Source organism: Dictyobacter halimunensis (assembly GCF_036245075.1).
The window spans coordinates 2,939,813-2,997,483 of record NZ_BSRI01000001.1; the positions used below are offsets into that span (position 1 = coordinate 2,939,813).

At 55.1% G+C, this 57,671-nt stretch carries 50 protein-coding genes and 1 pseudogene (1 of these 51 cut by a window edge); 22 read left to right on the plus strand and 29 right to left on the minus strand.

Annotated features, from left to right (window positions below; genetic code table 11):
• Positions 1–109: 109 nt before the first annotated feature.
• Complete coding sequence (locus AABA21_RS11975; protein WP_338250152.1) at positions 110–754, plus strand: ArsR/SmtB family transcription factor; 645 nt, start codon at positions 110–112, stop codon at positions 752–754.
• Positions 755–799: 45 nt separating this feature from the next.
• Positions 800–2,062, plus strand: a complete 1,263-nt coding sequence (locus AABA21_RS11980; RefSeq protein WP_338250154.1) for an MFS transporter — start codon at positions 800–802, stop codon at positions 2,060–2,062.
• Between the two features lie 17 nt (positions 2,063–2,079).
• Here the strand turns inward: AABA21_RS11980 and AABA21_RS11985 are convergent, their stop codons facing one another.
• The gene (locus tag AABA21_RS11985) at positions 2,080–2,766 is read right to left on the minus strand and encodes a nucleoside deaminase (protein WP_338250156.1); all 687 of its coding nucleotides are present in this window, start codon (positions 2,764–2,766) and stop codon (positions 2,080–2,082) included.
• Positions 2,767–3,167: 401 nt separating this feature from the next.
• Between AABA21_RS11985 and AABA21_RS11990 the strand changes: the two genes are divergently transcribed.
• Positions 3,168–4,109: an LLM class F420-dependent oxidoreductase gene (locus AABA21_RS11990; protein ID WP_338250158.1), complete on the plus strand. Its 942-nt coding sequence runs from the start codon at positions 3,168–3,170 to the stop codon at positions 4,107–4,109.
• Between the two features lie 141 nt (positions 4,110–4,250).
• Here the strand turns inward: AABA21_RS11990 and AABA21_RS11995 are convergent, their stop codons facing one another.
• From AABA21_RS11995 to AABA21_RS12005, 3 genes are all read right to left on the minus strand, one after another.
• The gene (locus AABA21_RS11995; protein WP_338250160.1) at positions 4,251–5,126 is read right to left on the minus strand and encodes a class I SAM-dependent methyltransferase; all 876 of its coding nucleotides are present in this window, start codon (positions 5,124–5,126) and stop codon (positions 4,251–4,253) included.
• Between the two features lie 347 nt (positions 5,127–5,473).
• Positions 5,474–5,992 (minus strand): IS630 family transposase, encoded by a 519-nt coding sequence (locus AABA21_RS12000; RefSeq protein ID WP_338251022.1) that lies wholly within the window; start codon positions 5,990–5,992, stop codon positions 5,474–5,476.
• Positions 5,980–6,486, minus strand: a complete 507-nt coding sequence (locus AABA21_RS12005; RefSeq protein ID WP_338247769.1) for a winged helix-turn-helix domain-containing protein — start codon at positions 6,484–6,486, stop codon at positions 5,980–5,982. The genes AABA21_RS12000 and AABA21_RS12005 overlap by 13 nt, the downstream gene beginning before the upstream one ends.
• A gap of 148 nt (positions 6,487–6,634) precedes the next feature.
• Here AABA21_RS12005 and AABA21_RS12010 point away from each other — a divergent pair, with 148 nt between their 5' ends.
• From AABA21_RS12010 to AABA21_RS12020, 3 genes are all read left to right on the plus strand, one after another.
• Positions 6,635–8,815 (plus strand): alpha-galactosidase D, encoded by a 2,181-nt coding sequence (locus AABA21_RS12010; protein WP_338250162.1) that lies wholly within the window; start codon positions 6,635–6,637, stop codon positions 8,813–8,815.
• A 563-nt stretch (positions 8,816–9,378) separates the two neighbouring features.
• Complete coding sequence (locus tag AABA21_RS12015; protein WP_338250163.1) at positions 9,379–11,154, plus strand: CocE/NonD family hydrolase; 1,776 nt, start codon at positions 9,379–9,381, stop codon at positions 11,152–11,154.
• A 298-nt stretch (positions 11,155–11,452) separates the two neighbouring features.
• Positions 11,453–12,886, plus strand: coding sequence for a SagB/ThcOx family dehydrogenase (locus AABA21_RS12020; protein WP_338250165.1), 1,434 nt, complete (start codon positions 11,453–11,455; stop codon positions 12,884–12,886).
• Between the two features lie 18 nt (positions 12,887–12,904).
• Here the strand turns inward: AABA21_RS12020 and AABA21_RS12025 are convergent, their stop codons facing one another.
• Entirely contained in the window at positions 12,905–13,117 is a 213-nt protein-coding gene (locus tag AABA21_RS12025; protein WP_338250167.1) for a hypothetical protein, read from the minus strand.
• A gap of 167 nt (positions 13,118–13,284) precedes the next feature.
• Here AABA21_RS12025 and AABA21_RS12030 point away from each other — a divergent pair, with 167 nt between their 5' ends.
• Positions 13,285–14,244, plus strand: coding sequence for a GNAT family N-acetyltransferase (locus AABA21_RS12030; protein ID WP_338251024.1), 960 nt, complete (start codon positions 13,285–13,287; stop codon positions 14,242–14,244).
• Positions 14,245–14,287: 43 nt separating this feature from the next.
• Here the strand turns inward: AABA21_RS12030 and AABA21_RS12035 are convergent, their stop codons facing one another.
• On the minus strand, positions 14,288–14,707 hold the full coding sequence (locus AABA21_RS12035) for a winged helix-turn-helix transcriptional regulator (RefSeq protein WP_338250169.1): 420 nt from the start codon (positions 14,705–14,707) through the stop codon (positions 14,288–14,290).
• Positions 14,708–14,861: 154 nt separating this feature from the next.
• Positions 14,862–15,215 (minus strand): hypothetical protein, encoded by a 354-nt coding sequence (locus AABA21_RS12040; RefSeq protein ID WP_338250171.1) that lies wholly within the window; start codon positions 15,213–15,215, stop codon positions 14,862–14,864.
• Between the two features lie 224 nt (positions 15,216–15,439).
• Between AABA21_RS12040 and AABA21_RS12045 the strand changes: the two genes are divergently transcribed.
• Entirely contained in the window at positions 15,440–16,360 is a 921-nt protein-coding gene (locus AABA21_RS12045) for an NADP-dependent oxidoreductase (protein WP_338250173.1), read from the plus strand.
• A gap of 71 nt (positions 16,361–16,431) precedes the next feature.
• Here the strand turns inward: AABA21_RS12045 and AABA21_RS12050 are convergent, their stop codons facing one another.
• The 6 genes from AABA21_RS12050 to AABA21_RS12075 form a co-directional block, all read right to left on the minus strand.
• Positions 16,432–18,450: a TOMM precursor leader peptide-binding protein gene (locus AABA21_RS12050; protein ID WP_338250174.1), complete on the minus strand. Its 2,019-nt coding sequence runs from the start codon at positions 18,448–18,450 to the stop codon at positions 16,432–16,434.
• Between the two features lies 1 nt (position 18,451).
• The gene (locus tag AABA21_RS12055; protein WP_338250176.1) at positions 18,452–20,566 is read right to left on the minus strand and encodes a TOMM precursor leader peptide-binding protein; all 2,115 of its coding nucleotides are present in this window, start codon (positions 20,564–20,566) and stop codon (positions 18,452–18,454) included.
• A 133-nt stretch (positions 20,567–20,699) separates the two neighbouring features.
• A complete protein-coding gene (locus tag AABA21_RS12060; RefSeq protein WP_338250179.1) occupies positions 20,700–21,059 on the minus strand; it encodes a hypothetical protein in 360 nt (119 codons plus the stop codon).
• Positions 21,060–21,841: 782 nt separating this feature from the next.
• Positions 21,842–22,138, minus strand: coding sequence for a hypothetical protein (locus AABA21_RS12065; protein WP_338250181.1), 297 nt, complete (start codon positions 22,136–22,138; stop codon positions 21,842–21,844).
• A 525-nt stretch (positions 22,139–22,663) separates the two neighbouring features.
• Positions 22,664–22,873: a hypothetical protein gene (locus AABA21_RS12070; RefSeq protein WP_338250183.1), complete on the minus strand. Its 210-nt coding sequence runs from the start codon at positions 22,871–22,873 to the stop codon at positions 22,664–22,666.
• Between the two features lie 233 nt (positions 22,874–23,106).
• A complete protein-coding gene (locus tag AABA21_RS12075; protein ID WP_338250185.1) occupies positions 23,107–23,922 on the minus strand; it encodes a class I SAM-dependent methyltransferase in 816 nt (271 codons plus the stop codon).
• A gap of 329 nt (positions 23,923–24,251) precedes the next feature.
• On the opposite strand from AABA21_RS12075, the gene AABA21_RS12080 reads away from it, so the two are divergent.
• Positions 24,252–26,120, plus strand: coding sequence for an ATP-binding protein (locus AABA21_RS12080; RefSeq protein WP_338250187.1), 1,869 nt, complete (start codon positions 24,252–24,254; stop codon positions 26,118–26,120).
• A 52-nt stretch (positions 26,121–26,172) separates the two neighbouring features.
• On the opposite strand, the gene AABA21_RS12085 is transcribed toward AABA21_RS12080, so the two are convergent.
• Positions 26,173–27,234 carry a Gfo/Idh/MocA family protein gene (locus tag AABA21_RS12085; RefSeq protein WP_338250190.1) on the minus strand — a complete coding sequence of 354 codons (1,062 nt, stop codon included), beginning with the start codon at positions 27,232–27,234 and terminating at the stop codon, positions 26,173–26,175.
• Between the two features lie 259 nt (positions 27,235–27,493).
• Here AABA21_RS12085 and AABA21_RS12090 point away from each other — a divergent pair, with 259 nt between their 5' ends.
• From AABA21_RS12090 to trpA, 3 genes are read left to right on the plus strand one after another with little or no spacing between them, the layout of a single operon-like run.
• On the plus strand, positions 27,494–28,483 hold the full coding sequence (locus AABA21_RS12090; RefSeq protein WP_338250193.1) for a sugar-binding transcriptional regulator: 990 nt from the start codon (positions 27,494–27,496) through the stop codon (positions 28,481–28,483).
• Positions 28,476–29,732 (plus strand): tryptophan synthase subunit beta, encoded by a 1,257-nt coding sequence (trpB, locus tag AABA21_RS12095; protein ID WP_338250195.1) that lies wholly within the window; start codon positions 28,476–28,478, stop codon positions 29,730–29,732. Before AABA21_RS12090 ends, trpB begins: the two co-directional genes overlap by 8 nt.
• The gene (gene trpA / locus AABA21_RS12100; RefSeq protein ID WP_338250197.1) at positions 29,653–30,465 is read left to right on the plus strand and encodes a tryptophan synthase subunit alpha; all 813 of its coding nucleotides are present in this window, start codon (positions 29,653–29,655) and stop codon (positions 30,463–30,465) included. The genes trpB and trpA overlap by 80 nt, the downstream gene beginning before the upstream one ends.
• A gap of 157 nt (positions 30,466–30,622) precedes the next feature.
• Here the strand turns inward: trpA and AABA21_RS12105 are convergent, their stop codons facing one another.
• The gene (locus AABA21_RS12105; protein ID WP_338250200.1) at positions 30,623–31,237 is read right to left on the minus strand and encodes a TetR/AcrR family transcriptional regulator; all 615 of its coding nucleotides are present in this window, start codon (positions 31,235–31,237) and stop codon (positions 30,623–30,625) included.
• A gap of 3 nt (positions 31,238–31,240) precedes the next feature.
• Positions 31,241–31,712: pseudogene (locus tag AABA21_RS12110) on the minus strand (RNA-guided endonuclease IscB); the annotation flags it as partial.
• Between the two features lie 176 nt (positions 31,713–31,888).
• Between AABA21_RS12110 and AABA21_RS12115 the strand changes: the two are divergent.
• Positions 31,889–33,676 (plus strand): MFS transporter, encoded by a 1,788-nt coding sequence (locus AABA21_RS12115; RefSeq protein WP_338250203.1) that lies wholly within the window; start codon positions 31,889–31,891, stop codon positions 33,674–33,676.
• A 268-nt stretch (positions 33,677–33,944) separates the two neighbouring features.
• Here the strand turns inward: AABA21_RS12115 and AABA21_RS12120 are convergent, their stop codons facing one another.
• The gene (locus tag AABA21_RS12120) at positions 33,945–35,648 is read right to left on the minus strand and encodes an FAD-dependent monooxygenase (protein ID WP_338250205.1); all 1,704 of its coding nucleotides are present in this window, start codon (positions 35,646–35,648) and stop codon (positions 33,945–33,947) included.
• A gap of 371 nt (positions 35,649–36,019) precedes the next feature.
• Here AABA21_RS12120 and AABA21_RS12125 point away from each other — a divergent pair, with 371 nt between their 5' ends.
• The 4 genes from AABA21_RS12125 (at position 36,020) to AABA21_RS12140 (ending at position 39,714) form a co-directional block, all read left to right on the plus strand.
• Entirely contained in the window at positions 36,020–36,613 is a 594-nt protein-coding gene (locus tag AABA21_RS12125) for a TetR/AcrR family transcriptional regulator (RefSeq protein WP_338250208.1), read from the plus strand.
• Positions 36,614–36,661: 48 nt separating this feature from the next.
• Positions 36,662–37,363, plus strand: a complete 702-nt coding sequence (locus AABA21_RS12130; protein ID WP_338250210.1) for a hypothetical protein — start codon at positions 36,662–36,664, stop codon at positions 37,361–37,363.
• A gap of 373 nt (positions 37,364–37,736) precedes the next feature.
• Complete coding sequence (locus tag AABA21_RS12135) at positions 37,737–38,645, plus strand: hypothetical protein (protein WP_338250211.1); 909 nt, start codon at positions 37,737–37,739, stop codon at positions 38,643–38,645.
• Positions 38,646–39,216: 571 nt separating this feature from the next.
• Entirely contained in the window at positions 39,217–39,714 is a 498-nt protein-coding gene (locus AABA21_RS12140) for a YqhA family protein (protein WP_338250215.1), read from the plus strand.
• Between the two features lie 3 nt (positions 39,715–39,717).
• Here AABA21_RS12140 and AABA21_RS12145 read toward each other — a convergent pair whose 3' ends face one another.
• Positions 39,718–40,572, minus strand: coding sequence for a class I SAM-dependent methyltransferase (locus AABA21_RS12145; protein ID WP_338250217.1), 855 nt, complete (start codon positions 40,570–40,572; stop codon positions 39,718–39,720).
• A gap of 497 nt (positions 40,573–41,069) precedes the next feature.
• Between AABA21_RS12145 and AABA21_RS12150 the strand changes: the two genes are divergently transcribed.
• The 4 genes from AABA21_RS12150 to AABA21_RS12165 all read left to right on the plus strand — a co-directional run bounded on the left by AABA21_RS12150 (position 41,070) and on the right by AABA21_RS12165 (position 45,452).
• Entirely contained in the window at positions 41,070–42,200 is a 1,131-nt protein-coding gene (locus AABA21_RS12150; protein WP_338250219.1) for a multicopper oxidase domain-containing protein, read from the plus strand.
• A 36-nt stretch (positions 42,201–42,236) separates the two neighbouring features.
• Entirely contained in the window at positions 42,237–42,512 is a 276-nt protein-coding gene (locus tag AABA21_RS12155; protein ID WP_338250221.1) for a hypothetical protein, read from the plus strand.
• A complete protein-coding gene (locus AABA21_RS12160) occupies positions 42,502–43,353 on the plus strand; it encodes a multicopper oxidase domain-containing protein (RefSeq protein WP_338250223.1) in 852 nt (283 codons plus the stop codon). The genes AABA21_RS12155 and AABA21_RS12160 overlap by 11 nt, the downstream gene beginning before the upstream one ends.
• 227 nt (positions 43,354–43,580) lie before the next feature.
• Entirely contained in the window at positions 43,581–45,452 is a 1,872-nt protein-coding gene (locus AABA21_RS12165) for a protein kinase domain-containing protein (protein WP_338250225.1), read from the plus strand.
• Here AABA21_RS12165 and AABA21_RS12170 read toward each other — a convergent pair.
• The 11 genes from AABA21_RS12170 to AABA21_RS12220 form a co-directional block, all read right to left on the minus strand.
• Positions 45,449–46,426, minus strand: coding sequence for an energy-coupling factor transporter transmembrane component T family protein (locus AABA21_RS12170; RefSeq protein WP_338250227.1), 978 nt, complete (start codon positions 46,424–46,426; stop codon positions 45,449–45,451). The genes AABA21_RS12165 and AABA21_RS12170 overlap by 4 nt on opposite strands.
• Positions 46,423–48,168 carry an ABC transporter ATP-binding protein gene (locus tag AABA21_RS12175; protein ID WP_338250229.1) on the minus strand — a complete coding sequence of 582 codons (1,746 nt, stop codon included), beginning with the start codon at positions 48,166–48,168 and terminating at the stop codon, positions 46,423–46,425. The genes AABA21_RS12170 and AABA21_RS12175 overlap by 4 nt, the downstream gene beginning before the upstream one ends.
• Positions 48,169–48,170: 2 nt before the next feature.
• Entirely contained in the window at positions 48,171–48,542 is a 372-nt protein-coding gene (locus AABA21_RS12180; protein WP_338250231.1) for a hypothetical protein, read from the minus strand.
• A gap of 2 nt (positions 48,543–48,544) precedes the next feature.
• A complete protein-coding gene (locus AABA21_RS12185; protein ID WP_338250233.1) occupies positions 48,545–49,327 on the minus strand; it encodes a hypothetical protein in 783 nt (260 codons plus the stop codon).
• Between the two features lie 276 nt (positions 49,328–49,603).
• A complete protein-coding gene (locus AABA21_RS12190; protein ID WP_338250234.1) occupies positions 49,604–50,038 on the minus strand; it encodes a MaoC/PaaZ C-terminal domain-containing protein in 435 nt (144 codons plus the stop codon).
• Between the two features lie 74 nt (positions 50,039–50,112).
• The gene (locus AABA21_RS12195; RefSeq protein WP_338250238.1) at positions 50,113–50,565 is read right to left on the minus strand and encodes an FAS1-like dehydratase domain-containing protein; all 453 of its coding nucleotides are present in this window, start codon (positions 50,563–50,565) and stop codon (positions 50,113–50,115) included.
• Between the two features lie 24 nt (positions 50,566–50,589).
• Positions 50,590–51,348 (minus strand): beta-ketoacyl-ACP reductase, encoded by a 759-nt coding sequence (locus AABA21_RS12200; protein ID WP_338250240.1) that lies wholly within the window; start codon positions 51,346–51,348, stop codon positions 50,590–50,592.
• Positions 51,349–51,430: 82 nt separating this feature from the next.
• On the minus strand, positions 51,431–53,614 hold the full coding sequence (locus AABA21_RS12205) for an acetate--CoA ligase family protein (RefSeq protein WP_338250241.1): 2,184 nt from the start codon (positions 53,612–53,614) through the stop codon (positions 51,431–51,433).
• Positions 53,615–53,733: 119 nt separating this feature from the next.
• Positions 53,734–54,141: a Zn-ribbon domain-containing OB-fold protein gene (locus AABA21_RS12210; RefSeq protein WP_338250243.1), complete on the minus strand. Its 408-nt coding sequence runs from the start codon at positions 54,139–54,141 to the stop codon at positions 53,734–53,736.
• A gap of 9 nt (positions 54,142–54,150) precedes the next feature.
• Positions 54,151–55,299: an acetyl-CoA acetyltransferase gene (locus AABA21_RS12215; protein WP_338250245.1), complete on the minus strand. Its 1,149-nt coding sequence runs from the start codon at positions 55,297–55,299 to the stop codon at positions 54,151–54,153.
• On the minus strand, positions 55,299–56,465 hold the full coding sequence (locus AABA21_RS12220; protein WP_338250247.1) for an acyl-CoA dehydrogenase family protein: 1,167 nt from the start codon (positions 56,463–56,465) through the stop codon (positions 55,299–55,301). The genes AABA21_RS12215 and AABA21_RS12220 overlap by 1 nt, the downstream gene beginning before the upstream one ends.
• 489 nt (positions 56,466–56,954) lie before the next feature.
• On the opposite strand from AABA21_RS12220, the gene AABA21_RS12225 reads away from it, so the two are divergent.
• Positions 56,955–57,671: the 5' portion of a R2-like ligand-binding oxidase gene (locus AABA21_RS12225; protein ID WP_338250250.1), read on the plus strand. Its footprint extends 165 nt past the window's final position; only the first 717 of its 882 coding nucleotides appear in the window; its start codon is at positions 56,955–56,957; its stop codon lies beyond the right edge, outside the window.

Consider the following 57,671-nt stretch of genomic DNA (forward strand, 5'->3'; position numbering starts at 1 on the left):
GCGTCAAAGGTTGACAGCAGGGATAACGTAAGGTATATTTGGGACGTACGGTAAAATTAGTACGTTTGGTAAAATTAGTATGATGAAGAGACTGGGGATAGAACGAGCTGTGGAAGAGCATATTGATACAGGGATAGGAGAGAGCGGAGAGGTGGTGATGCCCGAGTTGCCTGCTACATTGACGGTCAATACGGCGCAGCAGTTTAAGGCCATCGGGGATACTACGAGGGTGAGTATTCTGGATCTCATCAAGTATGAGCCGCTGACGGCCAAACAGATCGGTGGGCGACTCAAGATGCCGGCTGGAACAGTAGGGCATCATCTGCAGGTGTTGGAGGAGGCTGGACTGGCCCGGGTGGCGGCGCGTCGCCTGGTGCATGGGATCACGGCCAAGTATTATACGCGTACGGCGCGCCTGTTCATTTTTGATTTCCCGCTCGAGGTGGCTTCAGGAATGGAGCGCACACTGAACTTTCTGACACAGGCCCGCGATCAACTGGTGGATTCACTGGCGGCTAATGGGGACGATATATTCTGCAAGACCGGTTTTCCACATAATCGTCTGTCGCCAGAGCGCGCCGAAGAGTTTAACAGGCGTCTATTTGAGCTGTCCTATGAGTTCGCCACCGCCGAACCAGATCCTAATGGGCAGGTCTATGGCCTATCCATCACATATTTCCAGGCACCACCCTATCTGCAGCGCCCCGGTGGAGAGTGGCAGGATGGGGAGATAGAGTCGGATATGCGGGATTAACAGACATATTGATTGTCACTGAGCATAAGGGCATTGGAGGCCAGGATGAGCACTCAACAGGACGAATTATCAGCATCTCAGAAGCAGATCAATTGGGACTTCTGGAAATATTGGATCGGGCAGACGATCTCGAATCTGGGCAGTTCGGTGACGCTGTTCGCGCTACCCCTGCTGGTGTATACCATCTCCGGCTCGGCGCTCAGCCTGGGTATCTCTTCGGCGGCCAATATGCTGCCCTATCTGCTGTTCGGGTTGGTGCTGGGCGCGTGGATGGACCGGGTGGATCGCAAGCGCATGATGATCTATGTGGACATCGCGCGCGCGCTCGTGATCTCGACGATTCCACTGATGGCTGCTCTGGGTCACCTCTCGGTCTGGTGGATCTACGGTGTTGGATTTGTCCAATCGACTTTGAACATCTGCTTTGATGCCGGTGAGTTCGCGGCCATCCCCAGCCTGGTAGATCAGGATGATCTTGTATCGGCCAATGGACGCATCCAGGCCAGCTACTCGGCGGCCAGCATTCTGGGTCCCGTGCTGGCGGGCGTACTGGTTGCCTTTGTGCCCCTGGTCACGCTCATCTTTATTGATGCCTCATCCTTTCTGTTGTCGGCCCTGTCCATCGCGCTGGTCGCCACCAGCTTCAATGGACGGCGGGAAGAGGAGCAGGGGGAGCGCAGGCACATTCTCCGCGACGTAATGGAGGGGCTACGCTATGTCTGGGAACATCCGGTGCTGCGCAACATCTCGATCATGATGGCGCTGGTGAACTTCGTCTCGGCCTCCCATGGCGCCCAGCTGGTCCTGTTCGCCAAGCAGCGCCTGCACGCCAGCGACACCCAGGTGGGATTGCTGTATACGGCGGGTAGCATCGGTGTTGTTGTGCTGGCCCTGCTGGCGGGGAGATTGCGTAAGCGCTGGCCTTTCAGCAGGGTCGCGCTGATCGCCCTGATGTGCGATGGCCTGTTTATCCTCGCCCTGTCCCTCACCTCCTGGTTCTGGCTGGCGCTGGTATTTGTCGGACTGGCGCAGGGATGCGGCGTCCTCTTCAACATCAACACCGGCAGTTTGCGCCAGGCCATCGTTCCCAACCACATGCTGGCGCGCGTCATGAGTATTGCCGGCGTCCTGGCCTGGTCCGCCATCCCGCTTGGGGCCCTGCTTGGTGGTGCCATCATCAACCAGACCCACAACGTGGCCCTGGTTTACAGCGTCATCGGTGTGCTGGTCATATTGATACCTATCGGTTTCACATTTACGCCTCTGGGCCGCGCCGAACGCTATCTACCCCAGGCGCCCTCGAAGTAGGTGCCTCCTGGTGGTTATCACAGGTCAAATTCTGAAGCTGCTTGCAGAATGGTGGGATAGTAGGGGAGCAGAGCCTGTGGTAGCTCTATTCCAGCACGCGCCGCCTGGCCCAATGGATCATCCTTTGCTATCTGGAGGACGAGTTGAACGAGTTCCGGATAGCGATCGCGATTCTTCCGCAGGTTATTGGCATCCTTCCCCCGCTCTACGGCTGAGTTATACAGAAAGAGCAGATTGCTCACCATCCACCATAGCTTGTCACCCAACGCCTTATAAGTAATATTTCCACGACTGGCAATAATATTGCTGAATGGTGAGCGATCTGAGGGGTCATCCGCGATATAATAGACCTTCCCGATGCCAATGAACCGCAGGGCGGCGGCGCACATAATGCAGGGATGCTGTGTTGTCCACAAGATGAGTTTTTGAGGTTCTCTATCGGATGGAACCAATGCCAATGCATTGATTTCCGCATGCGCCACGCGTGTATATTGCAGAGGAGAGGTGGCGGAGGTATTTGCTTTATCCGGGAGATCATACACATGATTGCGTCCCAGAGCTACGACCTGCCCCTGATCATCGAGGATAGAGGACCCACAGGGCAGGCCGCCGGCGGCCAGGCCCATCCACTGCTGCCCAAAGGCCATCCGGGTTCCTGATGGCAGTTGGTTCCACGCATCTAGTAAATTGCTTTCACCTGTCATAGACACTGTCCCACCAATCAATGTGATTGCCGCTTGCTGTAGCTGGCTGTTAAGTATTATATAGTTGTGGAGCTACGAACTTCAATAGTCTTAATTATTAATACTGATTTTCATATTCTTTGCATACAAGCGTGCTCAACAGATACTTCCACAACAAGATAGCGAAATGCTGAAGAGAGGTTTCAAGTTCTTTCAATTGCGTATATTTTATACACATTTGATCCGTATAATAAGCATAAACGCAGCTTTGTCCTTGAGTGTCGTCATGCGCATGGGCTATAATCAAGCGGGGGCTATAAGGATGTGGGATGACTCGGGAGATGTGGAATGGATGTTATGAGGACAAGGATGTATTGTTGTGTATGGATATTTAGATCAGAGACTGATCTCTGTGAAAGAGGATGTGCATGAAGTTTGGTATTTCTCTTCCCAATGGTTGGACAATGAGCCTGGTTGGCATCAACGATCCTGTTGAAGCTTATGAGACGATGACCAATGTAGCGAAGGCTGCCGATGAGACGGGCTTTGATTCGGTCTGGCTGGTTGATCACTTCCATACCGTTCCAACGCCGACCCAGGAAGTGACTTTTGAATGTATGATGTCGCTGGCCGCGCTGGCCCGCGATACCCAACGGGTGCGTATCGGTCAGATCGTGGCCTGTAACAGCTATCGCAATCCTGCCCTGCTGGCCAAGATGGCCAGTACGCTGGACGTCTTGAGCCATGGTCGCCTGAACTTTGGCATCGGCGCTGGCTGGTACGAGCATGAGTATCTGGCTTACGGATACGAATTCCCGGATGCGCCGACGCGTCTGCGTCAACTGCGCGAAGCCCTGCAGGTGATCCTTGCCATGTGGGAGCAGGACGAGGCGCAGTTCGAGGGTAAATTCTACCACGTACGTGGTGCCATCAACCAGCCCAAGGGCGTGCAGAAGCCTCACATCCCGATCCTGATCGGTGGTGCCGGTGAGAAGGTCACGTTGAAGCTGGTGGCGCAGTACGGCGACGCCTGTAACTTTGGCGGTGACACCAAAACGGTACAGCATAAGATGGACGTATTGAAGCAGCACTGCGAGACCGTTGGACGCGACTTCAAGACCATCCACTGCACGACCGGCGCCTTCTGCTCGATCGCTGATAGTGATGCGGAGGCCATGGCTCTGGTACCAGAGAAGGCCCGCGCTGGACTGCACGAGAACTCCCTGGTCGGCAGCCCCGAGACGATTCGCCAGCGTATCGCCAACCTCGAAGGGCTGGGATTTGGCGAGATCATCATCGACTTCCCCAGCTCGACCGACCTGACGCCTCTGCGTCGCTTCGCCAAAGAATTTATTGTCAAGTAACCACAGATACTGGACCGTTAGCCTGGGGATGTCAAGTCCCCTGACGCACTCAATGAGGGACATGGATCATCCCGATTTTCTGAAAATCGGGATGATCCATGTCCCTCATTGTATTTAATATATTTCGCTTTAGTGGATAAATCAGGGATGGATAACCGTCGCTTTCGCGATGCGTTCGCACTCGGACACGACCAGCTCGCGTCCCAGCGGTTTGAGATAGCTTGCCTGGTAGTCAGTGTTTCCTACGTCCGCTGTCAGGTTCAGGTGAAAGGAGGAGAGGTAGGAGGCCACGTCTGAGGGCTCCAGACCAAAGAGCCAGGGGGAGCCTCCTTTATCCAGCCTCTCCAGCAGTTTCTGGGCGCCCGGCACGTTCGAACGTCGCTCGATCAGGCTGCGCAAGACGTAGGTGAACACGAGGATGCCGCCAGGAGCCGATTTCCCGACGAAGGTGAGCGTTTGATGGATTGCTTCCTCGGTGAGATATTGCGTTACGCCTTCCCATACAAATAGCGCGGGCTGTAACAGGTCAAAGGTTGTGGAGCCGAGGGCGGCATCCAGGCTCTGTTTATCAAAATCGATGGGGACGAAGGTGACATTTGCTGGCAACTGGCCGAAGTGTTTGTGGAGCCGCTTCTTTTTCGGTTCCTGCACGGCTGGAAGGTCAACCTCGAATACCCGCACACGTTCCATTCCGGCCAGACGATAGGGGCGGGTATCCAGTCCCGCGCCCAGCATTACTACCTGCTCAATTCCCTGAGTGAGGGCCTGCTCCACCGCCTCGTCGATATAGCGTGTCCGGCAGACCTGAACACCATAGAGGCCCGGCATGACGGCGTCGGTTTGTTTGATCGTGTACGCGCGCATGCTTTTAAGCTGCATGAGCATGCTGAATGGGGCGGCAAGCAGATCTTTGACCAGGGGATCATAAAAGAGCCGGGTTGGCTCTGGCTGGAACTGCTCGATTAGACGGCATATCGCTGCTCCCAGCGCCGTATTGCTCACAGGTGGTTTTGCCATCAGGAACCTCACTCATTCAAAATTTTCATGCTTCTTATTGATAAACAGAGAAGATGTTTATCAATAAGAAGCATAGCTCAAAGATGAACTATTGTCAATTAATGCATGTTGTACGCGCGAGTAAGTTGGGGCACCAGATGGCTAAGAGGTAGCAACGATATATTTACCCGGCATATGGTGCTATGGATAGCCATTGACAGGAAGAGGAGCAATCGCTTATAATTAATTCAATCACTGATTGAATTAATTATAAGCGATTGCTTAAGAAGTTTTGGGAAAGGGGGTGCCTGGCTAAGTTAAAACGCAAGCGATGTTTGCAAAGATGTTATTGATCTCAGCATAAAAAACTAAAGTGAGTAGCCAGCATGAACGAAACAGTGACGCAAGGTCTGCTTCCGATGCCGAAGGCGGGCGAGAGCCAGCAACAAGGCAGAACTCAGCTCGGTGGGATCCTTGCAACACACATTCTTGAGCTCACGACGTTTGAGCAAGTTCCACACACCTTCCTGTGGATTGAACTCGGGCGCATAGGCAGGCAAGCGTTCCAAGTGAAGACGAGCCGCAGCCCCTTGTGCCAAAAAGTCTTTGACAGCCTGGCAACGATGGATGCTCGATCCGTCCCAGATAACCAACAGCTTCCCGGGAATGTGGCGCAACAGATGCTTGAGAAAGCTGACGACATCTTCTCCTTTGTAGGAACGGGATTGCGATTGCATGAAGAGGCGTCCCTCGGGAGTGATCGCCCCGATGGCCGAGACGTGATCGCGCGTCAACGGCACTCGCAGCACCGGGGTCTGGCCCACCGGAGCATACGTGCGGACTGCCATCGGCAGCAGGTAGAAGCCCGACTCGTCTACAAAGACGATCTGCCGCTGTTCGTGCTCGGCTTTTTTTTAAGTGCAGGCCAGCGCTCGTCTGTCCAGGCGTTAATGGCCTCTTCATTGCGTTGGCTGGCGTGTTCCTCCGGTTTTTGGACACTGTGCCTGAGGCTCCGCAGGAGGCGACTGCAATGGGCAGGATGATAGCTGACCCCAAAGTGCTGCTTGATGAGCACTGCTACTCGGGCCGTTGTCCATACTTGGCCGCGGAACCCATAGTGCTCGGCCCCCTTGGCCAACAGATCAGGCAACTGGGCTCGCTGTTCTTCGGTCAGTTTGGGCTGAGGACCGGGTGGCGGTTGGTGTCGCAAGGACTCCGAGCCCTCTTTCCTGGCTCGGCTCATCCACTGACTCACCGCTCCTTCGGTTACTCCAAGGGCAACGGCGATGTCTTTCTGTCTCCAGCCCTGCTTATACAGGTGCCAAGCGCGCAGTCGTCGCCATTCACGCCAATCGCTGGGATGTTGTTCTTTCTTGCTCATACCTCCTTGTATCGGTTTGAGGATGGACGACTTTAGAACCTCATGCTGAGGTCAATAGTGACTGGTCCCGGATTGTTGCGCAGTGATTGCGCTAGCATTACAAAAAAACAGTGTTGTATGGTGATCTTTTCCAGGGAAGGACAAGATTATGTATTTACAGCGGAACCTTTTGCGCATCCCCGTGATATTTTTATGTGCCATTTCTATGGCGGCCCTCTTGTTTATGGCTCCGCGTTATGGAACCGCAGCTCATGCCAGCAGCAAGGCGCTCAACATCCCGGCTACGACCAGCAATGGGGTGGGTCAGAAGCCGTATATGGGCTGGAGCAGCTGGAGCCTCGAATCCACCAATTATAGCGGCTACAATACCATCTGGCTTAACGCGGCCCACGTCAAGGCTCAGTCGGATGTTGTGCATCAGAAGTTGCAATCCCACGGATATCAGTATATCAATATCGATGCTGGCTGGTGGATGGATAACAACTGGACGAGCGAATTCGATAGTTACGGCCGTCCCAGGGCTGATGCTACGCGTTTCCCCGCCGGGATGGCCGACATCGGCAATTATGTCCATAATAACGGACAAAAGTTTGGCATCTACTTCAATCCCGGCATGGACCCCCAGGTCTACAATCAGAATTATCCTATCTATGGGACGAGCTGCCACGCGCAGGATATCGTGGTGCAGCCACTGACCAAAACCAATGGCTGGCTGGGCAACTACGCTATCAATTATAGCAATCCCTGCGCCCAGGCCTACATCAATTCGATCGCCAACCAGTTTGCTTCATGGGGAGTCGATTACCTGAAGCTGGACGGGGTCACGCCCGGTTCTGGTCGCAGCGTCAGCGCGTCCGATAATCGTCCGGATGTGCAGGCGTGGTCCCAGGCGCTGCAGCAGAGCGGCCGCTCGATCTGGCTGGAGCTCTCCTGGTCACTGGACCACAACTATCTCAGCACCTGGCAGCAGTACGCCAATGGCTGGCGCATCGATACCGATGTCGAGTGCTACTGTGGCACGCTGGTAACCTGGGACAACTCGATCAAGGCACGCTTCAATGATGTCGTTCCCTGGATCAACAGCGCCGGTCCTGGTAGCTGGAATGATCTGGACTCTCTGGACGTGGGGAGCGGGACGCTGGATGGCATCTCGCAGGATGAGCGTCAGACGTACATGACGCTGTGGGCCATCGAGTCGGCGCCCCTCTTTACCGGAGACGACCTGACCCAGCTGGACAGCTATGGCACCTCGCTGCTGACCAATGATGAGGTGATCGCTGTGGACCAGTCGGGCCATGCCGCGCACCCTGTTTCACAGTCATCGAACCAGCAGGTCTGGTTCTCCAATAACACCGATGGCAGCTATACCGTGGCTCTCTTCAACCTGAATGGTTCCGCCGCCAATGTGACCGCGAACTGGAGCGATCTCGGCTTTAGCGGCAGCGCCAGCGTACGCGATCTGTGGAGCCATAGTGACCTGGGCAATTTCAACAACAACTTTAGCGCTTCCCTCAATGGTCATGGTTCGCGTCTGCTCAAGGTGACCCCCGTCAATACCAGTACGCTGTCTTACGAGGCCGAGGCGGCCAACAATACCATCGGCGGCGGTGCCAGCGTCGTTGGCTGTAGCGCCTGCTCGGGCGGGCAGAAGGTTGGCAACATCGGCAGCGGCGCCTATGTACAGCTGAACAGCATCTATGCCAGCAACAGCGGCAGCGCGACCGCCACCATCTACTACATCGATGGAGACACCGGCAGGTCCGCGCAGCTGGGCGTAAACGGCGGCGCGGCTACCACCTTAAACTTCCACGGCACCAATGACAACAACTGGAACACGGTCCAGAGCATGAATGTATCCGTCAACTTAAACGCAGGCAGCAATAGCATCAAGCTCTCCAGCGCATCGGGCTGGGCGCCGGACTTTGATCGTATCGTGATTCGTACCGGCGCAGGTTCGTATGAAGCCGAGTCATCTATTAATACGCTTGGTGGCAGCGCCAGCGTCGTTGGTTGTAGCGCCTGCTCGGGAGGACAGAAGGTTGGCAACATCGGCAATGGTGCCTATGTACGGCTGAACAACATCTATGAGGGGAGCGCCGGAAATTATACCCTGACGCTCTACTACATCGATGGGGACAGCGGACGCTCGGGCCAGCTCAGTGTAAATGGAGGAGGCTCCACAACCATCAACTTCCACGGCACCAACGATAACAACTGGAATTCTGTTCAGTCGATGACGATGACCGTCGCCCTGAATGCCGGCAACAATACCATCACGCTCTCCGCGCCCTCCGGCTGGACCGTCGATCTCGATCGCATCACCGTCTAGCCATCGTTTCCAACCGGCTTTGCCGCATTGTTGAGGGGCATCTACGGATATCCGTAGATGCCCCTTTTTGTTGTAATCGGAGGCGAGCTCCGAACCTATGGTGCGGGTGGGGGGCGAAGGTGTTGACGGATGGGTTTTTTGTGTGTTAAGGTGGTGATGCCGTTATATGTGGCAACGGAAGGAATAATGTATGATTGCCATCTCCACCTTCATGAGGCAGGTCTTCTAACGCTTCATCTGTAATGCAGGTCTTCATGTGCGAGGGGGCCTGTAACATCTGAATACGCGATATTCGCGATCCTCTTTACTCTATCCACAAAGCCGGGGCAAGCTCAGCACCTATGGGATGTTGCTCGTTGGTGAAAGGTATGTGCTCGGGGGACGGGGTCGCCTGACGGCTCCAAGCTGGGGCAAGCCCAGCACCTACGGGGCGTATCTCGTTGGTATGTCGCTCGTTTTTCGCGGGGTTTGGTTGCCTTTTTTCTCCTTAAATGGAATGGCCCTCGGTGCTGGTTGCGCATTGTGCTTGAAACAGGTTTTTCAAGAGAAGAAGGTTAGAAGCAATGATGATTGAGCAGAATATGATGATTCCGATGCGTGATGGTGTGAGGCTGGCGACCGATGTGTATCGTCCAGAGGGCGAGGGTCAGTGGCCGGTGCTGGTGGTGCGCCATCCGTACAATAAAGATTTCCGCATGCCGTTGCCGGGATGGGAAGATAGGCCGATAGCTATCAATATCAATCTGTTTGCCGAGCGGGTAGTGGCGGCCGGTTATGTGATTGTGCTACAGGATGTGCGCGGACGCTATGCATCCGAGGGCGAGTTCAGGCCCTTCCTGTTTGAGAGCAGTGATGGCGTGGATACCGTTAACTGGGCGGCTGGCCAAGCATGGTCCACGGGCCATGTAGGCATGTTTGGCGCCTCGTTTCAGGCGTTGGCCCAGTGGCAGGCGTCCAGCGCGCAGCCAGTTGCCTTGCGTGCGATCGCTCCCTCACAGTCTCCGCACGCCGGTGGCCTGTATCTCTATCAGGGTGGCGCGTTCATGCTCGCGGTGGCCCTGACCCTGGTGATGGGAAGCTTTGTGCCGGATCAGCTGAAGCGGCGCATTGAAGATGGCCGGGCGACGTCCGAGGATATGGAGATGCTGAAGCAGGCGCTGAACGATTTTCCGGCCCGCTTTGAGCAGCTGCCGCTGGTTGAGCAGCCTGCGATGCGCGATGTCGCGCCCTATTACTTTGACTGGCTGGCGCATCCCGGCCTGGACGATTACTGGCGCTCCACCCTGTCGGAAGATGTGTTTGAGCGCGTTACAGTTCCAGCGCTGACGATCGCTGGCTGGTATGATCTCTTTCTGCGCAACGATCTGCGTCAGTATCAGCTGATGAAGCGGCGGGGTGGAAGTGAACTGGCGCGCCAACAACAACGGCTGATCATCGGACCATGGGGACATGGCAACTTTATGTGGGGCCACGCGGAGCGACGGTATGGCGAGGATGGAGCGGCGGTGAGCGAGCGGGCCGTGGACCTGCTGACCGATCTTCAATTGCGTTGGTTTGATCGCTGGCTCAAGGGGCTCGACAATGGCGTGGAGAGGGAGAAGCCGGTGCGCATCTTTGTGATGGGCATCGATCAATGGCGTGAAGAGGATGCGTGGCCGCTGCCCGATACGCGCTATTGTCCTTACTATCTGCAGAGCGCCGGGAAGGCGAACAGCGCCTCGGGTGATGGTGTGCTGTCAGCCACGCAGATGGAGCAGGGAGAGGCGGATGTGTATCGCTATAATCCTCATGAGCTGGTGCCAACCAGGGCCGGAGCGAATATCCCTCCCAAACAGCAAGGCGACCTGGGACCATATGATCAGCGCGAGATAGAGACGCGTGAAGATGTACTCTGCTATACTACAGCGCCGCTTGAGCGTCCCGTTGAGGTGACGGGTCCGATCGAACTGGTACTCTATGTCTCCTCGTCCGCCCCCGATACCGATTTTACTGGCAAGCTGGTAGATGTGTATCCCGATGGACGCGCCGAGTTGCTCAGCGATGGGATTCTGCGCGCCCGCTATCGCGAATACCTGGCACACCCGGTCCTGATGGAGCCGGGTCGTGTCTACGAGCTGCGCATCGATCTGGGCGCGACCTCGAATGTCTTTCTCACCGGGCATCGCATCCGCCTGGAGGTCTCCAGCAGCAACTTCCCGCGCTATGATCGCAACTCGAATTGCGGCGGTGTCATCGCGACCGAAGGGGTAGAGGATTTCGTGCCCGCTATCAATCGCGTCTACCATAACGAGCTGTATCCATCACACCTGATCCTGCCAGTGATTGAACGAGAGGGATAGGAGCCACTTTCCCTTGTTCTCTGGCTAGAGAAGACAGGCGATATGAGCCATGTTCCACAGTATATGCGGTGATTTGTTCCAGTAGTCGTTGCGTATGCTGTGGATGGCTGATTGCGTCATTGACGCCTGCTGTCACGTTCTTTGAAGAAAGAGGTGTGGCCGATACGTTCTTAAAAATGTAATGCTCGATTGCATCATTTTTTCGTGTTTAGCGGGCAGAGTTACCCACGGAGGGTAAATCGGGCGCGAGGCCCGAGCCTATGGGGGACTTTGATCGTTATGGAGAGAGGAGCTGGCTATGAACATTGTAACGGCTTCGTCACAGATCGCTTATTGTCTGACCGAGGGAACGGAGATTCATGATGAGGGACAGGGCATTGTGGTGGTGTCGCCATTTTTCCAGGTGGCTATCTCTCCGCTGGGACCCGGTTTGAAGCAGGTGTTTAGCGGGCTGGCGCAGTCTCCATGCTCGATGCGCTGGATCAACGCGACCATCGATGCTGCCCATGAGGAGGGGATGCTCATGACCTGCTATCGCTACCTGTCCAGCCTCATGCGGCATCAGATGTGCCATATATCCGTGATCAGCGAGAGCAGTGGCGAACCCCTGGCGACGCTCTATCCAACTTCGGCCTCGTTTCAGCACAAATGGATACATGTCCAGCCCGAGCAACTGTATCGTCTGTCGCGCTTCGCTTATATGCATCGAGGTGAGGATGAGGAGTGCTGGCTGGAATCACCACTTTCCCATGCGCTGCTCACGGTCCAGAGCAAGCTGGTAGCTGATCTGCTCTATCAACTTGCAACGGCGCGCACTCCCCTGGAACTTGCCCGCATGACCGGAGAAGGATCACTGGATACGGTAGCCGATGTCCTGACGCTGTTGCTGATGGGCAATTTCGCCGCCGCCACTACCGATGATGCTCAACTCGCCGAAGAGCACGACGTGGCGCTCAGGCAGTGGGAATTTCACGACCTGTTATTTCACAGCCGCAGCCGGGGTGGCAGACACAGCAATCCTTTAGGTGGCACCTATCGCTTCCTCTATGAGCTTCCTGCTCAGCCTGTTATCAAGCCGGCACCATGGCCGGTCACCGTGCAGCTTCCGCAGCCCGATATGGAGCGCATCCAGCGCACAGACCCCACGTTATCGCTGGCGATGGAGAAGCGGGCCTCCATTCGCACCTATAATGAGGAACATCCGATCACGAAGGAGCAGATCAGCGAGTTTCTGTATCGCGTCGCCCACATCAAAGATGTCTACACATATGGAGAAAGCGGCGAACTGACCAGAAGACCCTATCCCGGCGGCGGCGCCAGCTACGAACTGGAATGCTACCTGACGGTTGACCGCTGCTCCGGTCTGGCATTCGGCCTCTACTGGTACGATCCATTAAAGCACACCCTGTCCCTGGTGCGCGAGCCGGACAACGACACAGAGCGGCTGCTGATCGACGCGGGCCAATCAATGGGCGAAGATAGCCGCCCCCAGGTGCTGATCACGCTGGCCGCACGCTTCCAGAGAGTATCCTGGAAGTATCAGAGCATCGCCTATGCTTTGATACTCAAGGATGCCGGCGTGTTCTACGCTACCATGTACCTGGTTGCCAGCGCCATGAACCTGGCCCCCTGTGCCATCGGGGCGGGAGACTCGGACCTCTTCGCCAGCTTAATCGGTTCTGACTATTATCAGGAAACCTCGGTCGGCGAATTCGCCCTGGGCAGCAGGTAAGAAGGTGGCATGGGCGAATTATCTCCCATGTGCGTGCCGGATCGCCCGGATCTCCTCAAGGTGCTCATCGGTGTGCCCGGTTATGAGATATACTATCTGGTGAAATGTCTGGGTCGGCCCATGTTCGTCGCCTTCTTTAATTGCACGCTCGCCAGCGTTCGGAATATAGCTGGTAATGTCCAGAATATATGCGTGGAAGGCACGGAAGAGGGCCACATTAAACACTTGCATAGACAATGTATGATAAAAAGGTTGCATGGAAATAATATGGACCAGGAAGTATGATCGAGTTCACATGCAGGCCACCAGACAGGGGCCTATTCAATATATGGAATACTGGCTCTTCGCCTTTATAATTACCTCCCATTTCAATGCAGAAAGGCTTGATATACGTGAGTATGGTTGTCCAGGGATTTTCTGTACGCCCCGCGCAGATGGATGATGCCCCGCGTGTCTTACAGTATATCGACGCATGTGAACGATTGGAGGAGAGAGAGCACTTCCTCTCGGCTTACACGGTGGAGGACTTGCATGCCGACTGGCAAAGCGTCTCCCTGCAAAGCGATACACTTGTAATCTATGATCAGGACGGGCGGATCGCCGGCTATCTTATCATGCCCGCGTTCTCTATAGATGCGCAAGGAAACGCTGAGAGTGAGATTGGGCAATTCTCTGGTGTCCATCCTGGCTACCGTGGGCGGGGGATTGGCGCACTGCTGCTCCAGCACGCCGAGCAGTGGACTCAGGCGAGAGCAGGAGCGCGAACATATAGTATTTCCACCCATATCGCTGCTTATGAGCAGGGGGCCGCTGCATTGCTTGAGCAGCATGGATATCAGTGTCAAGGGCCTAGCCTATACCTTATGCGCCTGACTCTCCATGAACCACCAGCCAGTTCAACCTGGCCCGAACAGGTCCGCGTGCGATCCTTCGTGCCACGGCAGGATGATGACGCGGTCAAGGCGCTTGTGGAGGAGACCTTTGGCGCCCCTTTTAGTAATTGGAACGAGGTTTACTTGCAACGCGAGAATTTCGATCCTTCTCTGTGGCACCTGGCGGAAAGCAGCAACGGGCTCGTAGGGGTCATCCTCAGCGAGCCGCATCCTACCATTGGTTGTATCGACAAGCTCGGTGTACGTGTTGACTGGCAGGGCCGAGGTTTGGGAGGTGCACTCTTACTCCACGCCTTCAACGACTTCTATCAGCGCGGGTTTAAGCGGGTAGACCTGTTTGTAGAGCCAGAAAATCAGGCGGCCAGGCAACTCTACGAGCGTATTGGGATGCGTATCGCCAGGCAATATGACCTCTACACGAAAACAGTTTCTGTTCCGGAGCATCATCTTTACACGCGCCGATAGAAGCTAAAGCGGGAGTGTGGGAAAGCGAAAGCTGAGCTTGAAGCTAGCGTTGTTGGACGAGGGCGGCGGTCGCCTCGTAGAGCGGCTTCTGATCGCGTTGATCGTAGGCTGTCTGGGATTGTGCTACTTCCTGTAGATGGTCATATGCCCAGATCTGCAGCGCTTTTACCGGCTCGATCAGCGTCTGGCCCAATGGCGTGAGGGTATACTCCACGACTGGCGGCACGACGGGATAGACGACGCGCTGCACCAGGCCATTGCGTTCCAGTGCGCGCAGGGTCTGCGTCAGCATCTTCTTTGAGATGCCATTGATGCGCTTGAGCAACTGGCCGAAACGCATTGTGCCATCTTCCAGCGCATAGATGACCAGCGGCGTCCACTGGTCAGCAATCAATTGTAGCACCTGCCGCGACAGGCAGTTCTCCTGGAAAATATCGGGCTGTGTCTGTTCTTTCGTCTCCATATGCTAACTATATCATGTGACTCATCAAAACACCAGTCTAGCGGGTATTTGGGCATCATTCAAAATTGGGAAGTGGTCAATGGACTATCTAGAGTCTTCTTTTCTAGAAGAGGCATTCCGATTTTTCGTTCAAAATGGCATTGGTGAGTGTCATTCATTTTTCGCCAGAGGGCAATGTGACAAGAACCCCGAAGTATCCCCGAAACCCGAAGCGCCCGCTTAAATATGGAACGCTCCTGTAGCGGCGACCTTCAACGGTCGCCTGGACCGCGAGCGCCAGCGATTGCGGTCCACGTCCCCGATCTGTTCGGCTCCCCATGTGGGTACGGCGTGGGCCGAGATGGGCGCCATGGGAAGCGGTGTCGTGGGGGGACGGGAGCTGCCGTCGCTGGCGCTGGCAGCCCGGTCGACCGTTGAAGGTCGACCCTACGGGGCGTTTCTCTTTGGTGGGAGCGTTTTGGGTTTTGGGGTGTTGGGGGACCGGCCTGGTTGGTCGCGTTATATGCAAAAGAAGGTTATGGTTTCCAAAAGGTGACTATATCACTTTCTGGTTCCTTCTTACATAGTGTAGGTTTCCTGGCTATAGTAACCATAGTAGTAATTAGCCACGCGTCGTCGCTGTAGCTGTCTGGTGTGTAACGAAACTGAGACGAGAGATGTATCATATACGTATACAAATATTCTGGACAGAAATTAAAAATCAAGCGATAGATGAAAAGAAGGAGCAATAAAATGCCGAAAGCAGTCAGATTTAATCAGTATGGTGGGATTGATGTGTTGCAGGTCGTTGAGGTTGAGAAGCCTGAGCCGGGTCCGGGACAGGTGCTTGTCCGGGTGAAGGCGGCCGGGACCAATCCGGGCGAGGCGGCTATTCGCCAGGGAGTATTTGCCGAGCAGTGGCCTGCTACCTTTCCCTCTGGCCAGGGGAGCGACCTGGCGGGTATCGTTGAGGCCGTTGGCGATGGTGTGCAGGATGTGGCCGTGGGCGATGAGGTGATCGGCTTCACGCACAAGCGGGCCAGCCAGGCGGAGTTTGTGGTGGTTGAGGCCGGTGACGTGACCCCGCGCCCGCGTAATGTTCCCTGGGAAGCGGCTGGCGCGTTATTTGTCGCCGGGACAACCGCCTATGCGGCGGTGCGCGCTGTGGCGTTGAAGCCGGGCGATACCGTGGCCGTATCGGGTGCCGCGGGCGGTGTCGGCTCCATCGCGGTGCAACTGGCGAAGAGAGCGGGAGCAAAGGTAATCGGCCTGGCTAGCCCGTCTCACCATCAGTGGCTGAGCGATCACGGCGTCATCCCGATTGCCTACGGTGAAGGTGTTGAAGAGCGTCTTCGTGAGGCAGCTGACGGCCATCTCGATGCGTTTATCGATACCTTTGGTGCTGATTACGTTGAACTGGCGCTCAAGCTTGGCGTGCAGCGGGAGCGCATCGATACGATCATCAATTTCGCGGCCGTGGAAAAGCACGGCGTCAAGGCCGAGGGAAACAACGACGCGGCGAGTGCCGAGGTCCTGGCCGAACTTGCCCGGTTGATCGAGCAGAAAGAGATAGAAGTTCCGGTCACCCGCATCTATTCCCTGGCAGAGGTGCAGGAGGCGTATCGCGAGCTGGAGCAGCGCCATATCCTTGGTAAGATCGTGCTTGTGCTCTAATCTCTTATCATTACGTTGCAAGCGACCGCATGCCTCCTTGCTCTCATGAGCAAAGGAGGCATTTTCTGTGCTCAGAAGAAGGGATGGGGGTGGGGATTGATCTCGTCCATCGTGAGGGGATGGTCCTGGTAACCCAGGGTGTAGGGGACCTGGTGCAGGCGACTAAAGCCGGTGACGCGGCGGTTATGCTGTCCGAAGGTCATGGGGAGCATGCCCGGCATGAGGACCTTCACGCAGCGCATCCCCGTGTGCAGATGCTCCGGCGCCGTCTGGTCGACCACGATTGTATCGATGTTTCGCTGCAGGTAATACTGGATGAGCTGCTCAATATCCTCTTTCAAATCCATCTGTGCCGGAGGCTGCTGGTAGAAAGTTGCGAATGCCTCCTGAAAGGTTTGTCTGCGCGGCGTGTGGTACAGGAAGTGCAAACGTTCAAAGGCCTCGGGCAAGTAGTAGACGAGGGGATGGTCGAACATGGTTTTGACCTGGTGGCCATCGGCAAGCATCTCGCGCGCCTGCTCCCGTCCTTGCTTATACATCTCGTGGGCAGCGGACGTCGTGGCTACGAACTCGCGCAGACCACGCAGCAGGGTCTGTTCAGGATGTGGATGTGAGCCAGACAGCGCATGCAGCTTGGGCACGCCTTCTCGATTGCCTTCATCAACACCGAGCAGGCAGATACATGGTAAGGCATGATCCAGCGTGGCATTGAACGCATGCAGGGTGTAGCCGGTCTGATGCTCTACACGCTCGATAAGTAGCCGAATGGTCGGATCGGTTACCGTATTGAGGTCCAGGCGTGGCAGGCCGGGGCGGGCATACCACGTGAGCAGGAATGAGTCGCGTTCAATGACCTCCAGGCAGCCATGAAAGATCGCCTCTTCAAGGTTATTGCCCAGGGCACAGCCATTGGATACTTCGTAGATGAACGAGGGATTGTTCCTGCCGTGTGGCAGGCCATAATAGACGCTCTGCTCGGGCACGAGAATCGGTGCCTGACGCTGGAAGGAGTATCCCCAGACCCAGTCAAACTCCAGGTCATGGTGATAGGGCTGCATGTGGCAGCACTGTTGTTCGTGCTGCTCAAAGCACTCAGGATCTTGCAGTCCCAGCGTGTTTGGATCGAGCACCGATCTGCCCTGCTGCGAGAGCTGATGATAGCTGGCCTGTACCGCTGAACGCTTGCTCCTGGGACGCATACCGGCGTAGCGTTCAAGGCTTTCTAGAACCGAAACGACCTTACTTTGCTGCGTGCGTAACGTACAGCCGGTTCCTTGCGTGGGCTCCCGTCCATCCTGCAACTCGTAGTGCAAATGCGTGGCGGTGATTGGTAGCGTGGCAGTGTGGTCAACGGTCAATGAATAGATCAGCCCCGTCTGCTCATCAACATAGGTTGAGATGATGTTCTGTGGCGTGGCCGAAGGAATCCGGGCACGATAGGTAAAGGCATCTGACTTGTGTCGCGACTGCAGGGTGATGGTTGCCTCTTGCTCGCTATCGCTGGTGAGTTCGCTACAGGCGGGACACGACGAGAGCGGCACGAACGTATGCCGCTGGCAATCCAGGGTCGTCAACGGAAGCGAGAGCAGCGCCCGGCGCGTCTGGAGTCGCTCCGGCTGCTGGAGATAGGCCAGAACCTCCCGGGCCACCAGGGTCCCCAGTATCTCCAGGCTAAATGATGAGAGCCAGGGTTGAAAGGCAGGTGGCGTCTGCTCATGGTAGAGATACTGATGCAGCAACTCACGGTCGGTATCCGCATACGTAGTCCCTAACTTGCATAGCTCGGCGCAACTGGTACAGCCCTTCTCCCCAGGGATCACGCAGGGTCCGATGATCGCCTCCCCGAATTGCGTATAGACAGGTAAGAGAGGCCGCTTCGCTTGCAGGCAGCGCCGATTGAGCTTCTGAAGCTCCTGTGGAGCCCAGGTATCGCTGCAGTAGACAATAAAGCTACAGCGTGGTAGCTGCTCATCTTCTGGCAGGCAAGTAATGATCTGAACGTATTCGGTATCCAGATGGCGCAGCACGCTGCGCGCGATATTGCCCTGTCCCACCAGTCCAATACCATGCTTTATTGGCGTCTGCCGCATGCTACACCTCGCTTCGACTCAAGAGGACGCGTACCACAAAGGGGAAGATCTCGGCTAACCCTGGATCATGATCCAGGGGCACCACACAGGCGCAGAGATCGTGGGACCACAGCTGCTGGACCAACCACGTCAGCCGATCCGGCCATCCATCGGGGCATGGATAGTCTGGTATGCTGAACTGCTCACCGCGCAGGCTCGGGGAAAGATCGACGGGCGGTGTGATAGCGTAGTCGGGCTGCTGACATTGTATGGATTGATAGTGTTGCAATACCTGCTGCATCCCCATCTGCAAAGCCTGTGCCGCCTCGCAATGCGTATTGTACGCGATGACCCTATCGTCCACACAGAAGGCGAACGTGGGGATCTCCAGCGTACCCGTTACATCGTAGATCTCAGGTAGGCTGCCAGCTATCTCTAGGAGCCGGACAAGATGCGCTCCTGTCGCTGACAGCGGTGTGTGGGCAAGGTCAACGCGCGGACACGGTTGTGCGGATGCTGCCAATTGTTCAACGGTCAGGTGATGGCACCAATCCAGCAGCGCATGGCAGACCGCCTCATTCCAATCCATGCTAGAGGAGATGCCGTGTGGCAGTACATCTTCACTTTCGCGCTGGTATAGTGTGTAGAAGACCTGTGACGCGGGCACCAGGCAGGCTCGGTCGCTATAGAGGTTGAAGGTCCACGTCCACAGCCCATCTGCCTGCGCGGGAGATGCAGGATCGATGAAGTGCTCGGGCGCTATCATCGGCTCTGCTTGCTGGCACGCCTGTTCGCTCGTCAACAGACGCCGCCGGTCCACGATCTCAGCCAGATAACGCTCACAGGCGGTCTGGGAGGCGCGTAGCCCGGCCGTGGTAGCATCGAGGTCCGCGGCGGTAATCGTGAGCGGCTCTCGCGGGCGCTCTAGCAACATCGGGTTGGAGACATTTACCTGAAAAACGGGCAGCGGCATCTGCACAAAGTCCTCGGCACTCGTGAGTGTAAAGAGCCCGAGTGGCCCATCAGTACAGGGCATGATTGAGCTAAAGAACTCCTCGGCATCGATGGCTGGACGACCTTGTATGGACCGCAAGCGCTCAAGGAACTGCGGAGCGGTTGAGGCGAACGGAGCTTGCTCTGCCTGGCAGAGAGGGTGAGGCAAAAATGCATGACTCTGGCTCTGGAAGGTCGCGAGGTCAAGATCGGTGATCTGTATGTCTTCCTGCGCATCGCCGATCCGGGTGCAATAGCGGAAAAGCTCAAACAGGAGCCGATTGGCGATCAACCCGGCGGCCGTCGTGGTAACGCACGGTTGCTCGACCGGGTCTGGTGGTTGCACGTCAAAAGCGTAGCGGGGCAGGCGGTCGGCGAGCGCGATAAGATTAGATTGGAGGCGCCGCCACGCGCACTCCCAGCAGCCTTTTGCCGCTGGATGCACCAGGGGACCGATCCAGGCATGGTTATCGATGACAAGCGCCTGCATCAGGACGCGCTGTTGATTGCGACACAGACGGTTGAGCAGCCGGGCCCGCGCCAGCATAGGTTGATCGGAGACGTAGAGTACCGCATCAAAGTCCTGGATAAGGTGCTGTAGCGCCGCCTCATCGTCCCAGGGCAAAGCGTCTACTTCTCGCACGGTCTGACCGGGAGCGCGCTTTGGGTGCCGCATAGTGGGCGCTGTCGCGCTTACACCGATATATCTGATACCTCGTTGCAGACTGGCATCTACCAGCGCGGAGAAGCAGAGGCCGGAGCCGATGAGCAGCAGACGCTGTCCAAGAAAGTGCATCAAGCTACGGGCGGCGTTCTCTTGAAATGATGCGATGAAGGCCAGGTCTGGAGCATACGCGTCCCGTTCAGATAAGGGGACGCTGAGCGGCTGATCCAGTTCTGTATCACGCAAAAAGCGATGGGCGGATAACTTGTCGATCAGATTTATGATCATCTGCTGCTGATCAGCATTCAGACCATCGATAATCTCCTCAACGGACGCTCCTCCGTCGAGGATGGGAATAAGGTGTTGCAACAGGCCATACAGGCTTTTGCCCTTGAGCATCAGCCCACCGTGATTATTGCGCAGATAGATACCCTCCTCAAAAGGGATGTAGCAGGTATCAGACTGGAATTTTGGCCGCATCTTTTCTACCAACCTATCTTGATCCGAAGCTGTATGTCTGACAACGTGACCAGTTTTTTCTATGGTACCCGGGGTGCGCACTATGCACCTCGGGTACCATAGAAATGCTATGATTGTTGTACAATGCTCATCACTAGCCGCAGGCGCTACAATCACAGCCACAGCCGCAACCACAACCACAGTTACAACCGCAGCCGCAACCACAGCCACAGCCACAGCCACAGCCACTGCAGCCGCCGCATTTACAGCCGCAGTTGCCACAGCGATGGTGGCTACAACTACAGTTTCTATTACACCCGCCACCGCAGTTCACGATGATAGGTTTTTGACCACCACAGCCACCACCACACTGACCACCACACTGACCACCGCTGCAGCCAACCTCTGTAACCTGGACCTCTTGTAGGTCCTTGTCATCTAGATCGATGAAATCTACGAACTTCTTAGATAGCTGTTCAGCTCTGGTGCGGATCTCGGGATCACTGTGATTCATGACGGGAACTCCTTTTTGCACTGCTTGTGGGTTCAGGTATCTTTCGGCTTGTACCGATGCCGGGCGCCGTGTCTGCCCGACTTTTTTCCTACCAACAACCTACGTAATCGGCTGGACGAGCGCTATACACAGGAGTTTGAATCAATACTGAACATAAGTACATTATTGCGGAAATCACAGCCAGTAATGTACTATACAAGGCTAAAATGACATATTGGGTAGAGGCAAGTCAAGGCGCGTTTGTGTGCCTGCGACTGGTGAATAAAGAAAATGTGTGCGAGGATGGTGGGTCGTATCTCACCCGCAATAGTGGAGCTGTGAGATTCCCGTTTTTTCGCAACTGGCGCAATTGCCGAAGGTAAATGGGGTAAGCAGGCAAAATTCAAGCATCGCCAGAAAACAGATTTTTGAGAGCGTATCGAGCGGCTCCCTGGTGGTTGGGGCCTGACTATGGGGGAGATGCATCGAGGGTCAAGCGCGGATAATCTCTTCAATGGACGCTTCCCCGCCGAGGATGGGAATAAGGTGTTGTAACAGACCAAACGGGCTTTTGTCCTTGAGCATCAGTCCACCGTGATTATTACGTAGATAGATATCTCTTGAATATATCATACACAACGTATTAGTCTGAAGGTTCGTGCCTATCTAGAACTTGTGGTGAATAGTCAACCCGCAACCACAGGCTCCTACTCACCACAAGTATTTTTTTATTAAAACTACTATAGAAACGCTGTTACACGCACTGCTGACCAGGGATCGACCTGTTCACCCAAGTATAGAGATCAGTCACCGCAGCCACCACCACAGCGACGATATCCATAGCCACCACCGCAGCCACCACCGCAGCCACCACCGCAGCCACCACCACAGCCACCACCACAGCCACCACCACAGCTACCGCAGCTACCACCGCAGCTACCACAGCCACCACCACAGTCACCACCACACTGACCACCACTGCAGCCAACCTCTGTAACCTGGACCTCTTGTAGGTCCTTGTCATCTAGATCGATGAAATCTACGAACTTCTTAGATAGCTGTTCAGTTCTGGTGCGGATCCCAGGATCGCTATGATTCATGACGGGAACTCCTTTCTGTACTGCTTGTCAGTCTGGTATCTTTCGGCTTATACTGATGCCGGGCAGACCTGTCCGGCTCTTTTCCTACCAACAACCTACATAACCGGTTGGACGAGCGCTATACACAGGAGTTTGAATCAATACTGAACATAAGTACATTATTGCGGAAATCACAGCCAGATAATGTACTATACAAGGCTAAAATGACATATTGGGTAGAGGCAAGTCAAGGCGCGTTTATGTGCCTGTGGCTGGTGAATAAAGAAAATGCGTGCGAGGATGGTGGGCCGTATCTCATCCGCAATAGTGGCGATGAGGGCCGCCTGTTTTTTCGCAACTGGCGCAATTGCCGAAGGCAAATAAGGTAAGCGGGCAAGATTCAAGCATCACCAGAAAACAGATTTTTGGGAGCGTATCGAGCGGTTCCCTGGTGGTTGGGGTCTGACTATGGGTCACGCGCGAGGGTCGCGTGACTTGTTCGGAAGATCTACACAGGCATGCTGCCAGTTTAGGGCTGCCAGCGCATCAGAATCCGGACATATGATCGGTTATCAAGGTACGCAGGTAATCTGCCACCTCCTGCTCTGTCATTTCGGGATGAAGTTTGCGGATATCGATATTGCCCCTGGCGCGGTGGATCTCTTTAATATCATTTGTAATGTTGATATGATGTGATATAAAATCGTTTTTCTCAACTGTAAATTCTTTATCTCGTGATGCTTGAAAAATTCCCATCTTGCTCTATCCTTCTACTGCTTCACCATTGTGTATAGCTATAAAAAATGTAGAAAGCAGGCGCGCTCATGCAGATGAACGGCCTGGGTAAGAAAGCTGGTGGAAACGCGCTTAAGCGTAGCTATACTTATCCGGATGAACAGCGTGCTATGTTTAATGGTTGGTGCAAGCTATACGCCGCACCAACCATTAGTATTCTATGAATAAGTATAAGAGGGGCAACAAATGGGGTTTCATCTTTGTCCATAGGTAACATAAAATCGATAGCGGCTGTGAAAGCGCTCCCATTCCTGGGCCAATCCCTGCATGACGTGATCAAACTCGCGTTCCGGGACATTGAGTACCTGGTGGCAAGGGCCTTTCAGATTGGGGAAGCCCGCGAGCATATCGCGCGCCAACAGGTCGCCGAGGCGGCGCTGCTCACCCTGTCCCTGGGCACCGATGGGTAGATCAAAGGTGAGGGTCTTTACCTGCTTTATGCCAGCCTGCTGCAGCAGGGGACCCAGTCGTTCAACAATCGTGGCGTCGATACCACGCGTCCGGCTGAGCGCGATCCACCAGGATAGAAACTGCTGGGTGAGGGGGCCGATCTGTATAAAAGCGTTGCCGGCCTCCACCAGTTCCACCCAGCCGCTCACGCGCGTAACCCGGACGAGCTCGCGGATGACGAGGGGCCATTGCCGGGCGGGCAGGCCGGCAACCAGCAGACGCTGATGGACATAGTCAAAGGATTTATCTGGGAAGGGGAGACCGTTTAAAATATTGCCCTGCATAAAGGTATAGTTGTGTCCGATCCCTGGCAGTCGCTGTTGCAGCGACTGATCCAGATCCAGGCCAATAACCTGAGTGGAGGGATAGTGAACAGCCACCTCCTGTGGCCAGCGACCCGTACCACAGCCAACATCCAGAATCGAGAGGGGAGATGAATCGATGGGAGCGACAATCAGGCCCTTAAAGAGCTGACGCAATAAATAGTGCTGGAAGTCCAGCCGGTGCGTCTCCTGCAGATTGCGTGGGAGCAAATACATATCATCTTCAGCTTTTACCATTTTAAGCACTCCATCTGGTGGCGAATGTTGTGTTTTTTCTGTAGGTGCGGGTGTGGGATAGCGCCGAAAAAAGCTCATCATTTGCATGTTTCTTTCTACCGGGTGTCATGCGAGCACTATGCTCGCTTTCTTTACTTTATATAGAATGCGCTATATGTTCAAATAAGGATACGCACGAAGTGAGCCCGCCGATGCAAAAGCCGGAAAGTTTTAAAAAGTTTATAGATTTTCTGTATTCTTTCCAACTGTCAGGGATGAGGTTGCCTGCATGTCTGTGAGGCGTGGTATGGTGTGTATATCATACGAGATGTGCAGAAAGGAGGGATGAGGTGGGCAAACGCATACGACGTGTTTATCAGAACAAAGCGCGGCAAAAACCAGCGCTCTCTCGCAAGAGTACCGACCACGCGAGTCCCTTCCAGAAAGAGGGATGGTGGAAGCAGTGTGAACCATTTCTGGAATTTTTTCCGGAGGGGGTAATCGCCTGTGATCGAGACAGCAAGATCCAACTGATCAATGCTGAGGCACGCAAAATTTTTGAGATCGGCTCACGCAAAGAATGGCACAATGCTGAATTCGAGCGTTTTTTTCAATTCTATACTATCAGCGACGAGCAATCGCGGCTGATGCATATACAACCATGGCTGCAGTCTCTGTTTGAGGAGCAGTCAGCCGCTCATTCATATAGCTATCCCACGTATGGATATTCCATCTTCTTTCGTACCCCATCCGGCAAGCGTTATGCCAGCATCCTCTACTGTTCGGCACTGCTTGACCGGCGGCGCGAGGTGATTGGCATTATTGCCGTCTTCCATCAGATCCAGAGCCGCTATCAGAAGGCTCTACACCTGCAAAGGGTGTATGAGGCTATCGTCAGCATTACCGAGGCGCTTGAGCACATGCCTGATATCGCCAGCCATCCTCTCCCAGAAGAATCGATTCTGCTCTCGCCTCCGGTATTATTTGTGGCGCAGCAGGTTGTCGAGGTTATCCACAAAATCCTGGACTGCCACCGCGTAGCCTTGCTGGCATTCAGACTGCCAACCGACCTGATATACTACGTAGCTGGCAGTGGCCTGACATCCGAGCAAGAGCAATATTTACGCGAAAGAGGAGGCCGCTTGCAACTCTCCGAATTTCTCGATGAAACGAGGATTCTGCGTCTCTCTGTCAACCAGGAGGTCCTGCTCACCAGCGATCAACTATATCGCTCGCTTATCTTTCCCTCGGATACGCCGGTTGAGAACCTTTTGCTGGTCCCCTTATTTGTGGAGCAGCGCATAGTTGGCATGATTCAGATCGTCAAGGCCAGGCTGAACGATGAATACACGCCAGAGGAGATCGAACTGGTCAAAGTTGTGGCCAGGCATACCATGCTGGTAATTGAATGTATCTGCATTTTGCAGGAACGATCCGAGGCCCAGATGAAAGAGTTAATATTGAACGAGATCAAGCAACTAACGACTGATTTTCTGACGATCGCCGCGCACGAATTGCGCACGCCGCTGACAGGCATTCTCGGTAATATCCAGCTGGCCCAGCGCCGGGTCGACGCCTTGAAGCGCCAGATGCCAGGTTTTTCCGAGACACTGGCCCCTCATTTCACCCGCGTACAGCAGCCATTGGAGGCGGCCGCCCAGAGCGCCCGCGTGCAGCAGCGCATGATCAATGATCTGGTTGACGACGCGCGCATCCAGACCAATCAGCTCACACTGATAGTGAAACCCTGCGACCTGAAAAAAATCATTGCGAACACAGTGACGACGCTGCGACAGGATGCGCCGGGACGCGTCATATTTCTGGCTATGGATACTGTGGAGCAGTCGATAATCGTGCGGGCTGACAGCGAAAGGATCGCCCAGACACTAAGCATCTATGTGGAGAATGCCCTGCGCGCAACGAATATAACGCAGCCTATCACCGTACGCGTCACGGTCGAGGAGATGACGACCCATGTATATGTACACTGTCAGGGACAGAGTCTCAACGCCGACGAGCAAGCTCATCTCTGGGACCGCTTCTATCGGTCGAAAGAGGGTGCCATCCAGCACGAACTGGACCTGAGCCTTGGTCTGGGCTTCTATCTCTGCCGCGAGTTCATGAAGCGCCAGGATGGCGACGTTGGCGTGACCAGCGACTCCTCGCATGGAACGACCTTCTGGTTCTGCCTGCCGCTCTTCCCGCCGCTCAAAAAGTAGCCTATTGCAGGCGCTGTATCATCCGAACGTAGTAGATGTTGGTATGATGCATTTAGAGCCCGGTGGGTTGTTGACGACCTGATTTCACCGCTTCCTGAATCATAATGCTGAGATAGTGATCCTGCGAGGCTTCCGCCAGTCCATAGAACTCTACCCCTTCATCAACATAGATGGCCATCTTCTCCAGACAGGTCGCGATCGCGATCTCATCGTCGCTCAGGCGTCCGGGAATGAAAGGATTCTGGTAGATCCACTCGCTGCCCGCCATAATGCCTTTGAGATAATAGCCCTCAAGGTTGCCATACTCGCCCGCGCTCTGGCGCTGCAGCTCGAATGAGATAGGGGTACGCACATCCCGCAGGTAGCGCACCTCGCGATTATTGATCTCGCCGCGCTCGCCGCGCACCAGCAGGCGTGGGGAACGTACCCAGGAAAAATACTGATCGTCGCAGAAGTCGTAGATGCCCAGACGCTCACCGAAATCGAGCTCCGCCATCACCTGGCGCGACGGTTGTATCTCCTCCTGTGTTGGAGGTCCTGACCGATCGGGACTCGCGATCAATGGGGATTCAAAGGGGCGGGCGGTAATCGTGGGCAAGGCGAAGCCGACGCCCAGAAACTGGCGCAGCAGGCTGATGCCATGATAGCCATGCGCCACCGAGATCTGCACCTGGCTGATCTGTCCCAGCCTGCCCTCCTGAACCAGTCTCAGACGGGCGGCATGCAGCGGCTGAAACTGATACTGCTCGGCCACCTGGACCTTCGCGCCTGACTCGATCAGTGGCCGCAGGGAGCGCAATCCCTCTACATCGGGTGCGGGCGGCGTCTCGGCCAGCACCGGGATCTGCCGCTGACTGAGCTCGTGCATCAGCACCGGAGTTGTGGCCCAGGGAACCGACAGCACCACAAAGTCCAGCTTCCCGGCGTTGAGCAGATCATCCAGGGTACGAAAGGTTGGCACGTCCCATTGCTGCTCGAATTGCGCGCCCTTCTCGGCATCGCGTACCACCACCCCGCTGATATGGAAGCGCTGAGGAAGCGCACGGGCGATCTGGACAAAAAAAGTGGAGCGCCAGCCGCCCCCGATGATACCAAAAACAATACGTCTCTGCATAGATATGCCTCCTTGCGGCGCGATACGTTCGATACGAATAATGTGAGAGAAAACGATTACTCTCTGCCAGTATGGTGTTTGAGAGGGCTGATTGTCAAGGGAGTGAGGAGAGGTTTGCATCTACGAGGAGCCAAACCGGCCGGGGACGGGGTCGCTTACTGTCACAGAGGCTGGCGAGAAATCGAAAGAAATGTTATTATGGGAATGTACAATATTTCAAGGCATGTACATTTGTGCAGCCATGCGTGGGAGAGATAAAATGACCGATATGCAGAACGAAAGGAAACGACTCCTGGTTAAAATCAGTCGGCTTTATTATGAAGATGGACTCAATCAACAGGATATTGCCAAACGCCTGGGTATTTCACGGCCTCACGTGAGTCGCATGCTGACTACAGCAAGGGCTGAGGGGATTGTCAATATCACGATCAATAATCCTTATTCACGAGAGCAGGGCATTGAGCAGGAACTCGTTGAGACATTTGGCATTCTCGATGCTTTTGTCGTCAGCCCGGAAGAAGGTTCTGAACAACGATTTCTCCAGCAACTCGGGCGCAATTGTGCCGCACTGCTTGAGTCTGTGCTCAAGGAGCACGATATCGTAGGGGTTATGGCCGGGCGCACGATCGCTGCTGTTGCCGCTGAGCTAGAGTATTTTGAGCGAGATGCGTTACAGTTTACGCCCCTGGTTGGTGGCTGGGGGTCTACTGGATCAGCGTTGCATGCAAACTCGAATACGATGATGCTTGCCGAAAAGCTGAAATCGACCTACTGGCTTCTCCATGCACCCGCAGTTGTTGCCTCACAGAAAACCAGAGAGCTTTTGATGAAGGAGCCAGAGATAGCCAGTGTGCTTGAGGTTGCTCGAAAGAGTACCGTGGCAGTTGTCGGCATTGGGCAGGTCTCAAACGAGGCAACGATTGTCCAGACCGGCTACTTTGGAGACGCGGATTTGAATGATGTCATCCAAAAAGGAGCTGTGGCAAACGTATGCGCGTCATTTCTCAATGGAGAAGGAGAGAGCATCGCTTTTTCAGCACAAACGAGGATGATCGGCATTGACATACCAGAGTTGAGACAACATACCAATGTCATCGCTGTCGCTGGTGGTCAGGACAAAGTTGAAGCAATCACAGCGACGCTGCGCGGAAAATGGATTGATATTCTTGTGACAGACCTTGAGACGGCTCAACGGGTTTTAGCGTTCCACAAGCGCCGCAGCTACCAGAGAGGGGAAACAATTGAGTAGGAATGGTTACTATGGGCCATATGGAGGGATGTTTATTCCTGAGATTTTATACCCTGCTTTCCACGAATTACAAGAAACATTCGCTGAACTACAGCAGGATACGGTGTTTTGGCAGAGCTATCAGGAGAGTCTGGCAAACTTTTCCGGTCGTCCAACACCCCTCACCTACGCCGCGAGATTGACTGAGCATTTTGGTGGACCCAGGATTTACCTGAAGCGAGAGGACTTGAATCACTCTGGCGCTCATAAGCTGAATAATGCTTTGGGGCAAGCGATGCTCGCCAAACGCATGAAGAAAACACGTGTCATTGCCGAAACCGGTGCCGGGCAACATGGAGTTGCCACTGCTATTGTGGCTGCGAAGTTCGGCTTACATGCAACCGTGTACATGGGGAGTGAAGATATAGAACGCCAGTATGCAAATGTTTTTTGGATGAAACGCTTCGGCGCGGAAGTGATTCCGGTGGAAGCCGGTTCTCGTACCCTCAAAGATGCGATAAATGAGGCGCTCAGGGATTGGGCTTCGAATTTTGAAACAACCCATTATGTGTTGGGAACCGCCTCAGGCCCTCATCCTTTTCCAGCGCTGGTAGCTTTTTTTCAATCGATCATTGGCAAGGAGGCAAGGGAACAAATTCTTCAATTGGAAGGCAAGCTGCCCAGGCGTGTCTATGCCTGTGTGGGAGGAGGTTCAAATGCGCTGGGAGTCTTTCAAGCGTTCATGCCCGATGGTGAAGTTGAACTTATTGGAATAGAAGCTGGAGGAGAAGGACCAACAAGCGGAAAACATGCTGCCCGCATTGCGTATGGGCAGGGCAAGATCGGTATCGCCCAGGGGTACAAATCCTTCTTTCTCCAGAATGAAGATGGACAAATGGTAGACACCTATAGCATTGCAGCCGGACTCGACTATACAGGAGTGTCACCTGTCCTGGCCCATTTAGCAGAGCAGGGACGAGTGCGTATCGAAGCGGCTACCAATGAGGAAGTCCTTCAGGCCCTCCAACTGGTCATGACAAAAGAAGGCATTGTTCCTGCACTTGAATCAGCCCATGCCTTTGCAGGAGCTTTTCGGGAAATCAAACAGTGGTCACAGGACGATTGTGTCATCATCAACCTCTCGGGCAGGGGCGATAAAGATATTTTTACCATAGCGGAAGGATTAGGCGATGAAGGATGGAAAGCTTTTATCCAGCGGAAAAACACACAATATCAGCAAGCTTGCTCAAGAGATTCTGGAAAAGCGTAAAAGGAAGCCTATTTTACTGATGGCGCATCAAATTCTGGGCTATCCCGATTTCGAGACGAATTACGAAATGATCCGGCTGTTCCAGGAATGTGGAGTGGACCTGGTAGAGTTACAGATCCCTTTCTCCGAGCCCATTGCCGACGGTCCGCTGTTCCTGAAGGCCAACCAGAAAGCCCTGGAACGAGGAGTGACTGTGGAGCAGTGTCTGGATTTTGCCCAAAAAGTCACGCGAGATTTCGCTCTTCCTTGTCTTTTCATGACCTATTACAACATTTTACTCCAATATGGAGTCCAACGGTTTGTTGAAACGGCCAGATCGATTGGAATCCGCGGGCTGATCGTGCCTGATGCATTCCCCGAGGAGAGCGAGGAATATTTCGCTGCCTGCAAGCAAGAGCAGGTCGATCCTATTCTCGTGGTCACTCCCTATACCCCGGTCAATCGCTTAGAGTATCTGGCGAAGAAGGCGGAAGGATTCTGGTATTGCGCGGCGCGAAAAGGCGTCACCGGGTTCAAAACGTCTTTTGGTGATGCGACAACAGACTTTCTCTCCCGCTGCCGTCAGTATGCATCCACTCCTATTGCAGTTGGATTCGGCATTCAGCGCCCAGAAGATGTGCGCTATCTCGTCAATAAAAGTGACATTGCCACTGTAGGAAGCGCATTACTCAACGTATTGGAGGCGGAAGGAACTCCAGGTGTCAGAGAATTTTTGCTTTCTCTCAGGCCTTGACCATTCATGACTTTTTTTACAGCTTGCTCCCCCCGGCAGAATCTATTAGGGAATTTATGCCGGGACCCTAAAGAGAAGGTACGGGAAAGCCAGGGCGAGTCCGGCACCTACGAGAAGGGCGGGGGTGAGATGGGGGATGGATGGAACGATGTGACATTTATGGATGCGGGCGCAGGGTCTGCCAGGCGGCGCGGCCGAGTTCTTGCTGGATGTGTGCGAAATCGATCTGCTGGCGCGACTTGAGCCAGCGGCGCAGGAATTCCCGGCTGGGTCCAAAGAGCAGGGGCATATAGATCTGATCTGGATAGAAAGCGATGCGTCCCGTGTCGATCATGGGGCGCAGCCAGGCTATGATGTGCTGGGAGATGGCATCGGATGATTGTTGCAGAGACTGCACCTGGGTGCTCAGATATTCGGTGCTATCGGCCTGAATGAGGAACTGGCCCAGTTCGGGATTATCTGTGAACCAGGCGACGTAGGCGGCGACCAGATCCTTGATTGTGTTCTCCAGCGGCTGCTCCGGCCTGCTCATGATAGGCTGCAGCCGCTCATTGAGCTCTTTGCGGCCCTCCAGGTAGAGAGCCAGGGCCAGCTTCTCCTTATTTTCAAAGTGATGATAGATACTGCCCGTGCTGGCGCCAGACAACTGCCGAATATCCTCCATGGTTGTCTCTGTGTAACCCCTGGTGGCGAACAGCTTGAGGGCCGCCATCAGGATTCCTTGCCTGCGTAGCGCGGTCGTCTCACGGCGATAGGAGGCACTTTCAACCATCTTCTAATTCGCGTGATGCGGGTACCCCTCGGTTGACCCATGGGGAGGAGCATCGCGCACTCCTTTCTTATCGGTACTCATAACCGTCTACCCGATGCAGACGGCGCATATATTTCGGATGAATATCGGTCTTCCTTAGAATGAATGATGGTCGATAGCGAATGGCGATACGCCCCTGGAACGTCCCTTTTGGCGTGACCGCCTTGACCATATCACCGGTCCGATACCCGAGATACGTCCCTTGTTGGCCTTTATGAGACTTGGGAAACCCGTATTTGTCGGTGACGCACATCTGTCGTCTCCCATGTCCCGTCGCCCGAATGAGCAATGGATGAATTTGATCGATTTTCAATACCTCCGGGGTGCTTTTGCCTACACATGCGGCGTCACCCCAATGCGTCTTGGCGATCTTGCGCTGGAAGCGATGAAACTTGGTCAGGCCACCCGAACCAGTTTCTACCGGCAACCCCGTCGCTCCCGCATTTATGCGTGGGGTTCCTGACAGCATCTGCTCCTTCTTTTATGCCAGGATTTTATTTGCACAACATTGTAACATAACCTTGACTAGAATACTATTCTAGAATATCATTCTAATGATAGATATATCTCTATTATCCTCTAGCACTGTAGATCCCTTGGGAAGGAGCGTTCATGGATACGGCGACCTCGAATGTGGAAGCGAGTGAAAGGCGGCGTGCGTCGCGATCACAGAGACCGGTAGGTCCTCATTATAAATGGGTGGCGCTTACCAATACGACGCTGGGCGTACTGATGGCCAGCATCGATGCGAGTATCGTATTGATCTCGCTGCCCGCCATTTTTAAAGGCATCAATATTGATCCACTCGCCCCGGGTGAGTCCAATTACTTTCTCTGGATGTTGCTGGGCTACATGGTAGTTACGGCGACCTTACTGGTAACCTTCGGGCGTATCTCCGATATGTTTGGACGTGTGCGCCTGTACAATCTGGGCTTCGCCATCTTCACCGTTGGCAGCATTTTGCTCTGGCTCACCCCCGGAACCGGAAACACGGGGGCGCTAGAACTGATCATCTTCCGCTTCGTGCAGGGCATCGGCGCTGGCTTCCTGTTCTCAAATAGCGCGGCCATCCTCACGGACGCCTTTCCGGCCCATCAACGTGGCTTCGCGCTGGGCATCAACCAGATCGCGGCCATCCTGGGCTCTGTTATCGGCTTGATCCTTGGTGGTATCCTCTCCTACTTCAGTTGGCGGCTGGTCTTCCTGGTTAGCGTTCCGGTAGGAATTGTAGGGACTGTCTGGGCCTATCTCATGCTGCGCGAGGTCGCGACCATTCGTGGCAAGCAGAAGATCGACTGGGCCGGCAACGTCACCTTTGCCATCGGCGCGACGGTCCTCTTGCTGGGCATTACCTATGGTATCGAGCCATATGGCGGCTCGCCCACCGGCTGGGGCAATCCCCTGGTGATCGCGGCCCTGACCATCGGTGTAGTGCTGTTGGCCGCCTTCATCTGGATCGAGCTGCATGTTAAGGATCCTATGTTCCGGCTGGATCTGTTCAAGATCCGCATGTTTGCCGCCGGAAACGCCAGTAGCTTCCTGGGAAGTATTGCTCGTGGTGGTCTGCAGTTTATGCTTGTCATCTGGCTGCAGGGCATCTGGCTGCCCCTGCACGGCTACAACTACGACGTCACCCCGCTGTGGGCCGGCATCTACATGATCCCGCTTATGATTGGCTTCCTACTGATGGGTCCGCTGAGCGGTTATCTCTCCGACCGCTTTGGCGCGCGCATCTTCTCCACCACTGGTATGCTTATTCAGACGGTCAGCTTTCTGCTGCTCACGATCTTGCCCGCCAACTTCGATTACATCTGGTTCGCGGTCCTGATCTTCTTCCTGGGACTGGGGCAGGGCATGTTCTCATCGCCCAACACGTCCTCGATCATGGGGAGCGTACCGGCGGAGCAGCGTGGTGTCGCCTCTGGCATGCGCGCCACCTTCCAGAACTCGGGCTCGATCGTCAGTATCGGCGTCTTCTTCAGCATCATCACCGCCGGATTGGCCGCCGCCTTGCCGAGTACCCTTGCCAGTGGACTGACCCATGCGGGTGTGCCTACCGCGGTCTCTGACAAGATTGCGCACCTGCCGCCCACGTCGGCCCTGTTCGCCGCCTTCCTGGGATATAACCCGATGCAGACCTTGCTCCCGCACAATGTATTGACGGCTCTGCCTGCGGCCAACCAGAGCAATCTATTGGGGCATAGCTTTTTCCCCAATCTGATCTCCTCGCCGTTCATGGTAGGCATCCACAACGTCTTCTACCTCTCCGCTGCCATGTGTCTCGTTGCTGCCATCGCCTCGTTGCTGCGTGGCAAAGCACAGCAGGATCGTAGCACGGGAACGGGCGAGCAGACCGATACCCCTGCTGAACAGGTTTCAACATCGAGCCGGGCTCGCTAAACAACACTGTTCAACCTTCATAGAGAGATAGGACACTATCACACTGTAAGTGATAGTATCCCATCTCTCTATGAAGGTTGCTTTACCTTCTAAAAAATCAATTCAGTTCCATGCGAATTTGCCAGCTATTCAGTGTGATTGCCTATATGTAGCGTTTAGGAGCCTTTTTCAGGTGTTCCCACTGTTTACGATCATGTTCACAAATGATAAGCTTTACGTGCTCCCTTTATGCTATGTTTGTCAGCTTGCGTGTGCTGGTACGAACAGATCACGAAACACCACCTTCGACTGTCTTTCTCGTTGCAGGCATACCAGAGAGCTGCTGCATATACGCATCGATACTGGCAACCTGTACTGGCTGATTACGATATCCGACATAGCCATCAGGGCGGAAGAGGTACAGTGTTTGGCCCTGCGCGCCGAGGCGGCGATGGAGCGTCCCTTGAGCATCGATCAGAACAGGTGCATATGCCTGTAATTGCTGCTGTATTTGCTCTGAAGGCGTGATCAAGACAATCTGAAGCCACTGATCATACTGTTGGCGCAGATGTTCTATGAGAGAGATACACGAGATGCTTTGCTCTGCTGACGTTTCAATGCCAGTTAAAAGCAGGGCTGTATGCCGAGTTCCTTTCATCAGAGCAAACAGGGTATGCTCTTCAGTGTCGCCGAAACGAATATCCGGCACACGTTTGCCGGGAAGGAGTTCTGAATTTGCATGCCTTCCCTTTCCAGGTGTCGGAACCGAGACGCGCCAATCTTGCGCAACAATCGGACTCTGCATATAGGCTACATCCAGTTCGGAGAGCATGGTGGTAATCTGCCGATTGACTTTGTGATGCAGTGGAGGAACGGTATTCGCGATGGAGAGGAGAAGATTGCGCAGACGCTGCTTGAATAGGCTGTCACGACCAATAACACGTGTGAAGGTGAAGGCACCATGCAGAACTTTGCTGGCAACCGGTTCACGTTCCGCTGTGTAGGAATTGAGCAAGTTGTCCGTAGCCTGACCACGAATAACGAGCGCTAATTTCCAGGCGAGATTGAATGCATCTTGAATGCCCGTATTCATACCCTGTCCGCTGGCCGGACTGTGAACATGGGCCGCGTCTCCCGCCACAAAGCAGCGACCCGCCCGCATATTGGGTACCTGCCGTTGCTGAATGGTAAAGGTCGACATCCACAAAGGTTCCGGAACAGTAACCTGCTCGGTCTTGTAGACGTCGTTGATTTTGCGGGTAAAGCGTGCAGCAACGCTGGTCGCGTCCGTTTTTTCTCCAACCACCGTTTCTAGCAGTCGCCAGCGCTTTCCCTCTGGGAAGGGGAAAGCCACGACCGTCCCCTCCTGTGACAGGAAGGCATACAGGCTATCCTTCGGCAGGCTCCAGTCAAGGTTGACATCGACGACCATCCACGTTTCATCTGGTAGCCCCTCGAATGGAAGGTGCAATAATTTGCGCACACGACTATGACCACCATCACAGCCAACCAGATAACGCGCGTCAATGCTATATTCCTGACCATCGCTCCCGCGTATCTGCGCGCTGACGTGCTCTGGCATCTGTGTAAATGAAAGGAGTTCGCTTCCCCACTCGATTCTCACATTATGTTCAGCCAGGTGGTTGGTCAAAACGCGCTCAACCGCTACCTGAGAGCAAAACAAGGGATATTCATAAGGAGTCTCATATGCATGAATGGCAAAGTGAAATTCGGCGAGGTGTTTACCGGCAGCGTAGACGTTCATCCTTTGCGCTTTCTGGCCCCTGGCCTCAATGTCGTGCGCAATACCCATTTGCTCAAACACCTCAAGCGTGCGGTTAAAAACACCAAGAGCACGCGAGGACTCACTCGGACCAGCTTTCTGGTCGAGAATGCGATAGGCAACTCCATGTCGGCGGAGTTCATTGGCGAGCGTGAGTCCAACCGGACCAGCACCCACAATAAGCACATCGACACATTTGTGTGTGGACATAATTCTGGACCTTTCTTGTATTTTCATCGAGCCAACTATCTTGCTGAATGTATGTAGCTGCACCCATATAAAAATGGTTCCTCGGTGCCCAGTTATCTGTTTTTTGTATTGGTGCAGCCGCGCATGCAAACGTCTGGGCCAACATGCTCACGCACCGATACGAGGAGGTGCAGATGCATTCATATACTATCCATCTGGATAGTATATTTGTATATTATCCAGGTGGATAGTATAATGTCAAGGGTGAGGACAGCAAAAAGGAAGTATAGAAGCAGGGAGAAGAAGAGAAGATGGAAACCTCTCATATACAGAATAGAGAACACGAAACAGGCCATACTCGTAGGCGGAGCATGGGGCGGCAGAGTGCAGAGGTGTCACAGCAGACAAAAGAAGCTATTATCCTGGCGGCACTACATATATTTGCGGAGCAAGGGTTTGAGGCAGCAAGTCTACGAGATATTGCAGAGAAAGCTCATATAACGCATGGGACGCTTCGTCACTACTTCGGATCCAAAGCTGGCGTATGGCAAGCGGTGGTAGAGTTTGTTTTACAGCGTTTTGCCGGGGCACTGCAACCACACATTCAACAGGCGACGCAGCGACAGGAGGATCTTTTGGAGACGATCAAGCGCAGCATACGGAGTTTCTTGTTGGTGTTTGCGCACCATCCAGAGATGGCTCAACTCATGTTGCATGAGGGCATGCAGGGTGGCGCACGCTTTGACTATTTTATCGATCGCTTTGAACAGATAGATAACACGATGTTGCCATTATTCATGCAGGCGCAGCAGCTTGGCTACTTGCGTCAATTTGATAGCCAGACCTTTTTGTTATATCTGCTTACAACGGGGGCGGCCCCATTTGGCCTACGCGCGCTCTCACTGCGCTTCATCGGAAAGGACATTCTCGCTGATGAGCAGACGCAGCAGCATATAGACCGTGTACTGGCTACGCTTTTCTGCTAACCTACGCCGGATTCACAATTGGGTAGCACCAGGTAGCCAGGGAGTGATATGAGCAGTTGTAGCAGTGACACGGGAATGTTGGCATCGCTCTTCATCAGTAGTGGGAACTTTATGAGTTTTTCCAACGTCAATGCTGTATACGCGACGCAACAGATGTGGCGGGTTATTCTGGCTAGCCTGCCCGATAGCGTGAAAGGGAAAGAGATGAAGACACAGAAGTTTCGCATCCCTATGTTGACGATGTGCCTGTTAGCACTGCTCGCACTGGTACTGGCTGCCTGTGGCGGTAACAGCGACCAGGGGAGCACCGGCACAACCCCACCCAAAGCTCAGAGCACGCCGACCCCTACTCCTTCACCCGCGGCCACCGCCACCGGTACTCCGGGAGTCGCGCAAGGCTCTTGTGGAAGCATCTCAAACATGCTACGGGGAGCACCAGCCTCTGGTACAAGTACAAACAGCGATCCCCAGCAGGTCGGTAACTGTTTCTGGAGCGCATACCAGCAGTGTCGCCCCGCCTCGCTGAACTATGTTACGGGCGGTGTAGATACAATTCTGACGCGAACGTTCCAGACGCAGAAGACAGCCAGTGGCAGCTGCCAGGTGCAAGATAAAATACAGATGCGTGTCCTGCCACGTCCTCCCAAGACCACCGCCGTCTATACCTGTACATCGGTAGAGATGCAGGCGACCGAACTGCAATTCCGTAATTGTCAGAAAGACGGCACCATCAACATCTTTCTCAAATAAATTAGATATATAGATGATTTAGAGATTTATGAGGAGGGAGGGTAACACAACAGCTGTATGCGCATGCATACAGCTGTTGTGTTACCCTCCCTCCTCATAAAATATGTTTGTTGTCTTACAAAAAATTACATAAGAAATCAACTCTATTACATAAGCGAGGAAAGGATAGTGTTAAAAAATGTAACGTAAGGGGAGCTTTTATTCTTATACTAACAAGAACTACAGAGGTGGGAACAAGCAAATTAAGGGCTAATTAAAAGAACATAAAGAGACTGTAATATATTGGCAATAGCAGGAGCTAGAGATGCAGGACGTGCGACAGGCTCTTGCTAAATATTTACAGTCATCCCTGATGTACGCAAGGAGGCTTAATTTGAAAAGACGCCTGAAGTCAGCTCTTTTCCTGCCACTCCTACTGCTGGCATTCGCACTCTTGCCCGCCACAAGTGCCTTTGCCGCCAGCCCTGATGGATCTGTAGCGCAGCAGAAAGTACATTTCTTCCCTCATATCGGTGGAAAATCCGGTGTTTCCGTTGCATCGACGGTCAGACCCATGGCTACAAACATGGGTTATTATGGTGGCCAGGTACAGGGTGGCACCACCAATGTCTACGCAATCTTCTGGGAGCCGACCCACAACGTATCATCGACCTATCACAGTCTGATTCAACGCTATTTTGGTGATGTCGGTGGTTCTGGCCTCTACAAGAACAATACCCAGTATAAGGACTCCAGCGGTCGCATTCCATCCAGCAGCCGATTGGCTGGTACCTGGACCGATACCGCCGCTTATCCCCGCAGTCCATTGCTCGACACCGATATTCAGAATGAAGTCACGCGAGCTAAGAGCGCGAATGGTTGGTCTGCCAGCCTGACGAACATCTTCTTCGTCTTTACGCAGGCGAATGAGAACATCTGCTTCGACAGCAGCAGGACACAGTGTGCCTCGAATACATTCTGTGCCTATCACAGTAACTATGGGACCACCATCTACGCAACCATGCCATATGCCGCTAGCTTCAGCTGTAACGGTGGGCAGGGACCCAATGGTGACCAGGCCGCTGATGAGACCATCAACGTTACCTCGCATGAGCAGATGGAGGCCGCGACCGACCCATATGGCAATGCCTGGTATGACAGCAGTGGTCAGGAGATCGGCGACAAGTGTGCCTGGAACTTCGGTAATTCCAGTGGCGCCAATGTTACCTGGAATGGCCATTCATATCGCGTACAGAAGGAATGGGACAACAAGGTTACCGGTTGTGTGCTGACCGGGCCGTAAATCGCAAGACTCTTTCTACCTACTTTCCACCAGCCCATTGATAGTCGAGGGACTGCTTCAACTGGCAACGCTGCCAGTTGAAGCAGTCTTTTTGCTGGTGAGCGTGAGCGCCCCCGTACGGGCGTCCGCGTGCGCGGCCGCACTATTTTATTTTGTGGTGGTGCAGGGGGGCGCATCCGCGCCCCCCTGCACCACCACAATGGATTGCTGAGTATCGCAGGTGAGAAACCGCATGCAAGGCAGTAGACGATGGCGGTAAGCGCCGCCGCACGGGCGCCCGCGTGCGCGGTTGCATTATTTATTTTGTATTGGTGCAGGGGGGCGCATCCGCGCCCCCCTGCACCACCACAATGGATTGCTGAGTATCGCAGGTGCGAAACCGCATGCAAGGTAGCAGACGATGGCAGTGAGCGCTCCTACACGGGCTCCCGCTGTGCGGCGGCAGTTGTTTTATGCGTTGTGGTATCGGGGCTCATCCGTGTCCCGATACCACAACGCATAAAACAACTGCCGATTATGTATGCCATAAGCTATGGTAGATATCGTCTGGTGATGAGAAGGGATAGCGCCTGTGCTACGACGTATACTGAGTGGGAGCCGTTTCCTGATTCTGATCGCGGTTGGGGGCTCTCTCCTGACCTCGATTGTTCTGCTCCTTTATGGAGCGGCTATGATCATCAAACTGATTATGGAGATTGCCACCCATCCTATTTTTACCACGGAAGATGCCAAGCCTCTGGCGGTCGCGTGCATCGAGGTCATTGATCTATTCTTGCTGGCAACGGTTCTTTATATTATCGCGCTAGGACTCTATGAGCTTTTCATCGGGACTGATGTACCTACGCTTCCATGGCTGCAGATCAGCACGTTGGAAGACTTGAAGATCAAGCTCATTGGTGTGGTGATCGTGCTTCTATCTGTTACCTTTCTCGCCTCCGTAGTTGAATGGAAAGGGAACGCCAATATCATCGCCCTGGGAGTTGGCATCGGCCTTGTCCTGCTGGCACTGGGTTATATCCTGGGCAAAGTAGATAGTGCCAGCCAGCCGCCAGAAAAGAGGGAGCCATAGACATCAGGTAGGTTTTTTGGCGATGGTCGTTAGCATGTGCCAGGTGCCCTGAAAGTCGTCGCGCAGCATTTCGATGCGCACCTGGTTCAGGGTGGCCTCAAACTCGGCCTGCGTCATGACCTGCTGATGGAGAAGGAGCGGGAGCAGGGTGGTGAAGGTAACAATAAAATTGTCATACTGGCTCTTATGCAGTTCTGTGGAGGCGGAAAAATCGATGGGATGGGGAAAAGCCTGGACGTCGACGAAGCCAGCCTGAGCAAGTAGCGCTGCCATGGCGGATGCTACCCCCAATCCCTTTCCATCAGAGGCGAACCCATAGCCCATCGCGCCCACCATCTGATAGGAGCGCTGGAGTAACTTTTCGAGGGTGGGCGCGGGATTCACGCTCATCTTATCGCTTTCAGTCATCCGTATAATACCCCCTGGCCGCAGGGCACGGGAGATTTCGAGCAGGATGGAGGGCCAGGCATCGCGCAGGATAAAGGTGGCCGCCAGGCGAATATTGACCAGGTCAAATTCACCCTCCACGAACGCGAGTGGCTGGAGGATGTTCTCCCGAACAAAGATCGCGTTGGGGCGCTTCTCGGCCTTTGCACGCGCCTGAGCATAATAGATCATCTGCTCGCTGACGTCTAAGCCGACAACCTCGCAGTTCGGATAGGTATAGGCCACATCCAGTACCCAGCCGCCCGGCCCACAGCCAACATCCAGAATATGCGTGACATCGGGAGGCAATGCCTCAAACTCCGGTAAAACGCCGCCCATCCCCCGCGTAAGTAACCGATCCTGTTCGATCAGCCGGGTCATCTCCAGTCCGCTGTCAGGATCGGCTAGATATGTATCATCTCTTTCCTCCATTACACCCCTCCCAATATCGTAATTCATCTATGTATAGGTTTAGTGTACACGGAACAAAGAATAAATGCAATAAGCATGCTTTGAATATGTTTATTGTTAAATGGGCATTACAAGGGTTAAATAATGAGTGGGTAAAATAACATAAACGAATGCATTTGTAATGAGATCAAGTTCTCCTCTTGATGAAAAGATGCATGATTTGCTCAGTGGATGTAAAAAAAAGTCGCTCATGCTTTTTATTTCATACCAGCTGGTACTTTTATTAGCGTATATGCATCCAATAATGTATATGTCACGTGCTATAACTGTCGCTGCTAAGCTCTTGTTTGGGGACTAAGAGAGGAATATGCATCACCGGTGCGGCCTATTCGTTAGGTATTCTTTTATTCTTATCTATGGCATCGGTTGAGCGTGCTGCCCCGAGGGGTACAGGGACACCCGTAGCCAGTACATAGCTGGTATATGTGAGGGATATGCAATTATAAGGATCAGACTGTATGACAAAAAAGAACTTTCGTGTGACGCGGAATCCAAAGGCATTAGCGCTGCTGGTACTGCCTGTGGTTGTTCTGCTGATCGGGGTGCTTGTGCTAACCCAGATCCCGCGTGAATCGGCGCGGGCCGCCACAATGGGAGCACAACAGGTCCACGCGCGGGTGCATAACTATACTTTTTACATCCGTGACAACATGATGAAGATGGCCGATGGGAAGCGTATCTATGTGGTGGGTTATAGCGACAAGGCGCAGGGACCCGCCCAGGTGCCGGGTCCGCCGATCGTGGTGAACCAGGGTGATAGCGTGAACATCACCGTCATTAACGACACCCCCCAACTGATGAATATTTTCCCTGATGCCACGGGCAACCTGACGACCGCACCGGTCCAGACCGTGGATGGAGTAAAACACCCGTCCGAGCTTGACAAAGAGATTGGCATGGGACCGCTGGCGAAAAGCAGCCAGCAGGGGCAAAAGGTCAGCTATCATTTTACGGCCCAGCAGCCGGGTACCTACCTCTACCATGACTCCACGCCGGTACATATGCAGATGGGGCTCTACGGAGACTTGACGATCAAGCCTAATGGCATCCTGAACCGCGCCTATCCTGGTGCGCCACCGTATAATAAGGAATATACTTTTGTGCTCAGCGACATGGATAGCAACGCGCATGACGCCATCTTTAAAGGGAGCGCAGCAGACTGGACAAAATATCATCCCAACTACTTCCTTATCAACGGTAAATCCTGGCCCGATACGGCGATGGACCCTAATGACTCCCTCAACGTCAAGGTCGGGCAGAGCGTACTGGTGCGTTTTGTCAACGCTGGCTCTGAAATCCACATGATGCATACGCACGGCCATCACTTCACTGTCATCGGAGCCAATGGACAGAAGCTGGCGCAGCCCTATCAGAAGGACACTGTGATGGTGGCGCCGGGCGAAACGGCTGACATCAGCATGCTCCTGAATAAGCCCGGACGTTACATGTTCCATGACCACATCGAGGCCGACATCACCAATAACGGGGTGTTTCCTGGTGGCATGATGACCACCATCAACGTCAGCCTGCCCAACGGAACCAATCCGGTCCCGATGCCAGACATGGGCGCTGATGCTCAGAAAAATTAGCGTCGGTAATAGAAGGTAAGGAAAGAATTGAAGCTTATGAAGAAGCACAGAGGCCGTGTCATTATCAGGGTCCTTCTGCTGGCGTTAGCCTTCGTGGTTACCGGGATGCTGGGCGCCTGTAACCTCCCATTTGGACAGACAGACTCAAATGCGAAGGGTGGCGCAGCGGTTCCACAGACCAGGACGTTTAAGCTCTACGTACGCGACAACTGGATCACTATGCCCGATGGGAAGAAAGCTTATGTCTTTGGTTATACCGACAATCCCAAAGGTCCGGCGCAGGTCCCAGGACCCCCCCCTCGTGGTCAATGAGGGAGACAAAGTCAACGTTATCCTGATCAACGATAAAGATCCAACCAAGACACAGTATAATACCGCCGGTGACGGCCACACTATTCACCTGCACGGCCTTGATCTCTATAGCCCCTCGGATGGTGATCCTATGACCACCCCGCCACGGGACGCCAATGGCAAGGTGTTGCTATACGGTTCCAAAGGGAAAGGGGTTCAGACCGGATCGCTCAAGCAAGGTGAGCAATTTACCTATAGCTTTATCGCCGATCACGCCGGAACCTACTGGTATCATTGTCATCAATCGACCCCCGAACATATCCAGATGGGGATGTATGGAGCCATCATCGTCCGGCCGGTTGGCCAGCCCAATCACGCCTACCTCAATAGTCCGGCATTTGACGTTGACTCCACCTTTGTGCTCAGTGACCTGGATCTGCCAGGGCATAACGCCGATTATAATACGCTGTATAAAAACGCACCTGATGTTGACTGGACCAAATCCAAGGTCAGCTATGCGCTGCTGAACGGGAAGACCTGGCCCGAGACCCTGAAGGATCCCCGTTCCGTGGTGAACGCGAAGGCCGGACAGACCGTCTTGTTGCGCCTGGTCAACGCGGGAACCCAGGTCTACACGCTGAGCGCGTCCGGACTCAAGTTCCAGACCATCGGTACCGACGGCCGCAAACTGAGCCAGTATCCGATCAGCGATACCATCAGCATTGGTCCCGCCGAGCACAACGACGTACTGGTACATGTAGATCGCGCGGGAACGTATACCCTGCACGAACATATAGATGAGAATGTACCATCCAGTGTTCCTACATCAGACACCAATTTGACCACTATTACTGTCAAATAGTGTTATAATTAAACACATGCTTTCGAGCAATCATTGCATTCCCATTAAGGGCATACATGTAATGATTGCTTTTTTGCGTACATGCAAAAATGAAGAGAAACGAAGCCAGGGCAAGCAAGAGGCAAGTACTATATTCAACAGGACAACCAAATGGTTGACGTTATCACAATATTTCCTTAAAATAGTGAAGCGGAGAACTTATTTATGTATTTTTGGAGGCCCTCTATATGGTAGATCAATCACTTCTTATTGGGAGACAATTAGGCAATTACCGTATGGAAGGCCTTATTGGACAGAGTAGCGTCAGCGAGATATATCGAGGAACGCATATTCAGGGGCGCAGGCAGGCGGTGATCAAGCTCTGGCACCTGCAGCTCAATGACAGTGAATGGCAGATGTTTCGGCGCGAGGTGCAACATCTTTCCCAGCTAGACCATGCATATATTTTACGCACCCGGGATGCTGAAAGGGAGCATGGCGTGCCCCTGTTAGTGATGGATGACGTCGCCAACACTACGCTGCGGCAGCGGCTAAAGGACGGCCAGCGGCTCCCCCTCTCTATCGTCGTGACCTACATCAAGCAGCTCGCTGCAGCCATTCAATATATTCATGACCATCGACTGGCCCATTTGAACATCAAGCCAGAGAACATGCTCCTGGATGGGCAGAACAACGTCATCTTGAGCGACATCCGCATCAGTACCATCGTGCGTAACCTGACCGCCAGGAATCATCCCCTCCCGATGAGCAATGTTCTGTACATGGCCCCTGAACTATTCATGAACCAGCCCCATATTACCAGTGACCAGTATGCCCTGGCCGCCGTGGCCTATGAGTGGTTGTGTGGACGACCCCCATTTCAGGGTTCATACAACACCATCATCGAAAAGCATCGCATGCAGTCTCCCACGTCGCTGCTCGACCAGATGCAAGCGTTGCCCGAGGAGGTTGAGCGCACGCTGTTTACCGCTCTGGCTAAAGATCCAACCCGGCGTTTCTCGCGTATTATCGATTTTGCCAATGCCCTGGAACAGGCCAGCTATCAGAAGCCTCAGGTGCGTGGTACGGTGAAGGCGAGCAGAGAAGCCAGTCCGGTGCAGCGCACAGGGAACACCAATCCTCCACCTGTGCGCCAATCATCTTCGGGTCTGCGTCCGAAGCTGAATCTCACCTCGACTGCGCAGAGCAACGGCCCCTTCTGTACATTGCGCGAGCCCGTTATGAGTCTGGACTGGTCCGCGGACGGCAAGCATATTGTGGCGGCAGCTGATGGTAGAAATGTCTCTATCTGGGATATCGCTACCAGGCAGGTAGTCAAAACCTATCAGAGGCATCGCGGCAAGGTGCAGATGGTGGCCTGGGGACCACAGAAAACGAGTGTCACGGTCGCTTCGGCCAGCAGCGAAGGCAACATCCAGGTCTGGAATACCAATTCGGGCATGCAGCTGGCCTCCTGGCTCGAAGACGCCCCGATCCGCTATTTCGCCTGGTCACCGGACGGTCAATTCATTGTCTCGATCAACATGGCTGGCAACAACATCAAGATCTGGGATGTCAAAACCGGTCGGCTTGTGGTTCAGTACAACAGCAAGATCCAGCAGTTGCAGGCGCTTGACTGGTCAACGGATGGCACCTATATTGTGGCCGCCAGTAAAGAAGGTTCAATGCAGATGTGGTTTGTGGGAACCGGTATGGACGGGGACCGAGAATCGCTGAAACGTGAGCAGACCCGTGTCTACCAGCGAACGGCGATCAACGCGATCAACGCCCTCGACTGGTCGCCGAACAAAAAGCTGCTGGCCTATGGTGGATCTAACAACAACGTTGATATCTGGAATCCCATCACAGGCATCTCACCAGTGCACTATGATCAGCACAAAGGGCCCATCACCGCGATTCAGTGGTCGCCGGACGGCTCGGCCATTGCCTCCGCCAGCGCCGACCGCTCGGTCCACATCTGGGACGCCAACAATGGCAAAGTGATCTATAGCTATCGGGGTCATGGCGATGCCGTCAATGCCGTCAAATGGTCGCCGGATGGCAAGTTGCTTGCCTCCGGCAGTAGTGATAGAAGCATCCACATCTGGAGTCCCAGCTAAGCCTGGCGATTGGCGATGTGCAGCAGGATCAGGACCAGGGTCAGCACGGATACGAGCGTGAGCACCGCGACCGCACAGTAATCGCCCGTTGTCAGATGATACTCATGAAGAGAGGTGCGCTCGCGCTTTGTACCAAAGGCGCGGGCATCCACCACCATGGCGGTCACTGAGGTAGAGCGCAATGAGCCGATCAAGAGTGGCACCGTGATGGTGGGGATGGCGATCACCACGCGGGTAATGTAGCCGGGCCAGTCCGCGACCTCCCACCAGCGCGGTCGGCTCAGATCGTAACCGCGCAGCTGCAGTACCTGGAGTAAAACGGTGGTGCGCTCGATCAACTGCGGCAAGAAGCGCAAAGCTACCGTAAACGCCAGGCCGACCGCCGCGGGCATGCGGAACTTATAGAAGGCCCAGATAATTTCGGCCGGGGTCGTGGTCAGCAACAGAATCAGCGATGCCGACAGAGCCACGATTACGCGCCCCGCTTGTTGCAAGCCATACAGGAGCCCATCTGTGGATAGACCAGGTGTTCCTACCCAGCTGAGCGTGGGCGGAAAAGTATAAAACAGGTGCGTGACCGAATGAGAAGTAACGTAGAACATCCCCTGCGACCAGATCAGACCAACGGCGGGGGTAAAAACCATCGTCAGCACGACCCGAACGCGTGTCGCGGAGGGCCGCACCAGGATCCAGGGAATGAGCGTAAAAATGAGCAGGGCATAGACGAAGTTCCAGTTGAGTAGCACGCTCAAGATACCGATGATAAACGGATAGAGCACCTTGATGCGCGGGTCCAATCTATGTATCACTGAGGGGCGTGGCTCATATGAGAACATATGGCGCAGCCCTTTGGCCCCGATCAGCGCCACGAAAAGGATCGGCAGGCTCAATGGCACCACAAACATTAACAGATACCCCAGGATGGTCTGGCCAACCAGGGTGTGCGAGAAAAATTGGGATAGCCAGGGAATCATAAATGTGCCTCGATAGACTGGAGCGCTTGTAGAAACGCCTGGACGCTAAGTGAAACGCGGGAAGCCTGGCCGCCGCAAAGGCGGGAGTGAAGCTGAGCAATCGGCGGCGCCAGAATCCCATAGCCAGCCAGCTCATCCGTATGCGAGAACACATAGTCAGGCGCCCCGTCAAATACAACGCGTGTGTCGTGCAGCACCACCATGCGATTGGCGTATTCAGCCACGGACCCCATATTATGGGTAATCATGATATAGGTTAACAGCTCGCTCTGTCGCAGGGACTGCAAGAACTGCAGGAAGGCGCGGGCGTGCCCTTCATCCTGTCCTGTCGTAGGCTCATCCAGGATTAATGCCTGTGGATAGCGTGCCAGCAGGGCACCGATCGCCAGGCGTTTGCGCTGTCCATGACTGAGATGAAACGGATTGGTCGCGCGATCGGCGGTCAGATCGATAATCTCCAGCAGCTTCTCCACCGTATAGGGATGCTGCTTCTGTTGCTGACGACCTCGCTGGTGTTTGAGACCAAACGACAGTTCCTGTTCGACCGAAGCCGTAAACAGCATCTTGTCCGCCGCCTGGAAGAGGTAGGCCATATATTCCGCCTGCCGCGAGATCTGTCCCGGCACGACCGACCTGCCTCCGGAGAATATGCGACCACGGGTAGGGGCCTGGAAGCCCATCGCCAGCGAGGCCAGCGAAGTTTTTCCCGCTCCGTTGGCGCCCACGATCGCTAGCCAATCCTGTGGCTGAACCGTCAGGTTGATGTCTCGCAAGATCGTTTTCGCGCCGTATGATAATCCGACCTGCTCCCATCTGAGAACATCCTCTGCCCGCGGTTTGCCAGACGCATCGAGATAGATTGAGATGGCTGGTTGGCGTTGGGCGTGTTCGAGCAGTACCCCGGCATAGGCTGAATCAGCCATGGCCGCGTAGGCCTCATCGGCGGTCAGTGGCAGTGTGTGCTGGAAAACGTCTGGCAAGGCATGCGCCAGTGTCACCATCTGTGGTACCGAAACTTCCAGCTGCTGCCAGGGAGCTAGATCGCTGAAGGCTCCGCGGGTCGGAGCATCCACCACGATGCGGCCCTCATCCATCAATAGCACGCGGTCCACCCAGGGGACGACCTCATCGATCTTATGCTCAACCAGCACGATGGTCCAGCCATACTGCTTGTTCAGCATATGCAGCACGCTTAATACCTCCTGGGTCCCCACGGGATCGAGGTCGGAGGTGGGTTCGTCGAGCACCAGGACGCGCGACTGCATGGCCAGGGTGGCCGCGATCGCCACGCGCTGCTTCTGACCGCCAGAGAGGGTGAATATCTCCAGCTTGCGCGCGGCCTCCATGCGCGTATGAGCCAGCGAGGTCACCACACGCCGCTCGATCTCAGCATGTGGCAGGGCCAGATTCTCGGGCCCAAAGGCGATCTCGGACTCCACATCCAGGTGGACCAGTTGTTCATCAGGATTTTGAAAGACGATGCCGATGTGTTGGGCGGCCTCGTGTACCTCCATGGTACCAATCTCTTGCGCGCCCAGGTAGACATGACCTTCAAATGTGCCGGCGATCCGCGAGGGTATGAGACCGGCCAGGGCCAGAGCGAGGGTAGATTTTCCGCACCCCGAAGGACCTGCGAGCAAGACGAACTCGCCCGCAGGGATGGTTAATTGTACAGAATGTAATACTGCTCGCTCTGAACCTGCGTAGGTAAATGATACGTTATCAACGTTCAGGTCAGGCATGGTTATCCTTTGAGTTCTGTACTTGTTTCGGCTTCTGTGGTGCTATATTCCGCCACAGGTGCGGCGGGAGTTGCTGTATCGGCAACGTTGTCAGGCGTCTTATCCGCTAAAGGTGCCGCTGGGTCAGCGGCGGGAACCGTGTCAGCGGCGGGCTGAACAGGTGCATTGCGAGACATGACAAAGGCGATAATGGTGACGACCAGCAAGATAGCAGCAGCCACCAGCACCGTGGTCCCATCCGACATGTGCAGCGTGTTATTACTGGTATCGTCGGGATGGTAGTTGGTCACCAGCATATAAATGCCATCGAGGGCCACCAGAATGGTCAAAATCAGGCCCGCGATCGCGACCCGTCTGAGTGTAACACTACTCATGGTTATCTCCCTTCTCCCAGTGCGCTACTGGCTGGCACATCTCGTGGCTCTTCAACTGGCCTGGGCGTCCTGGTTAACGCAGAGGCAGGATTCACCGAGCGCGCGATACGGACCGCCAGAGGACCGGAGACCGCCGCCTCAATGCCATTACCAATCGTATTGAAGAGAGTATAGAAGAAGATGTAGCCCAGCGTCTTGGTCGAGCCCTCGATGAAGGGTCCGAGGAAAGCGCTCTGCACCGTGACCGCAGGGAAGGCACGCAGTGCCCCCAGGATCAGGCCGTCGATGACCGCCGTCCAATCACCCTTCGCGAACACCTGACCACCACGCAGCACAATATAGACATCTAACAGAAGACCCTGCAGCAGACCATACGGCCACATCAAGACATTGATGCCGGTACCGCTATAGAGCAACTGCATCAGGATGAAATTCAAGAAGACCATGGCCGTGGCGCAACCGGGCTTACGGATCAGCGCGATGCCGGTCATCAGCAGAAACATATAAGGAAGATCATTCAACGCCAGCAGGTGGCCAAAAGGGATCAACTGGATGATCGGGGTAATGAACTGGTCGCCAATCAGGTTGTCATACACTTCAAGCAACACACCCATAATGGCGATGATCAAGATGTCCTGTGTCGTCCAGCGAGCAAATTTGCGGCTGCGCTGATAAATAAAGAAGAGCCCGGCGATAACCAGTGCCCAGATAATAATGTACACGACAAGGCTGACCGGATATGGTAGGTTGACCGTTGTCGTGCCTTCCCAAGATTTAGGAAGCATGTCCACACCTCCCTATGAAAATACATAGTGATAACGATTAACTGGTAACGATGTAAAAGAACAGTGATTGTTGTGGATTAATCCTGAGTAAAGTATAGAAGCTCTAATTTAATTAAAAGTAATCTTAATATTAAGTGTGAGTAAATCTTCTATAACTGCTATCTATGAGAATGCGGGCTATGTAGAAGATATATTTCTGATAGGTGAGAAACAGGGAGAAGTGTTTGAGCATATGTTGGGCCGCCTATCAATACAAAGGCGGCCCAGAGGGTGGGGTTATGGGCGGGTGGGCAAGGCGGCCACGAAGGTTCCGGCCACTTTGACGTCTCCGTTCTGGTCGATGGCCTGAACCTTGCCGCTGATGCGCTGCTCGCCGTCGGCCTCGAATTTCTCGGTGATCATGCCAGTGCAGGTGATGATGTCGTTCAGGTGGGTCATGCCTTTGAAGCGCACACCAAATTTGCGCAGGGCCTGTGGTCCCACATAATCGCTCACCATCTGCCCCACCAGCCCCATGATCAGCATGCCATGGGCGATGATGCCGCCGGTCCCTATTCGCTCACCGACCAAGGGATCGGTATGCAAAGGATTAAAGTCGCCGGAAGCGCCGGCGTAGCGCACGAGCTGCAGATGGGTGATCGGCGGTGTCGTCAACGGCGGGATGGTGTCCCCGACCTGTACGTCGTCGGCATATCGCACCGGGTTGGTCATGTATTGTGGCTCCTTTCGGTTCGGTTTTAAATCGGGGGCAAGCCCCGAACGTACGATGGGACCCGTGGGCGGGTTTATGTACGGATGACGAGGGATGCTCGGGTGTTTAAGACGGGTTGGTTGTGCTGGTTGACGTAGCGGGTTTCTAGCGTCAGGATGTCCAGAGAGTGGCCGCCGCTGCCGGGACGGGTCTTGCCGTCGATCAGGGTGGTGGTGCCGGTCAGTACGTCGTCGGGATAGATGGGGGCCAGGTATTCGTATTCCTCCTCGCCGTGCAGGATGCGCGAGACGTCGATGCCCAGGTCCGCCATGCTGCTGCCGCGTGTGCGGTTGCCCCAGAAGTTGAACAAGGTGGGCGTGGTTGGCGAGATGGGGACGTCGGCATAGCCGGCGGCCTGCGCGGCCTCGCGGCTATGGTAGATCGGGTTCATATCGCCGATGGCCAGGTTCAACTCATGGATCTTGCCGCGCTGTACCTCGTAGGTGAAGGGCGCGAAGCTGGTGCCAATCTTACTGGTGTCAAACATAGGGACTCCTTTGCATGCGAGAACTTAGCGTGGACCGCCGGCGACATAGATGATCTGGCCACTGACATAGCTCGACTCCTCTGAGGCCAGGAAGTTGATGACGTTGGCGACATCGCGTGGCTGGCCTACGCGGCGCACTGGAATCACCTTGGAGGCCGCCTCGATACGCTCCTGGGGATCGAAGCCCATACGGCGGGCTGTGGCGCGCGTCATCTCGGTATCTATAAAGCCTGGCGCCACCGCGTTGGCCGTGATGCCGAACTGGCCCAACTCGATGGCCAGAGTACGCGTCAGTCCCTGCAGGCCCGCCTTGGCGGTGGAGTAGTTGCTCTGGCCGCGATTGCCCAGCGCGGATGTAGAGGAGAGCGAGACGATGCGCCCATACTTCTGCTTGACCATGTAGGCCTGGGCAGCGCGGCTGCAGAGGAAGGCTCCCTTCAGATGCACACCCATGACCGTGTCCCAGTCTTCATCGGTCATCTTGAAGAGCAGGTTATCGCGTAACACGCCGGCATTGTTAACCAGAATATCCAGGCGGCCGAAGCGATCGATGGCCTGCTGGATGGCGGACTCGACCGCCTCTCTCTCCGTCACGTTGCAGGAGACGGCCAGGGCCTGCGCCCCGATCTTCTCTATTTCAGCCACCACCTGCTGGCAGCCATCGGTATCGATGTCGGCTACCACCACCTGCGCGCCATCCTCGGCCAGGCGCAGGGCTGTGGCCGCCCCGATCCCTCTACCAGCTCCGGTGACAAAAGCTACTCGTCCTTCATGTTTCGCCATGATGTTATGTCCTTTCATAATGCGCCCGTGAGGGGCGTTCGAAAAAATATCGTGAAGGGTAAATCGGCCGCGAAGGCCGAACCTATGGTGTGGGCGTCGTCGTGCGTGGAGGGGAAATTGTCCGCAAGGGCGCACCCACAAGTAATATATCCAGGGCCTCGATTGAGCCGGCTTGAACGAGCAGGGGGTTGATCTCCAGCGCGTTCAAGTTGGGCCCCAGGGCCAGGGCCAAAAAGCAGATGCGGTGTATGATCTCCGCGAGTTGCGGTAGGTCAATCGCTGGCTGGCCGCGCGCGCCGCGCAGTAGGGCCGCGCCGCGTAGTTCGCCCAGCATGGTGATGATCTCTGATTGTGGAATCGGCAGTACGCGGACCGCCGTATCTTTGAGCACCTCCGTCCAGATGCCGCCCAGGCCGAGCGTGAGCACGGGCCCCCAGAGGGAATCGCGCACGATGCCGACCAGCAGCTCAACGCCGCCTGAGCGCATCGGTGTGATCAGGATACCCTCGATCTGCGCTTGCGGAGCCTGGTCGCGAACGCGTTGCAGCATGGCCTCAAAGGCTGTCGCGACCTCCTCCTCTGTCTGGATATTGAGCGCGACTCCTCCGATATCGCTTTTATGAGGAAGCTGCGGCGATTGAATCTTGAGCACCATGGGCAGACCCAGGGCACGGGCCGCCGCGACCGCTTCTGGTGCCGTTGTGGTCAGTTGTCCCGGCACCAGTGGGATGCCGGCCTGCTGCAAGAGCGAGCGTGCACGAGCCTCCGACCACGTTTCGACGGTGGGATCGATGGAAAGTGGCGGCAGTGTTATCTCATCTGGCGCCAATTCTTGTTGGGGAGCGCGCAATTGTTCGGACCACCAGAGGAATCTGGCCAGGGCGCGCACGCCGTGTTCGAGTCCGGAGATAAAATGCAGCCCGGTGTGCTCGACCACCACGCGTGTCGTCCCCGGCAGGTCCAGGCAGGTATTGGTGGTCAGAATGACCGGGCACGGAGCCGAGCGGATAATGCGCGTTAGATTATCATAGAGCGGCAGCGTTGTGGCCAGCGTCTCGGGCGTAGGTTCGCGTCCCCCCTCGACGGTTGTCAGATTGAGCACGAAATCGATGTTGGGATCGTTGACTACCACCTCAAGCGCGCGCTGCTGCAGAGTGGCATCCACTACCACATAGCCGGTTACATCCAGTGGGTTGTGGCTGGTTGAGAACGGGGGCAGCACCTCTCGCAGCTTCTTGATGGTCGAGGGCGCGAACTCGGGCAGCTGCAGCCCCACCTCTTCCGCCAGGTCTGAGATGATGTCGCAGGCGCCGCCGGATGGTGTGACCACGCCCATGCGGCGTCCCGGCAACGGCGGATTATATCCGGCCAGGGCCGCCGTCGTCAGCAGGTCCTCCAGTGAGGAGACGCGGATCATGCCGAGCTGGCGAAAGGCCGCCGCGTTGATAGCATCGTTGCCGACCAGCGCGCCGGTATGGGCCAGGGCCGTACGCGAGCTGGCCTCGCTGCTGCCGATCTTGAGCACCACGATGGCTTTGCCGAGCGCTCGAGCCTTGTTGGCCACGCGCCGCAGCTCGGCGGGATGGCGCACGCACTCCAGGAAGAGCGCGATCGAGCGCGTTGCCTCATCGTCGAGTAGATAGTCCACCACGTCGGTCACTGAGATCATGCTCTCGTTGCCCATAGCAACCAGCAGGCTCAGTCCAATGGCGTGTCCCTGGGCGAAGGCCAGCACCGCGCTGGTGAGCGCGCCGCTCTGCAGGACTATTCCAACCGGACCCGCCTTGAGTGGAGGCGTAATGGGCAGTCCATAAGGCGTAATCTGATCGGTGATATTGATGAAGCCGTTGCCATTGGGCCCCAGGATGGTCAGCGAATGGGCGCGAGCGTATTCAAGCAACTCTTGCTCAAGGCGTGTGCCGACATCGCCGGTTTCGCTAAAGCCGGAGGTCAGCACTACGAAGCGCGTCGTCCCCAGCTCGGCCGCCTCCTGCACGATAGGCAGCACGCGAGCCGTCGAGACCATCACGAATGCCAGGTCAACCACCTCCGGCACATCGCGCAGCGAACGAAACGCTGGCTGTCCATGCACGATCTCCCGATTGGGATTAACCAGGTAGACAGGACCCGCGAAGCCGAAATTTCGCAGATTATCAAAGGTATAGATCGACCAGCGCGAATTATCGGTGGCCCCGATCAGCGCGATACTGCGCGGCCGAAAGAAACGATACAACTGCTCCGTTGAGATATGTCGAGATGGTAACATCGTTATTACCTCGTAAATCGGACGCGAGGTCCGAACGTATGGGCGACATCGTCGTGCGTCGAGAGAGAAAATCGGACGCGAGGTCCTAACCTATGGGTTTCATCGGACGCGGGGCGTATTCACGCGATATGAAAATATGGGAGCGTGAGATCGTCGCCGACGTTTTGGAAGACGATCTGCACCGCCGCTCCGATCTGGATGTGTTGGCCGGGAGGATCGACCAGGCGCGACATCATACGTACTCCTTCCTCTAGTTCGATGAGCGCGACGACAAACGGTGTGGAGGCGGCAAACGCTCCGTATGCCTGGTGGACAACGGTGTACGAATAGATATGTCCACGACCGCTGGCGACGATCCATTCCAGGGTGGTGGCGTGGCAGTGTGGGCAGAGCGAGCGCGGATAGAATACCGCTTGAGAGCATCCGGTGCAGCGCTGGATGCGCAGCTCACCCTGTGCCAGACCTTCCCAGTAGGGACGCGAATCGCTATCCTGCTGAAGCAGCGAAGCTGGTAATTGTTCAGGCATAACGCTCCATCACTCCTTTCCCAGAATAACCGTCGCAGCTGACGAGAGCACGCCACCGGTCCCGTGGGCCAGCGCTACGCGTGCGTCTGCAACCTGGCGGGAGGCGCATTCGCCGCGCAACTGCCGCGTAGCCTCGATCAGCAGAAAGATGCCATACATGCCGGGATGGCAGTAGGAGAGTCCCCCGCCATTGGTATTCATCGGGAAGGGACCACCGGGGGCCGTGCGCTGTCCACTGACGAAGGCCCCGCCCTCACCGGGCGCGCAGAAGCCCAGCGCCTCCAGGGTCATTATCACCGTAATCGTGAACGAATCGTAGATCTCGGTCACATCGATGTCCGAGGGCATCAAGCCCGCCATGGCGAAGGCCGCTTTGCCTGATGTAATCGCCGACCGATGAGAGGCCAGGTCGGGCATGTTGGCAATGGTATTATGGGTATGCGACTCGCCGTGGCCCAGGATCCAGACCGGCGGCTTGCGCGTCGAGCGGGCCCGGTCGGCTGACGCAACGACCACGGCCCCGCCACCATCCGTGACCAGGCAGCAGTCCAGCAGATGCAGCGGCTCCGCCACCCAGCGCGAGTTCAGCACATCCTCGATTCTGATCGGCTCGCGCATCATGGCCTTCTCGTTCATGGCGGCCCATTTTCTTGTAGCCACTGCCACCTCGGCCAGCTGCTCACTGGTTGTGCCATATTCATGCATATGGCGCATGGCGGCCAGCGCGTAGGCGCCCACGGGTGTCGGCAGGCCGAAGAGTGGTTCGAACTGCTCCGTCAGTTTGAAAGCGGCGGGAGCGCGCTGGCGCGAACGGTCGGAGCGCTGCGTACTGCCATAGGTGATCAGGGCCACATCGAAGAGACCCGCCTCAATGCCGGCCAGGGCGTGTCCGATGTGGGCCTCGAAGGAGGCGCCCCCGATATTGGTCGAATCGGTATATTTAGGCTGGATGCCCAGGTACTCGGCCAGCATCAGATTGGGGGACCAGGCCCAGTTGCCGGCGCCGAAGAGCGCCTCGACATCAGCGAAGGTCAGGCCTGCATCATCGAGGGCGGCCCGGGCCGCCTGCGCCTGCAACTGGAGCACCGTTTTATCCGGTGTACGACCAAGGTCCGACTCGGCTACACCCACGATGGCGGCCCTGCGCGTAGAGGCCATTAAAGCGCCTCCCCCAGCTTGACGTGGCCGCGCAGCAGGTTGCGCGAGATAATGAAGCGCTGAATCTCATCGGTCCCCTCGAAGATACGCCACAGGCGCACCTCGCGATACCAGCGCTCAACCGGCAGCTCCTTGGTATAGCCCATGCCGCCGTGGATCTGCAGCACGCGATCGATGACGTGGTTGACCATGTTAGAGCCATGCAGCTTGGCGATCGAGGAGGCGTGGCGATTATCCTGCTTCTGCTCCGCCAGCCAGGCCGCGTAGAGCGCTAGCCAGCGCGTCGCCTCGATCTCGACGTTTGAATCCGCGATCATCCACTGGATGGCCTGGCGCTCAGAGATTGGCTTGCCGAAGGTCTGGCGCGTATGCGAATAATCGATGGCCATCTGCAGGGCACGCTCGGCTACCCCGACCGCGCGGCAGGCGATGGCCCAGCGGCCCGCCCCGATCCACTGCATGCCCAGATTGAAGCCACCATTGAGCTTGCCCAGGATGTTTTTAGAGGGCACGCGCACATTCTCGAAATACAGCGAGGCCGGTCCCCACTCGCCCATGGTCGGGATATAGGTTGAGCGCCAGCCCATGTCGCGATCGACCAGGAAGCAGGTCACGCCACCGTGGGCCCCCTTCTCGGCGTCGGTGATGGCGAAGACCATCGCGAAGTCCGCCTCATTGCCGTTGGTAATAAAGACCTTTTCGCCATTGAGGATCCAGTCATCGCCATCCTGAATGGCGCGCATCTGGATATTGGCGGCATCCGAGCCCGCGCCCGGTTCGGTCAGCGCGAAGCACGAGCGGCGCTCGCCGTTGATGGTAGGGATTAAATAGCGCTGTTTCTGTTCTTCGTTGCAGTAATAGAGGATATTATCGGCGTTGCCGCCAAAGGCGAACGGCACAAAGGTACGCGCCAGTTCCATGCTCACGACAGCCGTCATTAGCGGACCAAGGTTGGCCCCACCGTACTCCTCGGGCGTATTGATGCCCCAGAAGCCCATCTCTTTGGCCTTGCGCTGCAGTTCGCGGATCTTCGCGGGCTCGATGCCGGGGCGGTTCTCGCGCTCATTGCGTAGCACGTCGCCTTCCAGAGGCATCAACTCTCGCTTCACAAAATCACGAACGGTCTGCTGAACCATCTTCTGTTCATCGGTCAGGCTAAAATCCATGCACTGGCTCCTTTGCACTGTCGCTAGAGGCGTGACCTCGCAGATAATAGAGAAGAAGACCCACCCTGGTCTTCTCCGGGTTCGCCATGGGAGCATAAAAAAAGATAGCAGACGTTCACGCGCCCTGGTGAATGTCTGCTGGTGATAGCATGCTGCTCGTTCCTTTTATCTGTCGCTATCCACTGTAAAGTAGAGGACTGTTGATATTGTAAGTCTGTGCACAAGCGTAGCATATTTTAGGTGAATATTCAATGGATGCGGTTTTGCCGGGTGTCCGTTATATATTTGCAAGGCCCAAACCTACGATGGGCGTTTTCGTGCGTGAAGAGGGAAAATCGGGCGCAAGGCCCGAACCTACGATTCACGTTCTTTATTGCAAAAATGTGACGGATACCCATGGCGTGCGTGCGGCTTGACTTTCATTGGTTGAGAAAATACACTGATGTGTATTGAATGCCATACATGCATATCCGGCCAAGGAGGGCTTCTATGACAGCAGTTCCCGAACGGACCTATACGACATTGAGCAGCAGTGGTCTGCGCCAGGATATCTTGCCGATGCGCCTGTACCAGAAAGCCAAGAAGCTTGGCATCTGGGACCCACGGGCCATTGATCTCTCAAAAGATCGCCAGGACTGGCTTAGCCAGCCCGAAGAGAAGCGGGAGGCGATCCGGCGCAGCGTGATCGCCTTTCAGGCCGGCGAAGAGGCGGTCACCCTCGATCTACTTCCCCTGATCATGACCGTTGCGCGCGAGAATCGGCTGGAAGAAGAGATGTTTCTGACTACGTTCCTGTGGGAGGAAGCCAAGCATACCGAATTCTTTCGCCGTGTGCTGGACGAGGTCATGCAGGAGCACAATGATCTGCACGAAGGACGCAGGGCCAGCGGCGGACGCGATATCTTTGCTGACGAACTACCTCGCACCATGAATCTGTTGCTGGCCGATCCATCGCCGCTCAACCAGGCGCGGGCCTCCGTGCTCTATAATATGATCGTTGAGGGGGTGCTGGCGGAGACCGGATATTTTAGCTTTGGGCGCATGCTCGATGAGGGGAACATCATGCCCGGTTTCCGGCAGGGAATTACCCTGATCAAGCGAGATGAATCGCGCCACATCGCCTATGGCGTCTTCCTGATTTCGCGACTGGTGGCGGAACATCCCGACCTCTGGCCGCAAGTTGAAGCGCGCATGAACGAACTGTTC

Excerpts from the sequence above, each read along its gene's own strand:
- AABA21_RS11980 (WP_338250154.1), top strand. The coding sequence starts at position 800 with ATGAGCACTCAACAGGACGAATTATCAGCATCTCAGAAGCAGATCAAT.
- AABA21_RS11985 (WP_338250156.1), bottom strand. The coding sequence starts at position 2,766 with ATGACAGGTGAAAGCAATTTACTAGATGCGTGGAACCAACTGCCATCA.
- AABA21_RS11990 (WP_338250158.1), top strand. The coding sequence starts at position 3,168 with ATGTGCATGAAGTTTGGTATTTCTCTTCCCAATGGTTGGACAATGAGC.
- AABA21_RS11995 (WP_338250160.1), bottom strand. The coding sequence starts at position 5,126 with ATGGCAAAACCACCTGTGAGCAATACGGCGCTGGGAGCAGCGATATGC.
- AABA21_RS12005 (WP_338247769.1), bottom strand. The coding sequence starts at position 6,486 with ATGAGCAAGAAAGAACAACATCCCAGCGATTGGCGTGAATGGCGACGA.
- AABA21_RS12010 (WP_338250162.1), top strand. The coding sequence starts at position 6,635 with ATGTATTTACAGCGGAACCTTTTGCGCATCCCCGTGATATTTTTATGT.
- AABA21_RS12015 (WP_338250163.1), top strand. The coding sequence starts at position 9,379 with ATGATGATTGAGCAGAATATGATGATTCCGATGCGTGATGGTGTGAGG.
- AABA21_RS12020 (WP_338250165.1), top strand. The coding sequence starts at position 11,453 with ATGAACATTGTAACGGCTTCGTCACAGATCGCTTATTGTCTGACCGAG.
- AABA21_RS12025 (WP_338250167.1), bottom strand. The coding sequence starts at position 13,117 with ATGCAAGTGTTTAATGTGGCCCTCTTCCGTGCCTTCCACGCATATATT.
- AABA21_RS12030 (WP_338251024.1), top strand. The coding sequence starts at position 13,285 with ATGGTTGTCCAGGGATTTTCTGTACGCCCCGCGCAGATGGATGATGCC.
- AABA21_RS12035 (WP_338250169.1), bottom strand. The coding sequence starts at position 14,707 with ATGGAGACGAAAGAACAGACACAGCCCGATATTTTCCAGGAGAACTGC.
- AABA21_RS12045 (WP_338250173.1), top strand. The coding sequence starts at position 15,440 with ATGCCGAAAGCAGTCAGATTTAATCAGTATGGTGGGATTGATGTGTTG.
- AABA21_RS12050 (WP_338250174.1), bottom strand. The coding sequence starts at position 18,450 with ATGCGGCAGACGCCAATAAAGCATGGTATTGGACTGGTGGGACAGGGC.
- AABA21_RS12055 (WP_338250176.1), bottom strand. The coding sequence starts at position 20,566 with ATGCGGCCAAAATTCCAGTCTGATACCTGCTACATCCCTTTTGAGGAG.
- AABA21_RS12060 (WP_338250179.1), bottom strand. The coding sequence starts at position 21,059 with ATGAATCACAGTGATCCCGAGATCCGCACCAGAGCTGAACAGCTATCT.
- AABA21_RS12065 (WP_338250181.1), bottom strand. The coding sequence starts at position 22,138 with ATGAATCATAGCGATCCTGGGATCCGCACCAGAACTGAACAGCTATCT.
- AABA21_RS12070 (WP_338250183.1), bottom strand. The coding sequence starts at position 22,873 with ATGGGAATTTTTCAAGCATCACGAGATAAAGAATTTACAGTTGAGAAA.
- AABA21_RS12075 (WP_338250185.1), bottom strand. The coding sequence starts at position 23,922 with ATGGTAAAAGCTGAAGATGATATGTATTTGCTCCCACGCAATCTGCAG.
- AABA21_RS12085 (WP_338250190.1), bottom strand. The coding sequence starts at position 27,234 with ATGCAGAGACGTATTGTTTTTGGTATCATCGGGGGCGGCTGGCGCTCC.
- AABA21_RS12090 (WP_338250193.1), top strand. The coding sequence starts at position 27,494 with ATGACCGATATGCAGAACGAAAGGAAACGACTCCTGGTTAAAATCAGT.
- trpA (WP_338250197.1), top strand. The coding sequence starts at position 29,653 with ATGAAGGATGGAAAGCTTTTATCCAGCGGAAAAACACACAATATCAGC.
- AABA21_RS12105 (WP_338250200.1), bottom strand. The coding sequence starts at position 31,237 with ATGGTTGAAAGTGCCTCCTATCGCCGTGAGACGACCGCGCTACGCAGG.
- AABA21_RS12115 (WP_338250203.1), top strand. The coding sequence starts at position 31,889 with ATGGATACGGCGACCTCGAATGTGGAAGCGAGTGAAAGGCGGCGTGCG.
- AABA21_RS12120 (WP_338250205.1), bottom strand. The coding sequence starts at position 35,648 with ATGTCCACACACAAATGTGTCGATGTGCTTATTGTGGGTGCTGGTCCG.
- AABA21_RS12130 (WP_338250210.1), top strand. The coding sequence starts at position 36,662 with ATGAGCAGTTGTAGCAGTGACACGGGAATGTTGGCATCGCTCTTCATC.
- AABA21_RS12145 (WP_338250217.1), bottom strand. The coding sequence starts at position 40,572 with ATGGAGGAAAGAGATGATACATATCTAGCCGATCCTGACAGCGGACTG.
- AABA21_RS12150 (WP_338250219.1), top strand. The coding sequence starts at position 41,070 with ATGACAAAAAAGAACTTTCGTGTGACGCGGAATCCAAAGGCATTAGCG.
- AABA21_RS12155 (WP_338250221.1), top strand. The coding sequence starts at position 42,237 with ATGAAGAAGCACAGAGGCCGTGTCATTATCAGGGTCCTTCTGCTGGCG.
- AABA21_RS12165 (WP_338250225.1), top strand. The coding sequence starts at position 43,581 with ATGGTAGATCAATCACTTCTTATTGGGAGACAATTAGGCAATTACCGT.
- AABA21_RS12170 (WP_338250227.1), bottom strand. The coding sequence starts at position 46,426 with ATGATTCCCTGGCTATCCCAATTTTTCTCGCACACCCTGGTTGGCCAG.
- AABA21_RS12175 (WP_338250229.1), bottom strand. The coding sequence starts at position 48,168 with ATGCCTGACCTGAACGTTGATAACGTATCATTTACCTACGCAGGTTCA.
- AABA21_RS12180 (WP_338250231.1), bottom strand. The coding sequence starts at position 48,542 with ATGAGTAGTGTTACACTCAGACGGGTCGCGATCGCGGGCCTGATTTTG.
- AABA21_RS12185 (WP_338250233.1), bottom strand. The coding sequence starts at position 49,327 with ATGCTTCCTAAATCTTGGGAAGGCACGACAACGGTCAACCTACCATAT.
- AABA21_RS12190 (WP_338250234.1), bottom strand. The coding sequence starts at position 50,038 with ATGACCAACCCGGTGCGATATGCCGACGACGTACAGGTCGGGGACACC.
- AABA21_RS12195 (WP_338250238.1), bottom strand. The coding sequence starts at position 50,565 with ATGTTTGACACCAGTAAGATTGGCACCAGCTTCGCGCCCTTCACCTAC.
- AABA21_RS12200 (WP_338250240.1), bottom strand. The coding sequence starts at position 51,348 with ATGGCGAAACATGAAGGACGAGTAGCTTTTGTCACCGGAGCTGGTAGA.
- AABA21_RS12205 (WP_338250241.1), bottom strand. The coding sequence starts at position 53,614 with ATGTTACCATCTCGACATATCTCAACGGAGCAGTTGTATCGTTTCTTT.
- AABA21_RS12210 (WP_338250243.1), bottom strand. The coding sequence starts at position 54,141 with ATGCCTGAACAATTACCAGCTTCGCTGCTTCAGCAGGATAGCGATTCG.
- AABA21_RS12215 (WP_338250245.1), bottom strand. The coding sequence starts at position 55,299 with ATGGCCTCTACGCGCAGGGCCGCCATCGTGGGTGTAGCCGAGTCGGAC.
- AABA21_RS12220 (WP_338250247.1), bottom strand. The coding sequence starts at position 56,465 with ATGGATTTTAGCCTGACCGATGAACAGAAGATGGTTCAGCAGACCGTT.